We start from the raw sequence: 43,638 nt of genomic DNA, 5'->3' as shown, positions 1-43,638 counted from the left end.
GCAGCAGCGAAAGGCCAGGCTGCCGGGTCAACAAGCAAGGAGGATCATCCCAAAAAGCCGCCAGAACTGGTCAAGGAGCGCACCAAGCCATTCGAAATCGGTATTTAACTCTGCGAGGTGGAGCCTGGACGGCCGGACATTCTCCAGGCAACCTGGCGCACATTGATTTTGGCTAGGGCGGAACTGTGAAGGGCGTTTTCGAGGTCAGCGGCAATTCGCGGTACGATGACGCGATCACCGAGCGGTATCACTTTCCGAGCAATTACCTGTCGGTTGCGCGAGAGCTTGAGAGCGACTGGATCGTCTACCGCGAAACCCGCGTTTCGGGCGGGCGCATGGCCTATATCGCGGCTGCCTTCGTCGAGCGCATCGATGCCGATCCGAGCGATCCCAGCCACTTCTATGCGCGCGTGCGCGACTACCTCGAGTTCGATCAGCCTGTCCCCTACCGCGACGGCAGTGGCCGGTTTGCCGAGCGCTTCCTGCGCGAGATGACACGGCCTGGCGATGCCAGGCGAAGCTTGCGCGGCAAGTCGGTCCGCAGGCTGGAAAACGAGGATTTCGTGGCCATCGTCAATGCGGGCCTTGCCGAAACTCTCGATCCCGAAAACCGCATCCGCCTCGAACTCGATGCCCCCCGCATCGATCCGGAGACCAATCTGCTCCTGCACGATCACTTCGCGGAGCGCCGGGTCGAGCAGATGCTCGTGAACCGCAAGATCCGTGACGCGAACTTCCGCAATCATGTCCTCGATGCGTACGAAAACACCTGCGCAGTCACCGGGCTAAGGATCGTCAATGGCGGCGGCAAGGCTGAGGCGCAGGCCGCGCACATCTGGTCAGTTGCGGGTGGCGGCCCGGACATTGTCCAGAACGGCGTGGCCTTGTCAGCGACAGCCCACTGGCTGTTTGACCGCCACCTCATCACCTTCGACGACAACCTCTGCCTGCTCGTATCGCACAACAAGGTGCCGTCCGAGCTTCTGCAGCTATTCCCGCCAGCGGGTCAGCAAATCCGCCTGCCGCGCGATCAATCGCTACATCCGAGGCCAGAGTTCGTTGCCCGGCATCGCGAGCGATTTGCTGGAATTTGACCCGAGCTCAGATCACACCGATCGGCCGAACCAGATGACCCGGCCGACAACGTGGATCGTCGAGCGATCAACGTCAGACCAGGTCGGATAAGCCGTATTGTCGCTCGAGATCGTGATCAGTCTTCCGCCCGGCTGGATCGTAACCCGCTTCACCACGAGCGCATCGTCGGCACGCAGCACATAGATGCCATCACGCAGGCGCGATCCCTGATCCGAGGAGTCGACCAGGACCTCGTCGCCGTCACGCAGCGTGGGCTCCATTGACTCTCCATGGACATGGATGATCGACAGGCTCGGGCTCTTGGCCCGGGTCAACTTGCCCAGCCAGCGTTCGTCAAAGCCAAAGCGGGTATGGGCTGTCTCGCTCTCCGCGATCGCACCAAAACCGGCCGAGGCATCGACATTGAGGATCGGCACTTCAACCAGACCATCACGCACAGGAAGCGCTGGCCCACCGAGCACCTGCTCATCGACCCCGAAGAACTGGGCAAGGATACGCCGGTCCTCGTCGTCCAGCTTGCGCGGTGAGCCGCGCTTGATGAATTGCTGGATATAAGCGGGGTTGCGATTGAGCAGCCGCGACACCGCGGAATAACCCACGTTTCTCTGCCGGATCAGGCGATCCAGCTCTTCCCTGACATTCTCCATCTGCGTCGCCTTTCAAGGGGCGGTCCAGGTGAGGTGTAGGAATTCATCCTAGACTCGATGGGGTCTTCCTAATAAGAACATAACAAGAACACAAGCTGAATTTGATTCGAGGTAGACCATGAAGCTGCTGGATCGCATCGAGCGTCATCTTAAGGAAACACACATATCAGCCACCCGCTTTGGGCGACGGGCAGTGGGGGATCCACGCTTCGTTCTGGACCTACGGATGGGGCGGAGGCCCCGTCGGAGAACTCTGGAGAGGGTCGAGGCGTACCTCGCCTCGATATCACCGGGGCAACAATCGCAGCCGTAATTTACAGAATCCTCACGTCCTTAATGGAACCAGTCTTGGCGACAGCGGGCGCGTTCGATACCGTCAGAGCTGTTCGGGGTCCTCCTGCTTGAATGCTATTGGCAGACTTGTCTGCTTCCCTGCATAGGAGCAGAGTTCTTCGATTTTGCCGAGTTTCAGGGGGATTGCGTGGAAATTACCGAATGGCTGGGTCATGGTCTGATCTTCTTCTTTACCAAGATTCCGCTCATCGGCGATGCGATGGCTGCTTTCCTGGCTGTCGTATTAGTTGGAACTGCCTTCGCAATATCCTCCCGTTACAAGCGGGATTTCCATGAGCCGCTTGCAAAAGCGATCGAAGCACGGGTTCGACTTCTTGATGATGTGACTGGCGGCAGTACGGCTGATATCGATTCTGCCCGGCTTGCCTTCGCCCGTCGCTTCAATGAAGTCGATGAGCAGATGATGGAGGTTGGTCACCCCGAGGCGCTCCCACTGCGGCGGACCTGGGAGGAGTTTCGAGAAACAATCGTCGATCCGTCTGCGGATGTTCTCCAGAACTCGGCCCGCCCTGAGCACTTCTTCGTAAATCTCGGAGACAGCCACCGCGGGCTCAACTGGTTTGCGAACATCTTTATCGCCATCGGCCTGCTGATCACGTTCCTCGGCATCATTGCTGCCCTGTCGACCCTGGATTTCAGCGGTGGGGTCGATGCGATGCAGGAGCGCCTCAATGAACTGATGAAGGTCGCCGGCGCAAAGTTTTGGGCCTCAGTGGGCGGCATCGTGGCGTCCATCGTCCTGCGTTCTTACGATTACCGGTTCGGTAAGCGGATCAATGACGGCCTCTCCATGCTCTGCGACAAGCTTGAGCATGGCATGGCCTATCTGCCGCCGCAGCGCATTGCGAGCGATCAGCTGGAGCAGCTGAAGGAACAGACCCCCGCCCTCAGGACCTTCTCCGAGCAGCTGGCTGCAGCGCTTGATGGCGCTCTCGAAAAGCAAATGGCCCCGATGATCACCCATCTAGGCTCGATCCAGCAAGGCATCGACAAGATCAGTGGCGGCGGCGGCGAAGCTGTCCGTGATGCCATCGCTTCGAGCGCCGGCGCCGAGATGGCGGGCCTTGCCGATGCGATCGGGGCAATGACCGTGTCGATGGCCACCATGTCTGAGCGGCTTGAGAAACAGACAGGAGAAGCAGACCGGCAGATCGAGGACGCCGTGCGCCGGTTCGGCCAAGCCTCCGAAGAGATGCGCACCGCGTTCGGTGACCTTAATCGCAACTTTGGCGTGATCGCCGACCGGATGCGCGAGGAAAATGAGCAAGCGAGCGCACTTGCCCGCCAGAGAATGGATGAACTGCTCACCAGCCTCGGCACAACGCTGGACGATATGAAAGTTGGCTTGGCGACCGCGGCCTCGCAGCTCGGGGAAGCCTCCTCCAATGCTGCAAATAATGCGGCTCGGATCGGTCAGGACGCAATGGAGAAGTCCTTCTCCGAATTCGTGGAACGCTTCAACGGAGCAGGCACTCCGCTTGTAGCCAGCATGAAAGATGCCGGAAGTGCGATCTCTGTTTCAGCTGATCGGCTATCTTCGGCCCAGACGGCGATTGGTGACCATGCACGGGCCATCGAGCAGGTCGCCGCCCGTTCAGGCGATCTGGCAACGGCATTCGGCACGGTCGCCAATGATGTCGAGGCAGCTGCCGCTCCAGTCAGGCAGTCTGCCTTGTCGATTGCGGAAGCTGTCAAATCGGTTGAGGCGGTCGTCGCCAAGAACGCCCAGTCTTCCGAGAGCGCCCGGGATGAAATGCGCGAGCTCGCCGCATCGCTGAATCAGACGGCAACAGCAGCCTCGTCGGCCTGGTCTGAATACCGGGCCCGCTTTGAGGAGGTCGATCGCTCACTCGGAGCGGCGCTCGAAAAAATCACTGATGCAGCGGGCAGCCACGCTACGAACCTCAATGAACGTGTTGGCCAAATCGATCGCGCACTGGGCGAAGGTGTTGCCCAGCTTGCAGGTGCACTTGAGCCACTGACGACCCTGCGCGACACGGTCGAGGAACTGGCCGGAATTCTTGCGAACCAAAATCGGGAAGCTGCTGAATAATGGAAGGCGCCGTTCGCAGGAGACCCCCTGAAGAAGGCGAAAGCTACTTCATGTCCATGACGGACATGATGGTTGGCCTCCTTCTCATTTTTATCATCCTACTGGCTTACTTTGCATTGAATTTGCAGTCGAAGACCGAGGAGCTGACTGGCGCCAACCGAACCCGGGCAGAGATCCTCAACGACCTGCAGCAGTCTTTGAAGGACAAAGGCCTGCAGGTCGAAATTGACACGAAGACAGGTGTGCTCCGCCTGCCTGATGACGTGCTGTTCGACAAAGGGCGATGGGAGCTGAGCGACAGAGGGCAAGCCGCGATCAGCAAGGTTGCCAGCGCGATGGTCGAGGTTCTCCCCTGCTATACCACGTCAAACCTCTGCAAAGAGGAACGCTCAAAGCACCTGATCGACGCCGTCTTTGTTGAAGGGCACACTGATTCTGACGCTATGTATGGCGGGATGAACAACTATGGCCTTTCGGTTCGAAGAGCCGAAACGACGTTCACCATGCTTCAGTTCAATCAGCCGGCCTTGCGAGGGTTCCTCAACAAGCCAGCAGGGCAGCCAGGTTCTGCGCCGATCCTAGGCCTGAGCGGCTACGGACCGGACCGCCCTATCGCCCAAGGTGATAGCGAGGCGGCGAAAAAGCGTAATCGACGGATCGACTTGCGATTCCTGATGACTACACCCAGCGCGGGGCTGGACAAGGATATCTTGAGGCAGGAGCGATGAGCGTCCTGCGCGCGGCAATCGATCGTATGGACGCACTTGCGTCCGCCGGGCTTGCCAAGCCTCCGACAACGCAACCCGAATTACAGCGACAACTCGCCAAACTTGATGCGAGCATCGGTGAGGCGGAGCCAGTTGTCGAATTGAAGCCTTTCTTGCGCAGTGCGGCCGAGAATGGTGCCGAGGCGCTCCCGCGCTTCCAACTCAACCGGGTTCTGCGCGGTGCTTGGTGCGATCCAGAGTTCGACGAGTTGGGATCTACTGCTCTCGACCGTGCTGTCGAGGAACAGCGGCGCAGTTCCGATCAAGCAATGATCGATGGCTACCTCACCTATTTTCCGGTGGACCGGCCTATCATGGGCAAGCTTGCAGAGGCTGCCTCGAGTGCTGCCCTGCGACATGAGTGGGCATGGCGAGAGAGGGCCCGGCACTGGGAGTTATTTGCGCCCTCGCAAGGCCCTACACGGGTGGCACAGGATTTACTCGCCCGCGACGATGACCAGGTCTTCCAGCTGATGCGGGAAGTTGGGTTGGGAGCAAATCTGGCGGCGAGCGGCTTTGGGCAGGCAACGTTCGCCAGATTTTGCGTAGCGACAGCAGAGTTGCCGCCGAGCAAGGCAGTCCCGGCGCAGCGCAGCCTGCTGAGGCTCTTTGATAGGGAGGCCCTGGCAGGCCAGATTGAGCTCGTCGTGCGCGCGCTGCTGGAACCTTGGGTCAAGGAGAAGCCCGAGCCTGAGCATCGTAAGGCGATTTCCGAATTTCTCCTTGATCAGGTCGGTGATCCCCGTCTTCAGCGGCCCCGCTGGGACAGGATCGTTCGGTCTCTGGCCGAGAGCATTGGCGAAGAACGCGCAATTACAGTCACACAGGTCTTCAAACGCTGGCTCACCGAAGTCGCAATGCGCGAATTCTTCCGGGCTATCGCCAAGACTACCGATCGGCCCGATCAATGGGCGCAACGTGAAAAGTTCTGGATGGCCTACCTCGACGACGGCCTTGTCAGTGATGCATGGCCCGCCTTGGGTGTCCGGGCCCGCAACCAAATCGAGTATCTCATCAGACAAAGCGGCGAACGCCCGGAATATGGAATTATTCGAGGCGGCCCAGCCTCATCTTCCTCAATCATCATGCAGATTGGCGATCTCAGGATTTCCGAGTGGAGCGACAACGGGTCATGCCGCTTTTGGAGTGATAGCGATCCGAATGCTCCGAAGCTTTACGCAAAAATATACGACGGCGGAAAACTGCGGACCACGGCCGGTCGGACAGACTTCGAGTATGAATCTCACGTGCCTGCAAGCCCGGGTTGGGAAGGCAAGTTTGCGGGGATAATTAATCGCCGGACATCAATCTTGCACCCGCGGTTTGGGAAAGGCCGTGGGCGGAACTGGAACGATCGATGGTAAGCACCAAATTCGTCGCAACCCAACAGAGCGATGGCAGCGAGGCGATCACACTGTTGCGCGAGCGGCCGGGCGGGCTGTTCAAACGGGCGTCAAGCGAAACGGTGCCATACTCGGAATGGCCCAAGGTTGCTCCCGAAGCAGGGCAAGCAGCCTTGGCGCTCGCACGCTCGTTCGATCAGGAAGGGCAAATTGTTGAAGAGGACGGAGGGGTTGTCCTTCCCCCTCACATTGCCGCACAACTCGACGAGGCCGATGCTTTTGCCCTCGGCTTGCCGCCTGCAACGCCTCTGACACTACAGCTGAACTCGAGCGGATCGCTCGCCGAAGGATCCATCACGGTCAATCCGAAGTGGATGCGCCGCGGCGGCGCGCCGGTCCGTGCTGATATTCTTGGCGTTCGCGTGCGAGAAGGAGGCCGCGTCAGCCGCATTCCAGAGCCCGTATTTTCCGTCTTCCTGGCTGCACAAGCGGTGAAGGCAGCCAGTGACGCCGACGAACGAAGAGCAGCCTTTGCCGAGCTTCGTGAACTACTGGGCGATAAGCTCGGGGCAGGCATCGAAGCCGACGGGTTTCTGGAACGCATTCGCATTGCCTACGCTGCAAACTTCTCGTTGAATGCAAAGACCGATCATGGTCGCTTCGACTTTGACCCGGTGCTCTTTTCAAGACATGTGGGCGAAACGACGGAGGGTGACCTCGTCGATGAAAATGAAGCCTCCTTGCTGACCCCGCAGGATGCCCTGCATTTCCAGCGCAGATTTCGGAGCCAGGAAGGGGGGCGGCGTAGTTACCTCCTTTCCGACGGAACGCTGCTGTTCCTCGACCCCTTGCTGGGCAAGGCCCTCGACATTGTTCGGACCAAGCAGGCTGGCAGCTCGCAGGAAAAGCGCGAGTTCCTTCGCTCTCCCCAGCGGGTTTTGCGCGAAGAGCTGAAACTCGATGCTACCGGCGATGACGAAGCGGCCGACCGGCTTTTTATCGAGACGCAACAGTTTTCCGAGCGTGTTAGCGGGATCGAGGTCTGGCAAAAACCGGTCCTGCCTTGGATCAAGCCGAAGCCCAACAGCTGGCTGCCCGAAAGCTTCGGCCTGAGGATTGGTAATCCTCCCGATACACGACACATTGCCTTGGCTCCCGGTGACGCTGAGATTCTCGCTGGCGACCTTGAGACGGCAATCAAGGCGGGAGACGAAACCGTCGCCTGGCGGGACGAGAACATTCCCGCCACCCCGGCTACCCTTCAGGCAACGCGCGGAATTGCCGATCTTGAGCGACAAATCGCAGCGGAGACAGGAGACCAATCGCGATCTGAGGATGAACGTGAACCGGTCGACATCTTCTTTCTGCAGGTCGGGGAGAATTTCGAGCAACTCGATTATGCGCGTCTGCCTCGGCCGAAGTCCGCTCCAGAGGCATTTCAGGTTCCGGCCCTTCCGCAAGGTCTGAAATCCGAGCCAAAGCCTCACCAACGCGAAGCGTTTGCCTGGCTGACTGAAGCATGGGAACGCAGGTTGCCCGGCGTCCTGCTCGCCGACGATATGGGCCTGGGCAAGACATTCCAGGCGCTCATGTTCCTGCTCTGGCTAAGATCCAACTCGGCCCACCCCAAACCAGTGCTGATCGTTGCGCCAACTGGCCTGCTTAAGAATTGGCAAGCAGAACTGGCTCAACACGTAGAGGCTGGCCTGATCGGGCCCGTGATTGAAGCCTTTGGGACAAACTTGCGCAGCTACCGGCTGGAGGCTGGAAGCGACATTCGCGGGGGCACCTCACGGCTGGATGCCGGCGAGTGGGAAGACGCAGGGATCGTTCTCACGACGTACGAAACGATGCGCGACTATCACATGAGCTTTGCGCGCATTCCGTTTGATGCGATCGTATACGACGAGATCCAGAAGCTTAAGAACCCGGCCAGCCAAATGACCCGGGCAGCTAAGGCGCTCAATGGTCGCCTGCAAATTGCCATGACCGGCACGCCAGTCGAGAACCGGCTGCAGGATCTCTGGTCGATTGCCGATACGGTCTACCCTGGGTTCCTCGGATCGAGCCGGGAGTTCGAAAGCAGCTATCCGGCGAACGATCTGGCAGGCCTTGAAGACCTGCAGCAACGCTTGGTCGAGCGTGACGACGAGTTCCCACCCTTCATGCTCAGGCGCATGAAAGACGAGATCCTCACCGGTCTGCCCGAGAAAACAGCCCGCAAATACGCGGTCGAAATGCCACCTGCCCAGGCGCAGGCCTATGATCTCGTGCTCGCTAGAGCGCGCGCGCTTCGTGAAAGCGGCGAGCAAGGCGCGATGCTCAAAGTACTGCACATGCTGCGCGGGACATCGCTCCATCCGTTGGCGCCGCGCGGCGTCACGGATATTGACGCCTACGTTTCCCAGTCGGCGCGCTTGAAGAAGACGTTCGAGATTCTCAAGGACGTTAAACAGCGCGGCGAGAAGGCACTGCTGTTTTGCGAAGATCTGGAAATGCAGGCCTTTTTGGCCATGGCTATCCAGGAGCGCTTCGACCTCAAGCACAGGCCGATGTGCATCAGCGGCAAGGTGGCAGGTCATAAGCGCCAGGAGATGGTGAACGCATTCCAGAGCTCAGCGTCCGCCTTTGACGTACTAATTCTGTCTCCCAAGGCAGGGGGTGTTGGACTCACCATCACCGCCGCCAACAATGTGATCCATCTCTCGCGCTGGTGGAACCCAGCTGTCGAAGACCAAGCCACCGACCGCGCCTACCGTATCGGTCAGACACGTCCGGTCACGATCCACATTCCGATGGCTATCCATCCCGATGAGGCGATCGGTCCGTCGAGCTTCGATCAGCGTCTCGATGCCCTCATGGAGCGCAAGCGCTCACTGAGCCGTGGCCTGCTGATGCCGCCCGAGAGCGAGCGGGATGTTGAGGACTTGCTTGCAGACGTGCTCGACGGGAAGCGGGCCGAGCGACAAGATCAATCCGCCATAACGCCCGAAACGGAGCCCCAAACTGCCCGGGAGCAGGCTAGTTACAGCATTGAACGCCTCGCTGCGACAGAGCCCCAGGTCAGTGATGAGACGCCCAAATTCGTAGCGAGCGAATCCTTGCCGCCCGCGCCTGAGGAAGCGGCAACGTCCAGTCCGACTGAGGACAGAAGCGCGCCATCAGAGGACACAGTCGACGAGGTCGTCTCAGCGCCGTTGGACAGCCCGCTGATTCGTCGCCCGATTCTCTCGGTGCGAACTCCCGTTGAAGCGGCAGAAGCACGGGCTTCCCACGTTCAGCGCGTGGTCTTCGAACAATATGGGCAGAGAGACTGGACCATTTTTGAGCAGCACGTCCGGGATGCGAAAATCGCACTGCTTGAGATTCAGGATCCGTACTGCTGCGCTGATGGGCAAGCGCGGGGACGACTCATCAGCTTCATCAGTCGCTTTGGTCAGCTCGCTTCACAAATCGCCGCCGTCCATGTTGTGACCTTCGATGCGGACTCGGTTCAGACGCGGGAACCCGAAAGCACTAACGATCAACGCAAAGATCTCGAAGATCGATGGAACCGCATGCTGGCATCGGTGCAGTTGCACCTGGCGCAAAAGTCACGCCGATCCGTCGGAGACCTGCACGATCGTTTCGTTAAAGCCCGGCTCGCCAACGGGGACTCTGTCATCTGGGATTTGGGGCGAGGTATCGACGGGGTCATGAGCGCGCGCTGGTCCTGTGTAGTCAATGCTTTTTACGATAGAGCTTCACGAAGTTCGTCTCTGATGCACTGAAAGTCTCGTCCTCCATCATTGATTATAAAGTAATGTTCATTGATGGTTAGCGCACGGTGGGTAACGCCCGTTACCGGGCGATAATGCAGTTACAGGGGGCGATTCAGCAATGCAGGAACGCGATTTCAAGGCTGAAATCGAAGCTGCGCGCAACGATCCTGCTCAGCTGCGCAAGATTGCGGACGCAATTCAGGCGACAGGTGGTTCGCGTCTTCTGGTGATCCGGGCGATCCAGTTGGCCAGAGCCGCAGATACGGGTCCTCATCCCTTGGGCAAAGCAAGCGCCGAACTGGGCTTGCCTCGGCCAACCGGCCTGCCGCTTTACCGCTACAAGCTTGCGCCCGGAATGTTCGAGCGCATGGAGAAGAAGTTATCTTCCGGCCTCCCGTCTGACTGGCAACGTCCATCACTGGCACCAGCCTTTGTGCTGTGGGCCGCAGACTGGTTTCGGCGATCATATCAGGGCGGCGTCCAACGCTGGTCTGACATTGAGACGGTACTCGGGCTGCGGCTTTCGCAAGGTGAATGGCGTGATCTGGCCGACCAGGGGTTTCGCGCCTGGGGTATCGAGCCGTTTATTACGGCCCACGGCAATCAACGGCTATCCAACCTGGCGCGTCAGGGCGGATTCCCGGCCGCGGCGATGGCGAGCGGAGCAAGCTGGCCAAGAAAGTTTCTCGAACGGGCTGTTGGCGAGCTTCTAGGCTCAGACGCGCAGGACATCGGCACAGCAGTGGCCACCTGTGAGCGCAACGAATACCTGCTGCCGACAATCTGGCGCAGCCAGGAAATGTACGCGATCTGCGGCGAGCTGGCGCTCAAAATTGTGGAGTTGCGGGCATTCGCTGACAAGGAAGTACCCGCCGACGGTCGTCCGTACTCGGCGCGCCTTGACCAGGCCTACGAGGACTGGCGCGATGAATTGCCAATGACCTTGGACGGGGCGGCGGCGGGTCTGATCGATACGCTGCTGGAAGCAAAAAAACTCTCCAGCAGCGGCAGCATTCGCGTTGGCCGGCTGATTTCCCAACATGGCGAAGAATGGCGTGAATGCCTCGATTTCCATCTCGACGGACGATGGGATGATAAGGATCAGCTGCTTTCGCCCGGCAATCACGTTCGCGTATTCCTCCAGCCCTCCGATGGCTTGGCAGACCGCATCTCCGGCAGACTTGCATATCTTGAGCACGAAGACGCCAACCGCTGGATCGCAAGACCGATGCGGAGCGAAGCTGCAATCGAGTTTCCATTCGACCTTCCGGTTACGGCCGAATTTCACGCACGCGGAGATCGGCTGGCGCGCAGCTTCATGCTGCCCGGAGGGAAGCCGGTGAGCAGTGGGCTGCGCGTATTTGAACGGCGCAGCACAAATGCCCAGCACACAGCCTTTGCTCTCATCGGCCAAGGCTCCGGCGCCTACAAAGCGGAGCCTGTTCTGATCGATGTTCCACAGGACTGGTCGGTCCGAGGAAAGGACGGCAACGCCGAGATCGAGCTCGAAGATTTTGCCTTCGCTCCAGGGCGCCGCCTTTATCGGTGCGCGGGCACAATCATCGCTCAGAAGAGCAATGGTGACTGCTTCCTTGTCCGAACCGGGCAGAGTGCGGATCGTAAGGATCGGCTCTCGATCGTGGCCAATTCAGTTTCCGGAGTGCAGTCGCCTGACGGCGAACAGCTCTTCAAGCACCCGCTCCATGCTCAGGTGTCAGATGGTCTGTCTCACCGGGTCGCATCCCGGGGAGAGGTTCGTTGGAGGTTTGCGGGTCAACGTAGCTGGTCTGAAGACTTGGCCGCTGCCGGGCCAGGGTTGTGTGAATTCGCTTGGCTCGATGGATCAACAGGCCATGTGCGCGATCGACTGACTGCGTTCGTATTGCCCGCTGCTTTTGAGCTGACACAGCGGAGCAACGGGACCTATGCCGATATTGAACTGAGCGGTTGGGACTGGGACGCTGTGCTCGGCGAGGAAACGCCCAGTTCGCAACACAGCTGGAGGATCAGGATTGATCCACCGCGCCGAGCCTTGCTGACCTTACGCCTGGCTCTCGCTCAGGTTTCTGCATTCGACCTGAAGGTTCCGCTCCAATCGAAGGAATGGCTCACAACATGGGGCGGAGACCTCCTGCCTCGCGACGCAGTTCTTGGCCTTGCCGATCTGCGTGACACAGTGGCACGCGTCCCCTCGACTTCGATCCTGATGGGTGAAGTCGCTCATCATGCGGGTGCTGCGCTGGACGCCGACTGGCGAATCGATGGGGAACTTGGCCTGTCGGCACTGCGAACGGATATTGCAGCCCTGATGCGCCCCCTTGGCATCGACGCTCAGGTCAGGCTCGATTTTCACAACGGGAGCAATGACCACTGGTATGTCACGGAGTTTGGAAACACCCTCGAGTGGGAACCAAACGGAGGGCTCCGTCCGAGAACCGCGATAGTCGGTGAGGATGTTCGGGTGTGCGGCCGCTCCCTTGGGGCTCCCGAGAAAGAGCTAGAATTTGGCAGTTACGACGGTCTGCAGAGTGGCCTTGGAGGCCAGCTGATTCACTTGCCGCGCCTCAATGGTGATTGGCTTGTCTATCTCCGCGAGGGCTCCCGCGTCCTTACTCGGCCCAAATTTGTCTCAGGCGACCCGGTTCACGAAGTTCCGCAGCATCGACTTGGCCGGGCCATGGCCCAGCCATTCGTCCAGGCGCAAGAGGACCTGCAGTCCCTCGTCGCCGAAATAGCTCATGACCCAACGACGGCCGAGGCCAGTCAGACGATCCAGGTCGTCATGAAGCTGGCCTTGTCGCTCAACGGTCTCCCACCACAGACATTCGAGATCTTCAGCAAACTGGTACACGCCGGTGCACTTGCTCCCCTGTTGCTGTACCGCTGTGAAGAGCAGCACTTGTCGACCGTTCTCGAATTGTTCGACGGGCTTTGTTCGAGCTGGACCCTTTTGCCTTACGGCGCATGGGATGCTGCTTTCCAGGCCCAAGGATACTATCTCGTTACCCGGCTGGACGATCCCCAATGGGCGTTAACGAGGCTCACTGAGCGCCAGAATGAAATCGCAGCGCGCGCACCGCAGCTGGCCCCGCTGATTTGTCGCGATTTTTCGCCGGCGACCTGGGAGGACGTGCGCAGTCACTTCACCGACCATACCAGCGAGGCCATCAGCACGGACGCTGGCGGCTTCAACCCTTTCCGTCCCGCCTTCCACGCGCTGCTCCCAAAGGAGAATTTCCTCGAATCCCTCATGCGGGTCTTTGATGCGCCGTTTGTGGCAGCCTTGGCGGCTATGGGGCGGATCACACTCGACAAGGGACACATTCTCACGGTGAAAGACGTCGAGCGACGTCATCCCGCATACTTTGCCAAGGCCTATGGCCACGCCCTCACGGAGCTTAAGAATGACCGCTAACAATATGCCCCAGCCTGCTCGTCTGTCGCCGATGGATGTCCATCGGCGCTTGCGGGCCGGCCTCGCAGAAGCGGTCGTGTCGCGGGCAGGCATCAGGCATGAGGGTCTGAACGCTTTCCTTCGCCACAATCTTGCCAGCACCAATCCCTCCAAGGGTGCTCTGCTGTCGGAACAGCTCTTTCAGGCCGCGCCGGGCTATGTTTCGTCCGGCAAAAGCCCTGATGAACTAGCCTCGCTGCTCCATCCCCGCACGATTGAAGCGATCACGCAAACGCCGGATAAAGAGTTGCGGTTCGACTATCCGGCTTACGCCCACCAGCTGAGCACTTGGGAGCTGCTGAGCACTGCGGAACCTCAATCCGTATTAGTCTCCAGTGGAACGGGTTCAGGCAAAACCGAGTGTTTCCTCGTTCCGCTGCTCGATGACCTGGTACGCGCGTCTGAAGCAGAGGGTCAGCTGACAGGCGTGAGGGCCCTTATGCTGTATCCGCTCAATGCGCTGATCGCGAGCCAGGAGAAGCGCCTCACGGCCTGGACGAAACCGCTGACCGGGGATGTACGCTTCGGACTCTACAATGGGCTGATGGCAACGGCGCGGAAATCAAGCCGCGACAAGGCCGAGCACGAAATCCCGCATCAGGTTCTCTACCGCGAAACCCTTCGCGCAAATCCGCCACCCATCCTCGTCACGAACCAGACGATGCTTGAATATATGACGATCCGGCGTGAGGACCGTAAGATACTCGATGCATCTCGGGGCAAGCTCCGCTGGATCGTGATCGACGAGGCGCACAGCTACATTGGCTCAGCCGCCGCGGAGCTCTCACTATTGCTCCGACGCGTCATGAATGCGTTCGACGTGACGCCCGATCAGGTCCGCTTTGTGGCGACCTCAGCCACGATAGGGTCGGCGGATGACGCGGAGGCGGTTGCTTCGCTCCAACGGTTCCTCTCCGATATCGCCGGCGTGCCTCTCGATCGCACCCATGTTGTGATCGGCAGGCCGCAACCGGTGGACCTTTCGAAGGTGCTGACCGCATCAGACGATCCGGCGGCCCGCGTGGTGGCCGAGATGCTCGAAGAGAAGCCGCAGACCATCTCGTCGCTGTCGTCTGTGACGATGTCTGCCGAAAAGATCCTGCTCGACCTGTCTGCGCACAATGCCAACGAGGCCAGGCCGGTCCTGCCGATGCGCGCGCACAGTTTCACGCGCGCGATTCCTGGCCTGTGGACCTGCATTAGCTCGGACTGCACTGGAGGCACACGGCCGGAGGGCTGGCCGTTTGGCCCCGTCCTGTTTGATCAGAAAGACAGTTGCCCGCACTGCCAGTCGCTTGTGTTTGAGATCCAGAGCTGCCCGGATTGTGGCGAGCCGTTCCTGCCTGCGGACGATCTGGGTGACAGGGTCTTGCCGCGGCGAAGCGACCAAGACACCGACGAGTTTCGCGAAAACAGCTACCGCGATCGCGACCATGAGGATGACGAGGAGGACGAGCGGCAACCTGATGGCATCGGGCATCCGCGTCTGATCGCTATCAATGTGCAGTCCCAGTCGACGCCTGTTGGATTTGACGTCATCAGCGGCGAATTGAACGATGGCGCGGGCCAATTCCAGCTGACTCAATTGAACGAGGGTCGCTGCCCTGCGTGCCTCAGCAACAAGCGCCACGGAAGGCCTGCGATGCTGTCTTTCCGTTTCGGCACGCCGTTCCTGACCCAGAATGCAGCGCCAATCCTCCTGGAGGGTGTTTCACCGCACCAGGCAGAGCATGCTTTGCCTTTCGATGGTCGCCAGCTCATCAGCTTCTCCGATAGCCGACAGGGCACAGCCCGGTTTGCCGCCAATATCGAGACCAACGGTGAGCGCGGATTTGTTCGCGGGTTCATCTACCATGCAGTGCAGAAGGCGGCGCAAGGCAGCGATCTCCCGGAGGAAAAGCGGCAGGAACTAATCCAGAAGCGTGCAAAGCTCGCGAGCCTCGTCGATGAAATGCCTTCGTTCAAGGACGACATCGGCAAGATCGACGCCGAGCTTAACGGGGTCGGCGCAGCCGGCATTGCTTGGAAGGAACTGGTATCGGCTCTCGCGTCGGAGCCGACAATCGGCATGATGGCCAAGGTCTGGGACCTTGATCGCAGCGAGCGCTATCATGATAATCGCGAAGCTCTTGCGCGCTTCATGATGCTGCGTGAACTCGCCCGCAGACCACGTAACGCCAACGCCATGGAAACGCTGGGTCTTGCACGCTTGCGTTTCCCCGACATCGAGCGGATCGGCAAAGAAAAGCTGCCCGAGGCCGTTGCAGCAAAAGGTTACTCAATCGAGGACTGGCGCGACTTCCTGTACTTCATGGTTGACTATTTGCGAGGTCAGTTCGCGCTGGACGTCGATGACGCGGATGCTCGTTGGATGCCCGGTAGGGCCCGACCGAGGAACGTTATTGGTCCCGACCAGCCGCCCGGAGCGAAGCGAGATCTCATTTGGCCCTCGGTCAACACGAAGGGCCGCCAGCCAGACTCCGTCCTCCTTCTTGCTACCGCCCTGGGTTTGGATATCTCGGAGCCGCGCGATCGCCACGAAATCAATCAACTCCTTCGCACAGCGTGGGAACACATGGCGCCGCTTCTCACCGGTGTCGGCGGAACATACAGTTTGCGTTTGGAGAAGGCCGCAGAGATCGAGGCCGTGACGAAAGCCTGGCAATGCCCGCTTACGCGGCGGGTGTTGCCCCGGCACGTGTTCGGCCGTTCGCCAAACCTTGTCACCACGGGAACCGGAAGGTTCGACGGCAAGGTGGTCGCGGAAGTCGAATTCCCGAAGCTGCCGCATACCCGGCCGCTCAATTCCGAGACCAAGCAAAGGTTGGTCAACTGGCTGGGTGACAATGAGCTGGTGCGGTCCCTACGCGGCCTGCATCTATGGACTCACCTCCATGATCAGGCAGCGCTTGCGACCCCTTATCTGCGTGCTGAAGAGCATAGCGCGCAGCAGCCTCCGCATCGCCTCCGGGACTTCGAGGAGCAGTTCAAGCAAGGCGACATCAACCTCCTTGCCTGCTCCACGACAATGGAAATGGGCGTTGATATTGGATCAATTGAGGCGGTCCTGATGACCAACGTTCCGCCCTCGATTGCCAACTATAACCAGCGCGCCGGTCGTGCAGGACGACGGGGCCAAGGGTTTTCGACGAGCCTGACGCTTGCACGCAACACCCCCCTCGATCTGGAGACGTTCGCCGATCCTGCTAGCTACCTCGCCCGCAAGCTCGCATCGCCGCGCGTGTCTCTGGATTCGGACCGGATCGCTCTGCGCCACGCGAATGCCTATCTGCTCGCCCAATGGTTCCGAGAGGTGGATGGCGAGTTCGCCCGGACCAAGACGGGCGACTTCTTCGGCTGCCGCGCCGACCTTCGACCTTTCGAAGGGCTGCCGCCCGTGGACGCATTCTGCGAATGGGTTCGACTGCCCACTACTGCTGCAAACACAGACGCTGGGCTCAAACGCCTGCTGAAGGGTACTGGTCTCGAATTCGACACCGCGATCCGTGAGCACACGGCTGTGATGTTCGAACAGGAGGCCGCAAGCTTCCGACGGACCTGGCAGCGCCTGAAGGACGATGCAGATGCGCTGGAAGGTCCTGCAAAGAAAGCTATCGAGTTCCAGGCGCGGCGCCTGTGCAAGGAGTTTCTGCTCAAGGAGCTGGCCAATCGGTCACTGATCCCGGGAAGCGGGTTTCCTACAGCCGTTGTTCCCTTCGATACCTTGTGCGCGGAAACCCAAAAGGCGCAGGATCGCCATCGCTCGGACGAGGAGGGTACGCGAGATCGCCGCTATGAATGCCCAACTCGCAATGCCGACATTGCAATCCGTGAATATGCTCCTGGTGCCGAGGTTGTGGTTGATGGCCTCGTCTGGAAGTCGGCCGGCGTAACGCTCAATTGGTTGAGCCCGATTGATAGCGGCCAGCGAGAGCCGCAAAACTTGCGCTGGGCTTGGTGGTGCGATCAATGCGGCGGGGCCGGCTCTGATCACCAGATGCCCGAGCGTTGCGACCATTGCGGCGATCCGAACGTCAAGACGGAGCAATTCCTCGAGCCCGCCGGTTTCAGGGTTGACTGGAACGCGCAGCCCCATGCCGACACCGACCAGGCGGTCTACATCGAGCCCAAGTCACCAAAGGTCAGCGTCGGAGACGCCTTGTGGCAGCCCCTTCTGCAGCCGGAAAGTGGGCGTATCCGTGCTTCGCACGATGGTTACATCTACCACCATTCGCGCGGACCAAACGACAAGGGCTACGAGATTTGCCTCGAGTGCGGACGAGCCGGAGAAGCGGGTACAGATGCGCTCAAGGATCACTGGCCGCTTACGCCGCGCGACAAGAAGGCGATCGATCGCTGTCCGGGCAACGATCAGGGATACGCGATTACGCGCCCCTTGCCTCTGGGACACGAGGTTCTGACCGACGTGGTCGAGATCCAGGTGCCAGGGCTTGAAAACGACGGTGCTGCCTGGGCGCTCGGGGCCGCAGTGCGCGAAAGTCTCGCTCGCTGGCTCGGGATTGAGCCGCGCGAACTGGGGATCGCTGTAGCTGCGAGGGATGGCCAGTTGGGCCGCAAGGCACCTTCGATCTATCTGTTTGACGAGGCATCTGGCGGTGCCGGATACACACCGCGGCTGCTCGACGATATCTATCATGTTTTTGAGCGGGCTTCTCATGTTCTCGATTGCCCCAAGGAATGTGAAATGGGGTGCTCGGCCTGTGTGCTGGCCGCAGATCTCTACAAACAGCAAGGCCGTCTCGACCGGCGCGCGGCCTTGATCGCTGTTCGTGCCTTCCTCGAAAAGAATGCCGAGTTGCCTGAGGAAGACCGCGCCGTTGCGGACGCTAAAGCTGTCAACGATGCGGCCAACACAATTCTGCTGCGCGCGCGCAGCGGAGATAGCGTAACGGTATTTCTGCCGGAGGCTTTTGACCTCGCCGAACTATCCTCGATCAAGATGCGGTCGTTTTTCTCGTCTGCCTCAGCCCGAGGCGTGCCGATGACGCTCGTTCTGTCCCACAAATCGTTCGACAACCTGGCAGAGGTGGAACGCCGGTTCTTGCGCGACGTGGCAGTACGTAACGACTTCCGACTTGGTCTTGGGCAGGCTGAAAGCGGTCCCTTCGGAAATTGTCGTATAGCAGAACTGATCTCCTCTGGCGGAGCCAAGGCCTTCTTTTCACGCGATGCGAATGCAGCGCAGCCTGGTGAACGATGGGGCGTTGGCGAAACCCATGCGGTCATTGCCGGCAGCATTACTCCGCCGACGTCTTTCACTTTGATCGCTGCCGATGGCTTGGAGCGCCAAGTCGCTCCCGGGGACAAGGTGGAGGTCATGCTTGGCTTTGGCCAATGCCCGGTAGGACAGTTTGGCAAGCGCTTCGGTGCGAAACTGAAGCAGCAGATGGAAGCCGCGGGTATCTGGCATCCTGGCCAGCTGGTCAGAATTTCCTACTCTGACCGCTACCTCAATGCCCCGCTACCCATGCTTCTGTTCTTGCGGACATGCGAGAATCTTGCCGCAGAGCTGAAGGCCGGTGACACGGTTGAAGTCGACGTTGTCGTACAGCCGTTGAAGAAAGACCGGGTGCCATATCGGATTTTCAACGACTGGGATCATGAAGGCGATCGCGAAGACGTGGCGCAGTTCCTAGGTGAGAAACTTGGTCTCGATGTCGCCTTGGAGGTGACTGGCAACGCGATTCACGGACGGAAGCTCGAGTTGGAGTACGCAGATGGGCGCAAGGCTCTCGTCTTGCTGGATCAAGGGTTTGGGTACTGGCGCATCGTAGGTGACGCGCCGAGACATGACTTCCGCGCGGCACCGGCTGCTCAGGCAAGTGACCTCTATCGCTCAAACACGGCAGTGTCGGGGACTGGAGAAAGCTACTTTGCTGTGGCCAAACGATGATTTCGCGATCCTCTCGCAACCGCTGCGAGGAAAGCGTCATCAGCCAGCGATCTCAAAGCACTTTCATTTCTGGCTATTTTGGCCAAAAGTGAACCCTCGGGCTCGGGGTCGTTGAACAATGCAAATACTAGCTGCCAAGGATGCGAAGTATAACTTTGGGCGACTAATCGACATAGCACGCGCGGAGCCGGTTACAGTCGAGAAGCATGGACGGGCGGTCGTCGTGGTGTTGGCAGTTGAAGAATACGAACGCCTGAAGGCGATTGAAGCGGGGCAGAATGGTTGATCAAGTAGGCAAAGAGCGGTTTCTGGATGCGTTGACGCATCTTGGCGGATCTGCCGGCAATGTGCGTCTGCGCGAAACCCTTCAGTGGGAGGAGGAAGCCTATGCTGCCGTAAAGAATGCGCTGGTTGAGTCTGGCGCAATCCTGACCGGCCGTGGCCGTGGTGGCTCCGTCCTGCTGGCATCCGGTGGGACTGTTGAAGTTCAGGAACGCCAAGCATCCGCGCCCAAGCCGACAAAGGCAAAAGCTGCCAAGGCAAACGGCAACACTGGCGGCGACCTTGGTTTCGAGGCGGACCTGTTCAAGGCTGCAGACAAGCTGCGCGGCAATCTCGAGCCTTCGGAATACAAGCATGTCGCGCTGGGGCTGATCTTTCTCAAATACATCTCCGAAGCCTTCGAGGCACAGCATGCCCGGCTGGAGGCTGAAGATTATGCCGATCCGGAAGACCCGGAAGAGTATCTCGCTGCCAACGTATTCTGGGTCCCGCCCGAAGCACGCTGGGCGCACCTCCAGGCCAATGCCAAGCGGCCGGAAATCACTTTCGTTGATGTAACCACCGGTCGCGAAAAGAAGGGCGACATTGGCGGCCTGATAGACAACGCGATGGAGGCGATCGAGCAGGCCAACATCAAGGTCCTGAAAGATGTTCTGCCCAAGAACTATTCGCGCCCCCAGCTCGACAAGACCATGCTGGGCGAGCTGATCGACCTGTTCTCAAACGTCGATATGCGCGGCGATCATGGGCAGGCACGCGACCGGCTGGGCCGGGCCTATGAGTATTTCATCTCGCAGTTCGCAGGCGCGGAAGGCCGGCGAGGCGGCGAGTTCTACACGCCCCGTTCGGTCGTGCAGACCATTGTCGAGATGCTCGAGCCGACTCAGGGTCGTGTTTATGACCCGTGCTGTGGATCAGGCGGCATGTTCGTGCAGTCCGAACGGTTCATAGAGAGCCATCAAGGCCGCCGGTCTGACATCGCCATCTATGGGCAGGAGCGCAACCACACCACTTGGCGCCTGTGTCGCATGAACCTGGCGGTGCGCGGGATCGACGCCGACATTCGCTGGAACAATGAAGGCAGCTTCCTGCGCGACGAGTTCGCCCAGACGAAGTTCGACTTCATCATGGCCAACCCGCCGTTCAACATTTCCGACTGGTGGCAGCCGCAGTTGGAAAGCGACGCACGCTGGACCCACGGAACGCCGCCGCAGGGTAATGCTAATTTCGCGTGGTTGCAGCATATCATCCACCACTTGGCCCCGCGCGGCACGGCGGGCGTGGTGCTGGCCAATGGCTCGATGTCATCACAGCAATCGGGCGAAGGCGAGATCCGCAAGGCCTTGATCGAGGCAGACCATGTCGATTGCATGGTCGCCCTGCCGGGGCAGCTATTCTACTCCACCCAGATCCCGGCCTGCCTGTGGTTCCTGGCGCGGGACAAAAGCGCCAATGGCTTGCGTGACAGGCGCGGTGAAATTCTGTTCATCGATGCGCGCAAGCTGGGCCATCTGGTGGACCGCACCCGGCGGGAATTCTCCGGCGAGGACATCGCGCTGATCGCGGATACATACCATTGCTGGCGGGGCAAGCCAGATGCGGTAGTGGCTGCCGGTCTGGAGCCTTATGCCGATGAGCCGGGCTTCTGCCGTTCAGCGACATTGGATGAGGTGCGCGGCAATGGCCACGTTCTGACGCCTGGGCGCTATGTCGGTGCTGCCGACGTGGCGGATGACGGGGTTTCGTTCGAGGAGCGGTTCGGTGCGCTTCGGGCAAAGCTGGCGGAGCAATTCGACGCGGGCCTAGCGCTGGAGAAACTGATTAAAGCCAAGTTCGCTGGAGTGGGTTCGAATGCCTGAGCTCACGCTTTCCAACCTGTTGGAGTTTACAAGGGACGGCGAATGGGGAGAAAGCGCACCTTGTGCTGGTTATGTTCGAATGCAGGTTGTTAGAGGCACCGACTTTGAGCGCGTTAGGTTCGGTGACTTGTCTACACTCCCGATCCGCTACATCCGCAAAGACATAGCCGAACGTAAGGCGCTAAAGGCGGGGGATTTGCTCATCGAAACTGCGGGCGGCACAAAAGATCAACCAACCGGTCGAACGGTTCTCATAAGTGAAGCAATAATTGAAGCGGCAACTGATCCGCTTATTCCCGCAAGCTTTGCTCGATTTTTGCGTACAAAGTCAGATGCTGTCGATTCAGCCTATCTTTTTTGGAAGCTGCAAGCGGAATACAAATCTGGTGCGATTTTCCCTTATCATATCCAGCATACCGGCGTCGCACGGTTTCAATATACCCAGTTTGCAGCCAGCCATATTCTCGATCTTCCGGGCGACATGGACTACCAACGAGACGTAGCCAGCACGCTGACAGCGCTGGACGACAAGATCGGACTTAACCGACGGATGAACGAAACGCTGGAAGCGATAGCGCAGGCCATCTTCCGCGACTGGTTCATCGATTTCGGTCCTGTCCGCCGCAAGATGGCGGGTGTGACAGATCCGGTCGCGATCATGGGTGGCCTGACCCTCGGACCCAACCGCGCGGCGGAGTTGGCGGCGCTTTTCCCGGCTGCGCTTGATGACGATGACTTGCCGGTGGGGTGGAGTGAGAGACCCATTGGCGAGTTGGTGGACATCGCCGGAGGCTCAACGCCCAGCACGGCGGATGAAAGTCTCTGGCAACCCGCTGAGCATCGGTGGGCGACGCCAAAAGACCTGTCCAGCATGTCCGATCTCGCCCTGTTTGAAACGGGGCGACGGATCAGTGCTGCAGGTCTAGCTAAGATCACGTCTGGTCTGTTGCCTGTCGGGACGGTCCTGCTCTCGTCTCGCGCGCCGATCGGTTATCTCGCAATCGCCCAGGCGCCAGTAGCGATCAATCAGGGTTTCATTGCCCTAAAGCCCACCAAGGACTTCGGCAGCGCGTATCTCTACCTCTGGTGCAAGGCCAATATGGAAGCGGTCCTCGCCAACGCAAACGGCTCGACCTTTCAGGAAATCAGCAAGAAGAACTTCCGACCGATCACCTCTGCAGTTCCAGGCGAATGCAGCTTGATCCGGGCCTTTGGCGAGATCGCCGAGCCGATGTTCGCCCGTATCGTCAGCGCCGCAGCTGAAAATCGTACCCTCGCCGAAACCCGCGACTACCTGCTGCCTCGCCTGATGTCCGGCGAAGTGCGCGTGGGCGATGCCGCGCTGGAGATTGCCGCATGACCGAGCAGAGTATCGTTTCCCAGGACATGACGTTGAAGCGCCTGTTTCAGGACTTCTATCGCGTGCCTGATTATCAGCGTGAGTACGTCTGGGGCGAAGCCGACGCCAAGGGAGAAGGCGGGGATCAAGTCGATCAGTTCCTGTCAGACATCCATATTGAGTTTGAGGCGGCGACCAAGCACTTCGCCCCTGAATATTTCATCGGCACGATCGTGGTTTGCAAGGGCGAAGATCAGGTTTTCGAGCTGATCGACGGGCAACAACGCACAACCACCGCTTATCTTACCTTGTGTGCGATCCGCGATGCGCTGACGGATATCGGCGCCGCCGTACCTGAAGAGTTGGGCAACCAGATCGCAGCCAGCACGATCGATTGGCAAGGATTGACCACATATAGATTACGGCTCGACGTCCAGTACGAAGATGCAGGCGGCGTGCTGCAAGGGTATGCGGAGGGAAAGGCAGCGGAGACACCGCGTGATGGTTCACGCTCGATCCGCAATTTGGGCGGTGCCTATGACACCGTGCGTGAATTCCTGTCGACTACGTTCGGCGAAGATAAGGCGCAGCTGCTGCGCTTCTACGGCTACCTCACCAACAAGGTGAAGGTGATCAGGATCGAAACACCGACCATAGCCAAAGCCCTTAAAATCTTTGAGACGATCAACGATCGCGGAGTCGGGCTCGACGCGATGGATCTGCTCAAAAACCTGCTGTTCATGCATGCCAAGGGGCAGGAGTTCACCGAACTCAAGAGTGTATGGAAAGCGCTGACCGACGAGATCTACGCGGTCAATGAAAAGCCGCTGCGATTCCTGCGTTACTATCTCTTGGCCACGTTCGATCTCGACAGCAAATTACGCGAAGACGCAATTTACGACTGGTTCCAGAAGAATCCGAAGCTGACGGGCCACACGACTGAGCCCTTGGCCTTCGCCAAGCGACTGCGCGAAGCCGCAAGGGCTTATGCCAATTTCTCACGCGGAAAAAACGTTCTCGGTCAGCCAGAGCCTGGGATCGAGAACACGCGCTTGCTCGGCGGCCAATCGATCAAACAACATTTCATGCTACTGCTGGCGGGGCGACATCTTCCTGCGCCCCAATTCACTCGACTGGCTGCAGAGGTCGAAAAGACCATGTTCGTATGGTTGGTGACATGGGTTTCTGCCAAGGAATACGAGCGCAAGATCGTTGATGCCGCTCACAAGCTTCGCCACATCAAGCCAGATGAGTTCGACGCTTTTATCGCCGAGACCTTCGTCAAGGAGCGAGCAGACCTCGCACCGCAATTCGCCAGAACGATGAAGGAAATGAAGTCGACCTGGCTGCGCCAATTCCGTCTTCGTTATTTGCTCGCAAAGATCACCCAGGCGGTGGACCTCCAAGCCTACGGTCCAAGCGAGTCACGCGACCGGTTGGCCGACTATACGGCAGGGGGCAACGATATCGAGCACATCATGGCTGCAGGGGCGGATGCGGCCGCGATTGCTGAATTTGGCGAGCATGCTCAGGATGAGGCGGTAATTCAGAGCCTCGGCAACCTGCTGCTGATCGAAAAGTCGATCAATCGGTCCATTTCGAACACCCAATATTCCGAGAAAATCAAAAGCTACGCCCAGTCAAAGTTCCTCTTGACCCGGTGCCAAGCTGACACGGATGCGCAGCTTGTCGGCGTGGCTGACCAGATTACCAAAACCGTGCAAGCGCTCGATTGCTGGCCCAAATGGACTGTCGCGGATGTCGAAGCGCGCCAGCTCTTCCTGACCAGGCTTGCATGCCGTGTATGGGATGTCCCTGTGGTTGAAGAGGTCGTCCCTGCATGACCAGCTTCTCAGAGGATGTGGTCGAACGGGCCAGCATCCAGATCCTGGAGAATCTGGGGTGGAATTATTTACACGGCGCAGTCATCGCGCCCGATGGCATTGCCGCTGAACGGCAGGCATTTTCCGATGTCCTTCTGCTGCCACGCCTGGAAAAGGCTGTGGCTGATCTCAACCCGACGCTGCCCGAAGCGGCGCGATTGGAAGCCATCCGCCGGCTTCTCACGAGCGAGACAGGTTCGCTGGTTGAGGAAAACCGCCGCATCCATCGTTTGCTGACCGATGGCGTCCCGGTGGAATATCGCAATTCGGACGGGCGCATTGTCGGCGACAAGGTCTGGCTGCTCGATCTCGATAAGGTCGAGGCCAACGACTGGCTTGCGGTCAACCAGTTCACCGTCGTGGAGGGAGGCCAGAATCGTCGGCCCGATGTGATCCTGTTCGTCAATGGCTTGCCGCTGGCGGTGCTCGAACTGAAAAACGCGGCGGCAGAGAACGCCACCATTGTTGACGCCTTTCATCAGCTGCAGACCTATCTTGCCCAGATCCCCACCCTGTTCCGCACCAACGCCGTGCTGGTGACGTCTGACGGCATCGAGGCCCGGATTGGCTCAATAACAGCTGATCAGGAACGCTTCATGCCCTGGCGCACTGTGACGGGCGAGGATTTTGCCCATCGCGGCCAGCCCGAACTGGAAACTCTGCTGCGTGGTGTTTTTACCCGTGAGAACATCCTGGCCCTGATCCGGGATTTCATCGTGTTTGGCGATGCAGGCGCAGGACCATTCAAGATCGTTGCTGGCTATCACCAGTTCCATGGCGCCCGCAAAGCCATCCGCGAGGCCGTCGATGCGAGCGGGCCGGACGGCGACCGCAAGATCGGTGTCATCTGGCACACGCAAGGCTCGGGCAAGAGCTTCCTGATGGCGTTCTTTGCCGGTCTGGCGGTCAAGTCACCGCAGCTTGAGAATCCCACGATTGTTGTGCTGACAGACCGTAACGATCTGGACGACCAGCTCGCTTCAACCTTTAGCCTCTGCAAGGATCTGCTCAGACAGAATCCCGAGCAGGCCGAGAGCCGCGAAGACCTGCAACGCCTGGCCTGCCTTGCCAGCGCCATCGACTGGGTTCTCAAATGGGCCGAGGCTGAAGCCAGCAAGGCCCAATCGCCGGAGGATAAGAAGAAGGCCCACCGGCGCTATCTTGATCTCGTACTTGAGCTGACCAAGGCCTATGCATTGGCCTCCGCCAGTGACGAGGCCCGCGAGATCCGCGACGAGATCGGGTTCTTCCAAGCAGTCCGGGCTGCAATTGCCAAGAGCACCGCAACCGGCAAGCTCAGCCAAGCTGACAAGACGCTGGCGGTCCGGCAGCTGATCGACCGCGCCGTTGCCTCGGCCGAAATTGTCGACATCCTCAAGGTGGCGGGGATCGATTCCCCGGACATCTCCATCCTGTCCGAGGAGTTCCTTCTCGAAATTCAGGGCATGGAGAAAAAGAATCTTGCCCTCGAAGCCCTGAAGAAACTGCTGGCTGGCGAAATCTCTAGCCGTACCCGGACCAATGTCGTCGAGAGCCGGTCTTTCTCCAGGCGGCTGGAAGACGCAGTGGCCCGCTATCATGCCGGCGCTCTGTCAGCGGTTGAGATGATCAACGAGCTGATCGCTCTGGCGAAGGATCTGAAGGTAGCTCAGCAACGCGGCGATGACCAAGGCCTCACGCCAGAAGAGTTAGCATTCTATGATGCGCTGGCCGAAAACGAGAGCGCGGTCGAAGCCATGGGCAGCGAACAGCTGCGGCTGATCGCCCACGAACTACTCGAACAGCTGCGTCAAAATGTGACTGTCGACTGGCACCATCGCGAAAGTGCCCGTGCCCGGATGCGGGTTCTGGTGAAGCGCATCCTTAAGCGGTTCGGATATCCGCCTGACCTCGCCGATGAGGCAGTGCAAACGGTGCTGGCGCAAGCAGAAGTGCTATTGCGAGAGGTAGCTCCATAACCCAATCAACGAAGACCTCCTCCTTTGTTCGAGAGCAATCCCGTATGTAGCATGGTAGGCGCTAGGCATATGGCTTCGATCTGGGGACTTCAGTGGTCTCTATGCACTTGGAGATCGAAAGTTTGTGTGTCAGAACCACTGCGAAAAGCTTGAAAATCGGCGATATTGCAGCGATTTTGGAGCACACGCCAACTGAGTAGGTGCCTCATGTTGAAATCATCTGACGACCCTGCTGCGACCGAGAACTGGAAGGGCCTCAAAGAGCTTGATCGGGCGATCACAGAAAATCGCCTGACTGCGTATACGTGGAAGAAGACCTGGGCCGACCCTTGGGGGCGTATCAAGTTGATCACAATCTTCGTCGGCCTATCTGCTTTTGCCACGTTCGTTGTCATCAACGATCTGATCCTCTGATCCTACCATTCCTTCACCTCGTCGGCGGCCTCCTCGCTTGCCCCTTTGGCTCCCCGGGTAATCGCGTTTAGACCGCCTCTCGATTGATCAATCCGCCCGCGGCCCCGCGCCTGTGCCGCACGGACTTCTTCGCTGATCCCTGAGGTGTCAGGAGCAGGACCAAGACTGCCCAATCCACCGCCGCCACTGGGTCCACGCGCGCGGACGCTGCCTTGGCTCGTAACGGCAGGACGGCTGACCGGCGCGAACTCGGGCAGCGTCAATTGCCCCTCAATGTCATCATGCAGTCGGTCGGCGTAGCTCTCCACGAACCGTGCCTGGAGCTGTTGCCCCTGTGCGCTCGTCTGGAAATTGATGTCGTCGAACCGGACTGGGCCGTAATAGTCGCGGTTCGATTCAAGCTCTGCGATGCCCCATTCCCGATAGGCCTGGCTGAGATTGAGCGAACCGGCAGCATTCGCGCCTTCGTACCAGGAGGACTGGTTCTCGAGCCGGCTTGCCAGTTCTTCGGCGCGGCGTGCTTCGACAGTGTAGGTCTGTGCTTCGGTCAAAGAGCGGCTGAGACCTGCGGCGCTGGTCGAGACCTGCGAACTCGAACTCGAGCTCGTTTGGCGCAGGAATCCTTCGCGCGTGCTCGACCAGTTCCGCGTGTCCGAGAGCTGCTGCAACGCCCCGGTGATCCGGTTACGATCTTCAGACGCAATCCCGACGTCGCTGTCGGTCCAACTTTGATTCCGGCCTCCCTTACCACCAATAGATGCACTTCCGACGCCCGCTTCACCTTTCAAACCAAGAGACGCTTCACCATTGAGGAACCACGACACGGTGATGTCGTCGGCAGCCCGGCGCGACAGGCCGAACTGGCGCTGCAGGGTGGTAGAGGCGTTGTCGATCTCGCTGAAGGCCGTCCCGATGCTGTCATTGCTGCCTGTGCCGCTGACCGTCTCCGAGGAGCGGCCTTGGCTGTAGGCATTACGGATCTCGCTGAACCGGGTGACAGCTGAGCTGGTCGATTGCTGGGCAAGGTTCGAAAAGGTCTCGCTCTGCCCCCGGCTCTGGCTCGCCATCGTCGAGAGCCTGGTCGTGAAATCCTGCCCCAGCGTGGGCGTGAACGGGTACTGCGAATTCGGCACTGTCGCGAATTCCGCCCCGCCGAAGCTCGTCGTCTGGGTGCCCACATCGCTGAACCCGCGCGTCTGCGGCGCCCCATAGGAAATACTCGGATTGAGAGCGCCCTGGGCGAACTGGCGCGAGAACACCGTCGAATTGTCGAGGTTGCTGTTGCCGAGTGAGACATTGCCGGTGCTGGCCTCGCGCGCGGCTTCCTCTGCCGCGTTCTGCGACGGGTTGAGGTAGGAGGTCGCCTGGCCGGAGATCGCGAGCGCGCCCTTGGCGATGCCGCCAGCAAGGAACGGGACCGAGGCGACGAGATAGCCAGCCAAAAGCCCGATATCGCGGTTCACGTCGGTCATGCCCGCAAAGGTCGCAAGCGACAGGCCAGTGCCGCTCCCGGCCGCCGCCACATCGCTTGCGCCCTTGAACATCAAGATCATGTGCAGGATCACGAAGAGCGGGCCCCAGGCCGCCAGGTAGAAGAACCCGGTCACATAGCCGCGCAGCGCAATCGGCCCGGTCTTGGGCATCAGGAACAGCGGAAAGATCACCGGGAACATCGCGTAGAACACGACCGTCAGCACGACGTTGAGGATGGGGACCCACTTCATCGCGTTCTCGGCGATCGAAGCATAGGTCCGCTCGGTCTGGATGTCGGCACGGGTCTGGGCGAAGACATCGACGCTCGAGGTCCCGCTCGCGCCCGCAAACCCGTGCATCGCTTGGTTCATTGCGTTGATCGTCAGGACCTGGCGGAAGATGTCGCTCGCGTTCTTCGAGACCCCCGAGAGATATTGGTAGGCCACCGGTAGGTCCGCGAGCAGCTTGGTCTTGGCGAGCGCCGCCGTCTGGCGCGGATAGAGCTGCCGCCCGGCGCTGAGCGCCATGGAGTCGACGAGCCCCGCCCACTGGTTCGAAAGGCTGGTATAGGCATCACGGCAGGTGACGATCGACGCCGTTACGCTGTCGTCGGCCTGCCGGGTCACAAACTTCTGCGCCCGCGCCGCGCTGCCGGGTGCGATTGTCGTCCAGATATCGTCGCTCTCTGCCAGCTGCTTCATCGAATAGCGGCCGAGCAGCAGATCATAGAACACGCATTGCCGGATGTGCTCGTCGAGATTGGCGGCAAACTCGGGGTCCGAGATGCGCAGGGAGCGCGTTGCCTCCATGAGCCGCGCGCCATAGATCATGCCGTTCTTCGAATAGTTGAGGTCGTCCGGCAGGCCAAAGACCAGCTCGGCTGAGCGCGTGAGATAGTCGCCAACCTGGCTTGTGAAGCTGGCCATGAGCGCAAGGCCCAAGGGCACGTTCGCGACATTTGCGGGGGCAAGGCTCGGGTTGACCCGGTCGGTCACATGGACGTCCATGCGCGGCACCATCAGGCACATATAGATGAGCGTCGCACCAAGGAACCAGTTGAGCCAAGCCCGCCAGTCCTGGTTGAAGGCGAGCACGATGACCGCAAGCGCCAGGCCCATGACCATGGTCACCTGGATCAGGCTTTTGTAGCCGCCGGCACCCGTCCAGCTAGCGACGGCATTCAGGACATTGACGATGTACTCGCCGCCGCCGACCGTGAAGATCTCGATCATGGATAGTCTCGCCTTTTAAGGGACGATGGAACGGGACTGGAGCGCACGCGACCAGTCGAGCGATGCAGCCATCGAGGGGGACATCGAGGCCGCCAGCATGTTCTCGATCATCGCTGTCTTCTCGATGATCTGCATGATGGCCGAGACCTTGGCTTGGCCCGTTGCCTGACGTTGCGCGAGGCTCGAGCGCACTTCGGCAACCTGCGCGCGCCAGATCGCGAGCTTGGCTTCGTCCGCGGCGATGAAGCTCGCCATCGAGCGGCCTGCCTCCGACACGATCCGGTCGAGCACCGCGTAGAGCAGGTCGATGCTGGTGATCTCGGCGAGCGTGTCGCGGTCATCGGTTGCCATGCCCCGACCGTAGGCGGCCTGGACCGTCAGAATCTTGTAGAGCGGGACCGAGGCAACCTGGAGCAGCTCCTTCTCGGCATCACCAATCGCCGTATCCGAGCGGATCGCAGCCACCATGCTGCCGATGAGCGCGGCCACCCTGGGCCGGATAGCCTTGGCTGAATTGAGGCTCATGTCCCTAAACGTCGGATTGAGGCACTGGTCCGGCTCGTCGCAGGCAAAGACCCGGACCGTCTGGCCCTGCGTGCCATCAAGCAGCGCGGTCACCAGCGTTGAGGATGCATCGCCTGCAAATGGCACGAACTTGCCCGGCTCGTCGTCCTTCGGCGGCACGTAGATCACCGTGCCGATCAGCGTCATCGCATATTCCGCAAGATCGCGGTCGAACGTGCCATTGGGCGAGAAGAAGGCCGACTTCTTGAGGACGTGCCAAGTGTAGTTGCGCGCCACCGCCGGGTTCACATCGGCATAGTTTGCCCCGGCCCCGGAGTTGGTCGAGCTCCTTTGACCGCGCGTCCCACAGCCATGCTTGGCCGCCGCGTAATCGGTGAAAATACCCTCGCTGTTGCCAATCGCCTCGCAGATCGCCTTGTCGGCAAGGTCACCCTTGGGCCAGATCCCGCCGACCAGCCCCTGGGCCATTTCGCAGCTGTTGATCGACAGGTTGTTCATGAGCTGCGCCTTCTGCGCGAACTCCTGCATGATCTTCGAGCACTCGGGGCAGACCGTGTCGATCGCCAGGCTGAAGGCAAAGCCAACGGCGTTGTTGGCGACTGCCTTCAGCAGCGCGACAATCTCGCTCGCGTTGATGAAGCTGAAGCTGCCGGCAAAAATGTCGATGCCGCCGCAGCCGGCCCGGGCCCGGGGCAGCTGGAGATTGGCGATGTTGGTCGTCTTTTGCGGGAAGCGCGTCCAGACATTGCCGAGGCTATAGTAGCCCGCCGACTGGCCCTGGAAGGCGCTCGGACCGGTGACATTCGCGGCTCCGCCCATGTCGTTCATGAAGCGGTCCATGCTGTCGCCGACATTGGCCTGGAGCGGGGTTACAACGAGACTCGTGGCGGCAAGAGCAAGCGCCGCCGTGCGCAGCTTAGAAATCATGACCGGCTTCCTTCGAGGTCAGGAGAAAGATGCGGTCCTGCAGCTCGTCGGCCGACAGGACGCCGTATCCGATCGGGATCGCGCGCGCCGCTTCGCTGTCCCACAGCACCAGGGCTGGCGTGATCTTGGGCTCAAGGCCCATGCGTGGGCGCTGCCCGCTCTCGACCGTGTAATTCGGAAAATGACGCGAAGGGCCGCCGTCGGTAGAAATTGCTCTCACCGTGAGCTGCCAGCGATCGGCGACCGCCTTGACGATCGGGCTCATCACCTCGCAGGCCCCGCAGGTCTGGGCGAAGAAATAGAACAGCCCGTAGCGATCCCCGAGATGGGCCATGACGCTATCGCGCTCGGCCGCCCGGGCATCCTGCCATTGCCGCTTGGCGACCGCTCCGACCGGGCGCTCCAGCGTGTAGTCGAGCCCCGGATCCTGCCAGATCGCCCGCTGCCAGACATCGGAGAAAAGCGAGGCCCGGTCGAGTTGCTCGCGCTGGAAGCGGATACCATCGCGTCGAAGTCAAAGACCTCTGGACCTTTGGCCGAGGCCGGGACAGTCTCGGCAAACCGCGTGGCCGCGGCCTGTGCGGCATTCTGGCTCTGCAATGCCTCGTCTTGCACGGCCTGCGCTCGGGAGCGGACCGTGCTCGCAAGGGCATCAACATCCTTGGTATGCTCGGCCGAGCGGGCACGGATAGCCTCGAGGTCGATACCTTCAGGTGCGCTCTGCGCGAGCGCCAGGCCTGCGAGAGAAATGCCCGCAGCGAGCGGGATCAGGAGAAGTTTCCGGTTCATAGCGCGCAGCAGTTCCGCTTGCGCCAGACGAGATATCCCATGTCTTCACCGATCGCGGGGATGACCTGTCCGGCTGATTGAAAGGTGGTGGAGGCCCCGATCGGCGGGCACGCGTAACGCCCCTTGGTCGCCGGGTTCGGGTTGGTGGCCTGGAACCGGTATTGTTGCTTGCGCATCACCGGCATCAGGTACTTGCCGCAAAGCCCCTTGCCGCCCATCGTGCCCCAGGCAACGAGCTCGCGGTGGAGCTTGTAGGCAAAGCGGGACAGGACAAGCCGCGAGGCCTGGACATGGCCAATCGACGCCGAGACGTTGCCGTTCATCGGGTACATCGAGCCCTGGCAGCCAGCGCACCAGAACATCTCGTCGACCGGCAGGTTGACCGTGGCCGAGACGCAATCGGCAGCGCAGGCAGCCAGTGCCAGCGGATTGGCGAACAGCACCGCCTCGGGGTTGATGATCGCGGTGAGCTCGCTGTCCTGCCAAAGCGGATCGATCTCGGAAATGTAGAGGATGTCGATCGAACCGGACTCAAGGCACAGGAAATCGGCAACGATCTCCATCCAGTAGATCAAGGGGTAAGCGTACCAGTGGACATGCCAGCTCGAGTAATTCTGGCTGGCTCCGCCCACCGCTGACGGGCCCTTGATCGAGCGGAAGCCGATATCGAACCCGGGATCGAGCTTCATTCCGCCCAGATTAACGAAGCACCACGGCTTCATGCTGACGTCGGCAAGCCGGACCGGCTCCCAGAAGCCCATGGCAATCCCTGGCCGCAGCCCGCAGAGGCAGAGCGGCAGATCAGGGTTGTCAGGATCGGGCCGGTTGGAGGGCCAGATCTTCAGCCCGCCGACCGAAATCGGAAACAGGCACGACCAGCAGATATCCGTGATCGGGTTCGCTTCGAGTGCCTGGATCGCGGCATAGGTGCCCGGATCGGACGAGAAGATCGTCGCCGAAAGCGGATCGAGCACGAGGCGCCCGATCGCTTCGGTCTCCGGACCCTTGATGAAGATCTCGGAGTATTCCGCACCTGAGCGCTTCAGCGAACGGATCAACGTCTCGGTCCGGTCGTCCATGTCGAGCCGCGCGCTCTGCCGGAAGTCCGAGATTGTCTCGGCCTTCTGCTGCAAGATCAGCATCCAGTCGCTGTTCTCAAGCGCGGCGCGCGCGCCGTCCGACTTGTAATAGTCATTCAGGGACTGGGTCGCGGTTGCGAGCGCGCCCCCGTACTTGCGCGCCGTGCGGGCATAGGTCTCGACGAACTCGCCCATCGAGCCGCCCTTCAGCATCGACCAGGCCTCGTCGATCAGCAGCAGCTTGCGGGTCGCTCGCGAGGTCCGCGTCATGGCCTGGCCGGTCATGAACATGATCGCCGAAAGAACGACGCTTCTGAGCTCCTCACGGCTCGCAAGGTCACTCATCTCGAAAACGGTGAAATCGTCATCGAGCGCGAAGCTGGCCTGCCCTGAGAAGAACCCGCCATAGCTGCCGCCCCGGCAATAGGGCGCGATCGCGGTCGCCAGGTTTGCCCCAAGCTCGCCGCCGCCAGCTTCGAGCGCTGCCGCAATGTCGTCGATGCAGCCGCCGCTCCCGAGCGTGTTCCAGACCGTGGTGACCGCCCGGTCGATCAGGCCGCGCTCGGTGTCGCTGGGCTTGTCGTCATGACGCGCCATCTGCCCGATGATCGCCTTGATCATGGCAAAGCAGTCGAGACGGTAATCCTCGTCGGCCTCAGCCCGGGCATCATCGACCATGGAGAAGGGATTGAGCGAAAAGCCCGCAGCAAGCGTGAACTCGACGAAGCGCCCGCCCTGAAGCTTGACTGAGTGTTCGAAAGAACGGCCATCGTCGATGACCACGACTTTGGCACCCGCACCGCGCAGGGCCGCACACAGCTCCTGAAGCAGGACCGACTTGCCCGAGCCGGACTTGCCGCAAATCGCGATGTTGTGGTTGCCAGCCCCGTTCTCGAACGGCGACCACCAGAACGGCTGCCCCCGCCGGCCAACCAGCAGGAGGTGGGGAACCGTGCGGCCTAGGTACTCGCCCTGCATCGGCGCGATATTGGCGGCGGTCGTCGACAGCATCGTGCGCATGCGCTTCAGACGCAGCATGTCGTCCGCCAACCCATCGGCGAGGCTCAAGGGGAACGCGGCGACCAGACCCTGGAGCTGGAGGAAGCGCTCATCGGTGAGGTCCCAGCCCGCCGCCTTGAAGATCGCCTTGATCACGCGCTCATGGGCATCGCCCGAGCCCAGCGGCGAATAGCTGGTGAGGCCATAGAATAGCTTCACCAGCTTCTTTCCGGCCTGGAGCTCGTTCTGGACGTGGCGCCACTCGGCCGACTGGTCGGCAAGCTTGGGGAGGAAGCGCGCGCTCTTGGTCTGGCTGAGGCTCGTCGTGCGCATGAATTTATAGCCCGCGCGCGCCGAGGCTGCCTCCTGGTCCGGATAGACGAGACACAGCATGGTGGCGGTCGGACAGGGAAAGCGCAGCTTGTCGGCGAACATGTCACCGATCAACCGCGCGCACTCCCACGGTGCCCAGCGCTCAGGAAACGAGCGCACGGCAAAGTGGCGAACATCGAACGTATCGCGGCATTCGGCAAGCTCGGCATCGGTGACATTCGTGTTTTCCGGGACACCGAGCGAGACGATCAGGCGGCTGCTCCGCACATGGAAAGGGGCGAAGGCCGAGCCGCTTTCCCAGACCAGATCATAGAACCGGGCAAGCCGCTCCCGGGCGATCGCCTCGTAGATCCCGCCCTGTTCATAGCGCGGCGCAAACCACGGGGAGACGATCTGCCCGATCCGCGGGCTCGCGAAATTGAGCACCTGCAGGCAGGCCCCCTGGGGCAGTCCTTCAGAGAAGAACTGTCCCAGGATTTCTCCGGTGCGCTCGTCGGCGCCGATCAACGGGGTCACCTCGAGGATGAAACCCTTCGAGCGGGCGTTGCGATAGAGACCCGCGCTCTCGTCGAAGACCCGATACGGGAGCCAATCGGACAGCATGTCGAGGCCGAAGCGTGCCCGCGGCTTCTCAGCCGCAGCTGTATCGGCAAACAGTGCGCCCATCAGGGCATCGCGGGCTTTGGCAAGGGAGAGGCTCACGGTGTGTTTCCTTCCAGGGGAGCAGGCTCCCCTTGTCCTGCAATGAGGTGGGGGACCCGGGGCGGGAGGGGGGCAGTCCCGGGTCCCCCGGCCGGCGCGTGCTGCAAGGGGGCAGTCAGCACGTCCGGCAAGGCGGAGTTGGTGTGGTCGGTGGTGTCTGTGGCGGGCGGCGGCGCTTCGCCCTGCGGCTCGCGTGCCGCGGCGACGGCCCGGGCAAGCGCCCGCGCAACCTCGCGGCGGCTTGCCGGATCCTGGAAGTGCGCGTCGGCCGGTTCCGGCAGCGGCACTTCTCCATGTCATAGAGGCGGCCGACCATGAGATATCGGGCGGTCTCATCAACGTAGAACAGCGTGTTGCCCGAGACCACTTCGCACAGCCCGCCGAAGCCTTCACAGGACAGGCCGGTGATCGGCGTCTTGGGCAAGCGGGCCATGAGCGCTGCGCGCACGGTGCTGGCCAGGCCCTGGGCCCGTGCCGGCTCAGCGGTGACCGCGGCGAGGCCGAGGCTGATCACGGTGAAGGCTGTGGTGACAGCGAGGGCCGCAGTCGCGGCGCGCGCCTTTAGTCCCGGCTGAAATTCCGAGTAATTCATTTCGTATTGCTCCTGACATGAACGCCGTCGAGGAAGACGATCTCGACCTCGATGCCGGTCGGCATCTCGACGACGGGTTGGTATTGTTCGGCGCGTTCGATGAGGTACTTGCTCACCGTGTCGGCAGCTTCGCCCGCGCCCTGGCCAAAGCCGCCCGCGACAATGTCGGTGGGGGAGAGCGCCTGGCGCTTGCCGTCAGCGCCGATCTGGCCTGTGAAGACGCCATTGGCGTTGGCGGAAAAGCCCCGACCAAAGCCGCCGACGATCCCGGCAAGCAGGGCCTGGCCCACGAGGCTGCCCTCGCGGCTGACGACGCGGCCGCGCACCCCCGACTTGCCGGCAAAGCTGATGAAGCCCTTGACCTCGCTCACAGCATAGCGGCCGCCAGGCTGCGCGCAGGTCATGCGGGCAAGCTTCACGTAGACCTTCTCGCTGCTGAGGTCGCCGCGCGCTGCGCCATTGACGAGGCAGCCGGTGAGATCGGTCGTCAGCACCTTGCCGCCCCGCATGACCGAACGCGCTGGCCCGGTAATCCTGAGTACCACAGGCAATGGATCGGTCTGGCTGGCAACGCCGGTCGAGGCATCAACGCCGACGATCACGCGCGCCGGCGCATAGCTGTTGGGCGGCAGGTAATCCCGGCTGTCCTGCAACACGAGGGGCGGCGCTGCATTGTCGGCGGCGGGCTTCTTGGGACCGGCAGCGCCGGTCTCGAAGCTCATCAGGCTGACCTTGCCCTCCTCGGGCAGCGGACCGCTCGCTGTCGTCCGGCCAGGGACAGGCGCTGCGCCAGGGGCCACGCCGGGACCGTAGGCCGGGGGCGGCGCCGCCGCGGCTGCCGAGGCACGCGCGGTCTGATCGAGCTGCGCCTTCAAGGCGGCATTCTCGGCCGAGATGGCGTCGATCGCGGTCTGGCCGTCGGTCCGCATCTGGCTGTTCTCGGCCTTGAGGCTTGCGAGCTGCTGCTCGAGCTCCGGCCGCGAAACCTGGCCTTCCTTGAGCGCCTTGATCTCCCGGTCCTGGGCATCGGCCCGGTTGCCGTAGGTCGCGACGAACTCGCGTTCGGAAAGGTTGCGATTGACCAGCCCGCCCGTGTCGATGCTCACCGTATCGCCGGAGGCGCCCGCGCTCTTGTCGTCGTCGCCGCTGAACAGGAAGGCTGCCCCGCCGATCAGCGCAATAGCGCCGACGCCTGCGAGCAAGGCCTTCTGCCGTTGCGCAATCTGGTGGTTCAGATTGCGCCTGCCAACCTCACGCCGGCTTTCCGGAGTGGCGCTGGCATCAGCCGTTTCAGAGGTCTGGGGAACCGGATCGTTGGCCGGCTCGTCTGCGTTTGCCATCATTCCAGCCCTCCCTTGCGGAAGACGAGGAAGGTGCTGGTCACCTCGCTGGGGGCGAGGATGTCCCGGCCGTAGGCAAAGGCGATGGCGCCAGCGGGGCCTTCGCGATCCTTGCCGAGCTCGAGCGGCACCTTGCCGAGATTGCGCAGACGGAAGCGTTGACCGGTCAGCTCGGCGCCGGTGTATTCTGCGACCAGCTGGACCTCGATGGTGCCGGTCTTGCGCGGCAAACCGAGCTCGGTTCGCCCGACAAAGCCTGGCAGTACCGCGTCGCCCGCCATGGCCTCGATCAGCCGGATGGCCGCATCGTTTGGACCGGTTTCCCGTTCCCATTCTTCGGCATCACGGACCTTGAGCGCCGGATTGGTGACGAAAACTTGGCTCGCCTCCTGGGCAACCGTCCGGCAGGCGAACTTGTAGACGAACCCGGCCTTGCTCGTGGCAAAGAAGCTCACCCGGTCCGAGGCAAATTGCGGCGGCACCGAGATGTAGATGTCGCCGCGAACCGGCTCATGGGTGATCGTGAAATCGTTGTAGGGATAGGCGCTCGCGATCTTCGAAACGTTGGCAAAGCCATCGTCGATGAGCGCAATGCGGGTCAGCTCGCCGCGCGAGAGCGTGCAGTCGATCTTGGCATTGTCGGCTGCCTCGACAAATTGGTCAGCACGAGCAGGGGCTGCGCTGAACGCGAGAGCGCAAAAGGCGAGCCCGAAGGCTTTCCAGCCCGTATCGATACGCCGCGTCGCGCCAAGGCTGAGGCAGGCGATACCGGCGCCAAGCGCCGTTGAAGCATAAGGTGTGAGAGCACTCATGGCCGTTTTCAATCCTTCTGGCTGGGGTCGGGCAGCTGCTCGAAGCCGGTGAGCGCGAGGGAAAGGCCCCGCCTGCTCCAGCTCAGCCGGAAGCTGCGATCATTGCTGGCGATCACCTGCGCGCCGACGAAGGTCTTGAGCGTGCCGGTGACGGTCGAAGTGAGGCTGCCTGGGTCGACATCCATTCGGCGGATGACGAAAGCCTGGCTGATGTCGGAGCCGCGCTGCTCCTCGACGATCTTGACGAGCTCGCCCTTGAGTTGCCCGTGAGCCGCCGGATCGGCGAGCTTCAGGATCTCACCCATCCAGTAATCGAGGCCCTGCGGGCTGCGATTGAGCAGCATCAGCGCGGTGTCGCGGGTGACGAGTTCGAGGTAATGGGCGTCCGGCCCCGCACTGGTGAGCGACAACCGCTCGCTCGTCACGGGCACGAGGACAACCTCGCGGTCCCGTGTGGCAGCAGCACCAAGCCCAAGCAGGCTCGCAAGCCCAAGCACCCCGGCTGCCACCGCCAGGCGATTGCGCTGGCGCAGGTATTTCTGGGCCTCTTCGTAGGCGAATTCAGCGCGCATGGCGTCCTCCCTCAGCCGGCCAGGAGACGGCAGTGGGAGGGCGGCGTGGCCTTGAGCCCGAGGAAGCCCCCAGGCAGGTACCAGTAGGCAGCATGCACCAGCGCCGAGCCCGCGTTTCCGGATTTCGCCTTCCGCAAGACGAACCAGGCCGCAAAGGCGAGAGCGATCCCGATGAAGATGTGCTGCGCCAGGATCCCCCAGGCAAAGGGGATCAGCAGCCCCGCGAACTCGTCGATGGTCCAGAAGCCGATGAGCTCCGGATCGTCGAGCCGTTGGGGTACGAGGTACTTGTCAGCCATTATGCCGCCCTCCCGCCGTGACCGGATCCGCTGTTCAGATGACCGCGGTCACGACCGAGGTGACGATCGGCACGCCGGTGCCGACGCCGATGCCGACGCCCACAGGGACAGCGATCTGGCCAAGTGAGAATCGCCCAGAGGCAAGACCGACCAAGCCACCTGCAAGGCTAAGGACGGTCAGAATCTTGCCGCCCGAGCCTTCGAGGAAATCAGTGAATTTGGTGAGGGCCGGATCGAAGGTGGTGTCAGCGCCGGCATAAGCCGCACCGGCACCGGCGAGCGCCACGAGAGCGGGCAGGATATAGTCCTTGAGCCGGGAACGGCGGGCAAACTGAACAGGGGTATTCATGGGCAGGACCTTTCGAAGGTTGGTCAAACAGCAAGCGGCCTCGCCGTTCGCTGTCTGTTCTTCGTGATCCCTCAATGACCCTGTAGGAAACCGAGACCTGCTCTTGCGGCAGCGCGACCAAGCAAAAAGCGACTTGAAAGACCCGTCGGGCCGACCTTGCGCAATGTCGAACGGCCAGAGCGCCAATTGGGCCGGATCCCGCGCGGGGCTTGCCGGAATTTGCGCATCGGAATCGGATTTCTGCGCGAATCGCCAAAGCGGAGTGATTCGGCCCTTCCTCTAAGTTCCTTTTATGTTCTTTTCATTTTCCTACACCCTTCCTCTTCGCTTAGCCAACGAGTCGATCATTTCAGCCAGAGGAGAAACAGCTATGATCGACATGGGCGTACTTGGTGAAACCCAAACCCGGCAGGAGCTCGCGCACCTGCTGCACACCGCTGTTGAACGGAGCGGGCGCAACCGCTGCGAAATTGCGCGCGAGGCCGACATTCATAAGGATGCGCTGCGCCGAACGCTGATCGGGGAGCGCAGCCCCAGCGTGGGAGAAGCGCTGCGGATTCTGGCGTCCTCCGGGATGGCCCCGCACGCTCACATTCTGTTGTTCCTCGGAGCTGGCGGAGACCAGGCGACCCGCTGGCTTCAGACCGACATCGCCAGGTTCTTCGAGGAACTCATCTGCGAATTGCCCGCCGCTCTCGAGCGCGTTTTGGGCAACCAGGTGCACGACGTGAAGCCTCGTTGGGCCAAGGGAACCGCGCACCGGGTGGCCCGGCTCCTCGCTGATCATATCGACGAACTCGAGCGCAAGGATGCCCTGCTGGGGGATATCTTCGCGGCGACCGTTGGAGGTCGTCATGACTGAAAGTGCTATGCCGCCGCCAGCAGAGCCGAAACGCGTGACGCGCCTCATCCGCTTCAAGGAAGTCCAGCACCGTGTCGGGCTGGGCCGGTCGACGATCTATCGCTGGATGGCCGAAGGGAAATTTCCCAAGCCGGTCCAACTCGGCGGCTACGCAGTTGCTTGGGCGCAGGAGGACATTGACGCGTGGATCGGCGACAAGGGCACCAACTGAGGGGCTAGCACTTTCATAAAAGTGCAAATCCGGTGTTCGTCGGGCAGCAGAATGCCGGATTTGCAGGGGGCTCAGCGTAGTTTGGCCGAACTCACCAACGCCCGAAAATCCGAAATGCTACGGTCAAAATAATGAAGACGCGGTGCGTCAAACGTGATCATGTACAGCTTGCCAGCGATGATCGCGGCCCGAGCATCACCTCTCCGCGTGAGCAAATCGGCATCCACATATTCATACGTGAATGACACGCCGTCCTGGCCCAGGAACTTTGCTGGCTCCGTGGTCAGCAGTCTGAAAGCGCCGATCTGCTTGTGAGTGCGGTAGGTCCCTTCCAATAACTCTGGGATCTCGATGAGCAGGGTCGAGCTCGTAAACTTGGGCAACGGATCGCGCTTCCTGTCGCGCTCTTTCACCAGCGGTTTGCCAGCTTCGATCCCGCCGAAGAATGTAACGTCGTTGAGTTGCTCCCCGTCCAGTGTCCAGGTCTCGGTATTCTTGCCCGCCTTGGCGTCCAGACGATTCCAGTCTCTGCCAGGTGTTACCGTGACCCCGGAGTCAGCGACCGCAACCGCTTCGCCGCTAACGCGCAGTTTGTGAGCGGCAGCCGGAGAGGCAAGGAGAAGGATGGCTGCAGTGGATATCACCGCTGCTCGAATGTTGCCCGTCTTCTTCACTGAAATTACTCCCCCGGAACCATCAGTCGGATCATGCCCGCATCATCTGCGCCGGGCTTGATCTCCAGATATGTGCGAAGCGCTGCTTGGCCGGCTGCACGTTCGCCAGTTTTGATAAGCGACAACCCCAGTCCGCGATGTGCCTCTGCAAATGCAGGGTTGAGACCGATCGCGCTGCGATAGAATTGCACCGCGTTCACCAGATCGCGCTGATTGCCGCGGGTGCGATAGAGCTCGCCTCGTGCAAACCATAGATCTGCGGTCCACCCGTTCTCAGCCAGACGATTGATGAGGTAATCGCTGCCACCGAAATCATTGAGCTTGATCTGGTCCTGCAGAAAAATCGGGAGCCAGGTTGCCATGGCTGCGCGGTAGCGGTCCACTCCATCATCACGGTCTTTGGCAGACGGATCGGCTAGCTCAGCGAGGTATTCGGCCCGCTCTCCCTGAGGAGGGTGCGACGCCGTGAATGCAATTGCCTTGAAGTCTGGCTTCCGGATGCCTCGGGCTGTTGTCGAGGCCTCGATCTCACCCATCAGATTCTGCCAGACTTGGGCTGCAGCTTGCGGGCGCAGATCGCTAGCATTGAGATACCCTAGCCCGAGCAGGTCAGCTTCGCGTTCCTGATCCCGGCCAAAGCGAAAGAAGCTGCCGTAGACTGATATTTGCAGATCTTGGTAAGCTCTCTGGGTATTGTAACTGGGGGACATGCTGGCGAGCAACGCACTCCAGGCCAGCAAATCGCTACCACCTCTCGCTGCCTTGAACTGCATGAGAGAATGCCGCTTTTCGAAATGGCCAAACTCATGGCCTAGCACGGCTGCCAATTCCGCTTCGCTACGCACCCGCAACAGCAAGCCGCTAAAAACGCGCATCGTTCCATTCGGCGACATGGTCGCGTTGAACGTGGGCTCTCGAAGAATGTAGACACGCGTTGCATCGCAACGATCAGTGCCGACGGCTCATGGAATCGAAATCGATCCGTTTGGCCTCGTCGAGTTTCCGCGAGTAGGCTTGCGTGATCAGCCAGACGGCCCGCGCGAAGTATTGTGCACGGGGCTTGTCATGCAGGGATTTGGCGCGCTCGAGCAGCATCTCGAGGGTGAGCTGACTGGCCCTGATATGCTTGATGCACACGCCGATCAGCTTCTGGTAGTGCGTACAGGCCTCGCGCTGCTCCTGGGAGAGTGAGAAGCCGCCCAGGTTCGAGAAGAAACCGTCGAACTTCTGCATCTCGTGAACCACGAAATTCTCGTTGTAGCGGCTGCGGACAGCCGGGTCCGTGAGCATGGAAAACGAGGTGGGGAGATAAGCTCTTAGCGAGGCCGGGATCAGATTGGCGTCGAACAGTGGGTGGGCCAGGGCAACCGAGGCGCTGCCGGGAACGCTGGCAATTGCCCGGCTGACGTCGGCATGGGCCAGGTACTGCTGGTTGCTGTCCGTGATGGCCCGGATCTTGGTATCCACCTCACGGAGACGTTCCTTATGCCATCCGATGGACTGCGTATGCTCATCCGAATAAGATAAGCTATCGACAATCCGTTGCCGATAATCCGGGTGCAAATTCGCCGCCCAGTTCTCCGGCATCAATCGGACTCCCTTATCGCATCGGCGGGCAGCTACACCTGCTTCTCATCGAGTGGAAATATACCGAGAGGTATCCTGCCAAGCGCGATCCCAAGTCCATGTCAGGAGATGCCACTAGGATCTCGCGATACCACAATATCTGGCAGCGCCCACATGGCCCGATCCGGGCCGATCTGGATGTGAGGCTGGCAGATTTCTTTCTCGACCCGTGGTACCAACTTCTCCGACAACAGATGACGGCCTACCACGCAGAGACCGACCCGCTGAGCGAGTATGATCGGGTCGCTTTGCTGCATATTTCGCCGACAGGGAATTCGGCCCTCAAGCTGGCGAGGGGCGAGCTTGCGCGTTTTGGGCACGATGTCTTCGAGGCGTTTGCCAACCTAATCGATCCATCTTTCAGGGATCGGTTTATCTGTCTCGATACTAACTCGGCTTTCAGCTGTTTGAGCAATTGGCCAGAGGTTACCTGGTCAGCATGGTTGGCAGCCCGCTATCCGGCACTCTACTCGAGTTCGGCAAACGACGGAGCTGACGGGTGAGCGAGCTTTTCACTGATCTCTATAGGTATCGCCAGAGAGAGAAGAAGAACAATCTCGAGGATTGGCTGACAGAATGCGTCGCGGCGATATTACGCGCCCTTCCAAAGCCCGTGTTTGCCGCCTTTTTTTCCCGGCTGACGGGCCAGAGTGCCGAAAGCATTGCAAACGTCTTCGAAGATGTTTCGATAGCCACACAAGTCACGATCGACCGTGGAACGCAGGGCTCGCAGAGACCAGACCTTCTGATCTCGATTGCGGCGCCGGATAAGGGCGATAGCAAAAAGCCGAGCCAGCCATGGCTCCTTTTCGAAAACAAGGTCTTTCACCACGTCGATGAGGAGGAACTGGATTCGGGCGAAATTCAAAATCAGCTCCATCGCTATGGAGCTTGGTTGTGCGAACAAGACTTTGATCGGGCCGACCTCTCCCAAGCACTTATCTTCGTTACCCACGGAACGCTGGCGCCTGATGATTTCCGCAAGCACGGACGCTCCCATCCTGCTTATGGTTCAATCGGGCGGGTGTGCGAGACATGGGGCTCACTCGCAAAGCTCATCGATGACGTGAGCTCAGACTTTAGTGACGATCTTCATTTTCGTGCGCTGTTGAGCGCCTA

At 60.6% G+C, this 43,638-nt stretch carries 30 protein-coding genes and 1 pseudogene; 17 read left to right on the top strand and 14 right to left on the bottom strand.

Going from position 1 to position 43,638, the window contains the following annotated elements; translation table 11 throughout:
• Window positions 1–185: 185 nt before the first annotated feature.
• Window positions 186–1,094 (top strand): HNH endonuclease, encoded by a 909-nt coding sequence (locus tag SX1_RS16555; RefSeq protein WP_019053890.1) that lies wholly within the window; start codon window positions 186–188, stop codon window positions 1,092–1,094.
• Between the two features lie 12 nt (window positions 1,095–1,106).
• Here SX1_RS16555 and SX1_RS16550 read toward each other — a convergent pair whose 3' ends face one another.
• Complete coding sequence (locus SX1_RS16550) at window positions 1,107–1,742, bottom strand: S24 family peptidase (protein WP_006966198.1); 636 nt, start codon at window positions 1,740–1,742, stop codon at window positions 1,107–1,109.
• A 481-nt stretch (window positions 1,743–2,223) separates the two neighbouring features.
• Between SX1_RS16550 and zorA the strand changes: the two genes are divergently transcribed.
• The 12 genes from zorA to SX1_RS16495 all read left to right on the top strand — a co-directional run bounded on the left by zorA (window position 2,224) and on the right by SX1_RS16495 (window position 27,123).
• Window positions 2,224–4,149, top strand: coding sequence for an anti-phage ZorAB system protein ZorA (zorA, locus tag SX1_RS16545; protein ID WP_019053889.1), 1,926 nt, complete (start codon window positions 2,224–2,226; stop codon window positions 4,147–4,149).
• A 50-nt stretch (window positions 4,150–4,199) separates the two neighbouring features.
• Window positions 4,200–4,877: an OmpA/MotB family protein gene (locus SX1_RS16540; protein ID WP_231382162.1), complete on the top strand. Its 678-nt coding sequence runs from the start codon at window positions 4,200–4,202 to the stop codon at window positions 4,875–4,877.
• On the top strand, window positions 4,874–6,280 hold the full coding sequence (locus tag SX1_RS16535; RefSeq protein WP_019053887.1) for an EH signature domain-containing protein: 1,407 nt from the start codon (window positions 4,874–4,876) through the stop codon (window positions 6,278–6,280). The genes SX1_RS16540 and SX1_RS16535 overlap by 4 nt, the downstream gene beginning before the upstream one ends.
• Window positions 6,274–10,029: a DEAD/DEAH box helicase gene (locus tag SX1_RS16530; RefSeq protein ID WP_019053886.1), complete on the top strand. Its 3,756-nt coding sequence runs from the start codon at window positions 6,274–6,276 to the stop codon at window positions 10,027–10,029. The genes SX1_RS16535 and SX1_RS16530 overlap by 7 nt, the downstream gene beginning before the upstream one ends.
• A gap of 109 nt (window positions 10,030–10,138) precedes the next feature.
• Complete coding sequence (locus tag SX1_RS16525; RefSeq protein ID WP_019053885.1) at window positions 10,139–13,435, top strand: STY4851/ECs_5259 family protein; 3,297 nt, start codon at window positions 10,139–10,141, stop codon at window positions 13,433–13,435.
• Window positions 13,425–19,388: a DEAD/DEAH box helicase gene (locus SX1_RS16520; RefSeq protein ID WP_019053884.1), complete on the top strand. Its 5,964-nt coding sequence runs from the start codon at window positions 13,425–13,427 to the stop codon at window positions 19,386–19,388. Before SX1_RS16525 ends, SX1_RS16520 begins: the two co-directional genes overlap by 11 nt.
• A gap of 118 nt (window positions 19,389–19,506) precedes the next feature.
• A complete protein-coding gene (locus tag SX1_RS22820) occupies window positions 19,507–19,674 on the top strand; it encodes a type II toxin-antitoxin system prevent-host-death family antitoxin (protein WP_019053883.1) in 168 nt (55 codons plus the stop codon).
• Window positions 19,667–21,529 carry a class I SAM-dependent DNA methyltransferase gene (locus SX1_RS16515; RefSeq protein WP_019053882.1) on the top strand — a complete coding sequence of 621 codons (1,863 nt, stop codon included), beginning with the start codon at window positions 19,667–19,669 and terminating at the stop codon, window positions 21,527–21,529. The genes SX1_RS22820 and SX1_RS16515 overlap by 8 nt, the downstream gene beginning before the upstream one ends.
• A complete protein-coding gene (locus SX1_RS24870) occupies window positions 21,522–22,889 on the top strand; it encodes a restriction endonuclease subunit S (RefSeq protein ID WP_255209781.1) in 1,368 nt (455 codons plus the stop codon). The genes SX1_RS16515 and SX1_RS24870 overlap by 8 nt, the downstream gene beginning before the upstream one ends.
• Window positions 22,886–24,712: a DUF262 domain-containing protein gene (locus tag SX1_RS16505; RefSeq protein ID WP_019053880.1), complete on the top strand. Its 1,827-nt coding sequence runs from the start codon at window positions 22,886–22,888 to the stop codon at window positions 24,710–24,712. Before SX1_RS24870 ends, SX1_RS16505 begins: the two co-directional genes overlap by 4 nt.
• Complete coding sequence (locus tag SX1_RS16500) at window positions 24,709–26,709, top strand: type I restriction enzyme endonuclease domain-containing protein (protein ID WP_019053879.1); 2,001 nt, start codon at window positions 24,709–24,711, stop codon at window positions 26,707–26,709. Before SX1_RS16505 ends, SX1_RS16500 begins: the two co-directional genes overlap by 4 nt.
• 207 nt (window positions 26,710–26,916) lie before the next feature.
• Window positions 26,917–27,123 (top strand): hypothetical protein, encoded by a 207-nt coding sequence (locus SX1_RS16495; RefSeq protein ID WP_019053878.1) that lies wholly within the window; start codon window positions 26,917–26,919, stop codon window positions 27,121–27,123.
• A gap of 2 nt (window positions 27,124–27,125) precedes the next feature.
• Here SX1_RS16495 and SX1_RS16490 read toward each other — a convergent pair whose 3' ends face one another.
• From SX1_RS16490 to SX1_RS16445, 10 genes and pseudogenes are all read right to left on the bottom strand, one after another.
• A complete protein-coding gene (locus SX1_RS16490) occupies window positions 27,126–29,828 on the bottom strand; it encodes a conjugal transfer protein TraG N-terminal domain-containing protein (protein ID WP_019053877.1) in 2,703 nt (900 codons plus the stop codon).
• A gap of 15 nt (window positions 29,829–29,843) precedes the next feature.
• The gene (locus SX1_RS16485; protein WP_019053876.1) at window positions 29,844–31,280 is read right to left on the bottom strand and encodes a conjugal transfer protein TraH; all 1,437 of its coding nucleotides are present in this window, start codon (window positions 31,278–31,280) and stop codon (window positions 29,844–29,846) included.
• Window positions 31,270–31,779 (bottom strand): annotated as a pseudogene (locus tag SX1_RS22815) (conjugal transfer protein TraF); the annotation flags it as partial. The pseudogene SX1_RS22815 and the gene SX1_RS16485, both read right to left, overlap by 11 nt.
• A 286-nt stretch (window positions 31,780–32,065) precedes the next feature.
• Window positions 32,066–35,182, bottom strand: a complete 3,117-nt coding sequence (gene traU, locus SX1_RS22810) for a conjugal transfer pilus assembly protein TraU (RefSeq protein ID WP_081609970.1) — start codon at window positions 35,180–35,182, stop codon at window positions 32,066–32,068.
• 115 nt (window positions 35,183–35,297) lie between these two features.
• Window positions 35,298–35,774 (bottom strand): disulfide isomerase DsbC N-terminal domain-containing protein, encoded by a 477-nt coding sequence (locus tag SX1_RS23535; protein WP_026149839.1) that lies wholly within the window; start codon window positions 35,772–35,774, stop codon window positions 35,298–35,300.
• The gene (locus SX1_RS16465; RefSeq protein WP_019053873.1) at window positions 35,771–37,114 is read right to left on the bottom strand and encodes a TraB/VirB10 family protein; all 1,344 of its coding nucleotides are present in this window, start codon (window positions 37,112–37,114) and stop codon (window positions 35,771–35,773) included. Before SX1_RS16465 ends, SX1_RS23535 begins: the two co-directional genes overlap by 4 nt.
• Window positions 37,114–37,926: a type-F conjugative transfer system secretin TraK gene (locus tag SX1_RS16460; RefSeq protein WP_019053872.1), complete on the bottom strand. Its 813-nt coding sequence runs from the start codon at window positions 37,924–37,926 to the stop codon at window positions 37,114–37,116. The genes SX1_RS16465 and SX1_RS16460 overlap by 1 nt, the downstream gene beginning before the upstream one ends.
• 8 nt (window positions 37,927–37,934) lie before the next feature.
• Entirely contained in the window at window positions 37,935–38,498 is a 564-nt protein-coding gene (locus tag SX1_RS16455) for a type IV conjugative transfer system protein TraE (RefSeq protein WP_019053871.1), read from the bottom strand.
• 11 nt (window positions 38,499–38,509) lie between these two features.
• Window positions 38,510–38,797: a type IV conjugative transfer system protein TraL gene (gene traL / locus SX1_RS16450; RefSeq protein WP_019053870.1), complete on the bottom strand. Its 288-nt coding sequence runs from the start codon at window positions 38,795–38,797 to the stop codon at window positions 38,510–38,512.
• A 34-nt stretch (window positions 38,798–38,831) separates the two neighbouring features.
• Window positions 38,832–39,146, bottom strand: coding sequence for a hypothetical protein (locus SX1_RS16445; RefSeq protein ID WP_019053869.1), 315 nt, complete (start codon window positions 39,144–39,146; stop codon window positions 38,832–38,834).
• 370 nt (window positions 39,147–39,516) lie between these two features.
• Here SX1_RS16445 and SX1_RS16440 point away from each other — a divergent pair, with 370 nt between their 5' ends.
• Both SX1_RS16440 and SX1_RS16435 read left to right on the top strand, forming a co-directional pair.
• On the top strand, window positions 39,517–40,008 hold the full coding sequence (locus SX1_RS16440) for a hypothetical protein (protein ID WP_019053868.1): 492 nt from the start codon (window positions 39,517–39,519) through the stop codon (window positions 40,006–40,008).
• Window positions 40,001–40,219, top strand: coding sequence for a helix-turn-helix transcriptional regulator (locus SX1_RS16435; RefSeq protein ID WP_052310918.1), 219 nt, complete (start codon window positions 40,001–40,003; stop codon window positions 40,217–40,219). Before SX1_RS16440 ends, SX1_RS16435 begins: the two co-directional genes overlap by 8 nt.
• Window positions 40,220–40,290: 71 nt before the next feature.
• On the opposite strand, the gene SX1_RS16430 is transcribed toward SX1_RS16435, so the two are convergent.
• From SX1_RS16430 to SX1_RS24620, 3 genes are read right to left on the bottom strand one after another with little or no spacing between them, the layout of a single operon-like run.
• Window positions 40,291–40,893 carry a hypothetical protein gene (locus SX1_RS16430; protein ID WP_019053866.1) on the bottom strand — a complete coding sequence of 201 codons (603 nt, stop codon included), beginning with the start codon at window positions 40,891–40,893 and terminating at the stop codon, window positions 40,291–40,293.
• 5 nt (window positions 40,894–40,898) lie between these two features.
• On the bottom strand, window positions 40,899–41,816 hold the full coding sequence (locus tag SX1_RS22800; protein ID WP_255209782.1) for a M48 family metallopeptidase: 918 nt from the start codon (window positions 41,814–41,816) through the stop codon (window positions 40,899–40,901).
• A gap of 25 nt (window positions 41,817–41,841) precedes the next feature.
• Entirely contained in the window at window positions 41,842–42,360 is a 519-nt protein-coding gene (locus tag SX1_RS24620) for a hypothetical protein (protein WP_174302242.1), read from the bottom strand.
• Window positions 42,361–42,383: 23 nt separating this feature from the next.
• On the opposite strand from SX1_RS24620, the gene SX1_RS25130 reads away from it, so the two are divergent.
• Window positions 42,384–43,022: a PGN_0703 family putative restriction endonuclease gene (locus SX1_RS25130; RefSeq protein WP_442196397.1), complete on the top strand. Its 639-nt coding sequence runs from the start codon at window positions 42,384–42,386 to the stop codon at window positions 43,020–43,022.
• The coding region (locus SX1_RS22795) for a hypothetical protein (protein WP_043145865.1) at window positions 43,019–43,638 on the top strand (620 nt) is incomplete at its 3' end. The genes SX1_RS25130 and SX1_RS22795, both read left to right, overlap by 4 nt.

The organism is Sphingobium xenophagum NBRC 107872, from assembly GCF_000367345.1.
Lineage (GTDB): Bacteria > Pseudomonadota > Alphaproteobacteria > Sphingomonadales > Sphingomonadaceae > Sphingobium > Sphingobium xenophagum.
The sequence above is the reverse complement of the archived record's forward strand: the minus strand, read 5'-3'. Positions and strand labels throughout refer to the sequence as shown.

Bases quoted from the DNA above. Each gene is read 5' to 3' on its own strand.
- SX1_RS16550 (WP_006966198.1), bottom strand. From the start codon at position 1,742: ATGGAGAATGTCAGGGAAGAGCTGGATCGCCTGATCCGGCAGAGAAAC.
- SX1_RS16495 (WP_019053878.1), top strand. From the start codon at position 26,917: ATGTTGAAATCATCTGACGACCCTGCTGCGACCGAGAACTGGAAGGGC.
- SX1_RS16530 (WP_019053886.1), top strand. From the start codon at position 6,274: ATGGTAAGCACCAAATTCGTCGCAACCCAACAGAGCGATGGCAGCGAG.
- SX1_RS16455 (WP_019053871.1), bottom strand. From the start codon at position 38,498: ATGCGCGCTGAATTCGCCTACGAAGAGGCCCAGAAATACCTGCGCCAG.
- SX1_RS23535 (WP_026149839.1), bottom strand. From the start codon at position 35,774: ATGAATTACTCGGAATTTCAGCCGGGACTAAAGGCGCGCGCCGCGACT.
- SX1_RS16535 (WP_019053887.1), top strand. From the start codon at position 4,874: ATGAGCGTCCTGCGCGCGGCAATCGATCGTATGGACGCACTTGCGTCC.
- SX1_RS16490 (WP_019053877.1), bottom strand. From the start codon at position 29,828: ATGATCGAGATCTTCACGGTCGGCGGCGGCGAGTACATCGTCAATGTC.
- SX1_RS24870 (WP_255209781.1), top strand. From the start codon at position 21,522: ATGCCTGAGCTCACGCTTTCCAACCTGTTGGAGTTTACAAGGGACGGC.
- SX1_RS16460 (WP_019053872.1), bottom strand. From the start codon at position 37,926: ATGAGTGCTCTCACACCTTATGCTTCAACGGCGCTTGGCGCCGGTATC.
- traL (WP_019053870.1), bottom strand. From the start codon at position 38,797: ATGGCTGACAAGTACCTCGTACCCCAACGGCTCGACGATCCGGAGCTC.
- SX1_RS16440 (WP_019053868.1), top strand. From the start codon at position 39,517: ATGATCGACATGGGCGTACTTGGTGAAACCCAAACCCGGCAGGAGCTC.
- SX1_RS16505 (WP_019053880.1), top strand. From the start codon at position 22,886: ATGACCGAGCAGAGTATCGTTTCCCAGGACATGACGTTGAAGCGCCTG.
- SX1_RS16435 (WP_052310918.1), top strand. From the start codon at position 40,001: ATGACTGAAAGTGCTATGCCGCCGCCAGCAGAGCCGAAACGCGTGACG.
- SX1_RS16465 (WP_019053873.1), bottom strand. From the start codon at position 37,114: ATGGCAAACGCAGACGAGCCGGCCAACGATCCGGTTCCCCAGACCTCT.
- SX1_RS16540 (WP_231382162.1), top strand. From the start codon at position 4,200: ATGTCCATGACGGACATGATGGTTGGCCTCCTTCTCATTTTTATCATC.
- SX1_RS16520 (WP_019053884.1), top strand. From the start codon at position 13,425: ATGACCGCTAACAATATGCCCCAGCCTGCTCGTCTGTCGCCGATGGAT.
- SX1_RS16445 (WP_019053869.1), bottom strand. From the start codon at position 39,146: ATGAATACCCCTGTTCAGTTTGCCCGCCGTTCCCGGCTCAAGGACTAT.
- SX1_RS16525 (WP_019053885.1), top strand. From the start codon at position 10,139: ATGCAGGAACGCGATTTCAAGGCTGAAATCGAAGCTGCGCGCAACGAT.
- SX1_RS16515 (WP_019053882.1), top strand. From the start codon at position 19,667: ATGGTTGATCAAGTAGGCAAAGAGCGGTTTCTGGATGCGTTGACGCAT.
- SX1_RS22820 (WP_019053883.1), top strand. From the start codon at position 19,507: ATGCAAATACTAGCTGCCAAGGATGCGAAGTATAACTTTGGGCGACTA.
- SX1_RS16485 (WP_019053876.1), bottom strand. From the start codon at position 31,280: ATGATTTCTAAGCTGCGCACGGCGGCGCTTGCTCTTGCCGCCACGAGT.
- SX1_RS16500 (WP_019053879.1), top strand. From the start codon at position 24,709: ATGACCAGCTTCTCAGAGGATGTGGTCGAACGGGCCAGCATCCAGATC.